General features: G+C 70.1%; 38 protein-coding genes and 1 tRNA gene (1 of these 39 running past the window's edge). 21 read left to right on the top strand and 18 right to left on the bottom strand.

The genetic code is table 11. From position 1 onward, the window contains the following. The coding region (gene tssI / locus CAP_RS45425; protein ID WP_156041091.1) for a type VI secretion system tip protein TssI/VgrG at positions 1 to 1,854 on the top strand (1,854 nt) is incomplete at its 5' end. 81 nt (positions 1,855 to 1,935) lie between these two features. Next, positions 1,936 to 3,084, top strand: coding sequence for a type VI immunity family protein (locus CAP_RS23950; protein WP_197041324.1), 1,149 nt, complete (start codon positions 1,936 to 1,938; stop codon positions 3,082 to 3,084). Between the two features lie 33 nt (positions 3,085 to 3,117). Here the strand turns inward: CAP_RS23950 and CAP_RS23955 are convergent, their stop codons facing one another. Both CAP_RS23955 and CAP_RS52525 read right to left on the bottom strand, forming a co-directional pair. Further along, positions 3,118 to 4,761 carry a Vgb family protein gene (locus tag CAP_RS23955; protein WP_231511655.1) on the bottom strand — a complete coding sequence of 548 codons (1,644 nt, stop codon included), beginning with the start codon at positions 4,759 to 4,761 and terminating at the stop codon, positions 3,118 to 3,120. 272 nt (positions 4,762 to 5,033) lie between these two features. Continuing rightward, positions 5,034 to 6,269, bottom strand: a complete 1,236-nt coding sequence (locus CAP_RS52525; RefSeq protein WP_044245011.1) for a hypothetical protein — start codon at positions 6,267 to 6,269, stop codon at positions 5,034 to 5,036. A gap of 461 nt (positions 6,270 to 6,730) precedes the next feature. Between CAP_RS52525 and CAP_RS23965 the strand changes: the two genes are divergently transcribed. The 3 genes from CAP_RS23965 to CAP_RS23975 all read left to right on the top strand — a co-directional run bounded on the left by CAP_RS23965 (position 6,731) and on the right by CAP_RS23975 (position 9,870). Further along, a complete protein-coding gene (locus tag CAP_RS23965; RefSeq protein WP_044245012.1) occupies positions 6,731 to 7,165 on the top strand; it encodes a DUF6918 family protein in 435 nt (144 codons plus the stop codon). 41 nt (positions 7,166 to 7,206) lie between these two features. Continuing rightward, a complete protein-coding gene (locus CAP_RS45430; RefSeq protein WP_052375787.1) occupies positions 7,207 to 8,547 on the top strand; it encodes an NYN domain-containing protein in 1,341 nt (446 codons plus the stop codon). Positions 8,548 to 8,643: 96 nt separating this feature from the next. Continuing rightward, the gene (locus CAP_RS23975) at positions 8,644 to 9,870 is read left to right on the top strand and encodes an MFS transporter (RefSeq protein ID WP_044245098.1); all 1,227 of its coding nucleotides are present in this window, start codon (positions 8,644 to 8,646) and stop codon (positions 9,868 to 9,870) included. 47 nt (positions 9,871 to 9,917) lie between these two features. On the opposite strand, the gene fusA is transcribed toward CAP_RS23975, so the two are convergent. The 5 genes from fusA to nadB form a co-directional block, all read right to left on the bottom strand. Continuing rightward, on the bottom strand, positions 9,918 to 12,005 hold the full coding sequence (fusA, locus tag CAP_RS23980) for an elongation factor G (RefSeq protein ID WP_044245013.1): 2,088 nt from the start codon (positions 12,003 to 12,005) through the stop codon (positions 9,918 to 9,920). A gap of 400 nt (positions 12,006 to 12,405) precedes the next feature. After that, entirely contained in the window at positions 12,406 to 12,864 is a 459-nt protein-coding gene (locus tag CAP_RS23985) for a Tudor-knot domain-containing protein (protein WP_044245100.1), read from the bottom strand. A 2-nt stretch (positions 12,865 to 12,866) separates the two neighbouring features. Further along, entirely contained in the window at positions 12,867 to 13,982 is a 1,116-nt protein-coding gene (locus tag CAP_RS23990) for a patatin-like phospholipase family protein (protein ID WP_081865207.1), read from the bottom strand. After that, positions 13,979 to 14,872, bottom strand: coding sequence for a CPBP family intramembrane glutamic endopeptidase (locus CAP_RS23995; RefSeq protein ID WP_231511656.1), 894 nt, complete (start codon positions 14,870 to 14,872; stop codon positions 13,979 to 13,981). The genes CAP_RS23990 and CAP_RS23995 overlap by 4 nt, the downstream gene beginning before the upstream one ends. Before the next feature lie 41 nt (positions 14,873 to 14,913). After that, positions 14,914 to 16,584 (bottom strand): L-aspartate oxidase, encoded by a 1,671-nt coding sequence (nadB, locus tag CAP_RS24000; protein ID WP_044245014.1) that lies wholly within the window; start codon positions 16,582 to 16,584, stop codon positions 14,914 to 14,916. A 107-nt stretch (positions 16,585 to 16,691) separates the two neighbouring features. On the opposite strand from nadB, the gene CAP_RS24005 reads away from it, so the two are divergent. The 4 genes from CAP_RS24005 to CAP_RS24020 all read left to right on the top strand — a co-directional run bounded on the left by CAP_RS24005 (position 16,692) and on the right by CAP_RS24020 (position 22,633). After that, complete coding sequence (locus tag CAP_RS24005) at positions 16,692 to 17,519, top strand: electron transfer flavoprotein subunit beta/FixA family protein (RefSeq protein ID WP_044245015.1); 828 nt, start codon at positions 16,692 to 16,694, stop codon at positions 17,517 to 17,519. A 59-nt stretch (positions 17,520 to 17,578) separates the two neighbouring features. Further along, on the top strand, positions 17,579 to 18,556 hold the full coding sequence (locus CAP_RS24010) for an electron transfer flavoprotein subunit alpha/FixB family protein (protein WP_044245016.1): 978 nt from the start codon (positions 17,579 to 17,581) through the stop codon (positions 18,554 to 18,556). Between the two features lie 218 nt (positions 18,557 to 18,774). After that, positions 18,775 to 21,510 (top strand): hybrid sensor histidine kinase/response regulator, encoded by a 2,736-nt coding sequence (locus CAP_RS24015; protein ID WP_231511657.1) that lies wholly within the window; start codon positions 18,775 to 18,777, stop codon positions 21,508 to 21,510. Between the two features lie 220 nt (positions 21,511 to 21,730). Further along, positions 21,731 to 22,633: an NmrA/HSCARG family protein gene (locus tag CAP_RS24020; protein WP_044245018.1), complete on the top strand. Its 903-nt coding sequence runs from the start codon at positions 21,731 to 21,733 to the stop codon at positions 22,631 to 22,633. 201 nt (positions 22,634 to 22,834) lie between these two features. On the opposite strand, the gene CAP_RS24025 is transcribed toward CAP_RS24020, so the two are convergent. Beyond that, positions 22,835 to 22,908 (bottom strand) — tRNA-Pro (locus CAP_RS24025). 468 nt (positions 22,909 to 23,376) lie between these two features. On the opposite strand from CAP_RS24025, the gene CAP_RS24030 reads away from it, so the two are divergent. After that, on the top strand, positions 23,377 to 23,985 hold the full coding sequence (locus CAP_RS24030; RefSeq protein WP_044245019.1) for a response regulator: 609 nt from the start codon (positions 23,377 to 23,379) through the stop codon (positions 23,983 to 23,985). Between the two features lie 100 nt (positions 23,986 to 24,085). Continuing rightward, positions 24,086 to 25,375: a chorismate-binding protein gene (locus tag CAP_RS24035; protein WP_044245020.1), complete on the top strand. Its 1,290-nt coding sequence runs from the start codon at positions 24,086 to 24,088 to the stop codon at positions 25,373 to 25,375. A 7-nt stretch (positions 25,376 to 25,382) separates the two neighbouring features. Here the strand turns inward: CAP_RS24035 and CAP_RS24040 are convergent, their stop codons facing one another. After that, positions 25,383 to 26,330 carry a DnaJ C-terminal domain-containing protein gene (locus CAP_RS24040; RefSeq protein ID WP_044245021.1) on the bottom strand — a complete coding sequence of 316 codons (948 nt, stop codon included), beginning with the start codon at positions 26,328 to 26,330 and terminating at the stop codon, positions 25,383 to 25,385. A 197-nt stretch (positions 26,331 to 26,527) separates the two neighbouring features. Between CAP_RS24040 and CAP_RS24045 the strand changes: the two genes are divergently transcribed. The 3 genes from CAP_RS24045 to CAP_RS24055 are packed head-to-tail and all read left to right on the top strand — an operon-like array spanning position 26,528 to position 28,663. After that, complete coding sequence (locus CAP_RS24045; RefSeq protein WP_044245022.1) at positions 26,528 to 27,274, top strand: rhomboid family intramembrane serine protease; 747 nt, start codon at positions 26,528 to 26,530, stop codon at positions 27,272 to 27,274. 29 nt (positions 27,275 to 27,303) lie between these two features. Next, positions 27,304 to 27,828 carry a hypothetical protein gene (locus CAP_RS24050; RefSeq protein ID WP_044245105.1) on the top strand — a complete coding sequence of 175 codons (525 nt, stop codon included), beginning with the start codon at positions 27,304 to 27,306 and terminating at the stop codon, positions 27,826 to 27,828. After that, complete coding sequence (locus CAP_RS24055; RefSeq protein WP_052375791.1) at positions 27,818 to 28,663, top strand: MlaE family ABC transporter permease; 846 nt, start codon at positions 27,818 to 27,820, stop codon at positions 28,661 to 28,663. Before CAP_RS24050 ends, CAP_RS24055 begins: the two co-directional genes overlap by 11 nt. 501 nt (positions 28,664 to 29,164) lie before the next feature. Here the strand turns inward: CAP_RS24055 and CAP_RS24060 are convergent. From CAP_RS24060 to CAP_RS24090, 5 genes are all read right to left on the bottom strand, one after another. Continuing rightward, positions 29,165 to 29,575: a YkgJ family cysteine cluster protein gene (locus CAP_RS24060; RefSeq protein WP_044245023.1), complete on the bottom strand. Its 411-nt coding sequence runs from the start codon at positions 29,573 to 29,575 to the stop codon at positions 29,165 to 29,167. 5 nt (positions 29,576 to 29,580) lie between these two features. Beyond that, entirely contained in the window at positions 29,581 to 34,977 is a 5,397-nt protein-coding gene (locus CAP_RS24065; RefSeq protein WP_044245024.1) for a tetratricopeptide repeat protein, read from the bottom strand. Beyond that, a complete protein-coding gene (locus CAP_RS24070; protein WP_052375792.1) occupies positions 34,974 to 39,689 on the bottom strand; it encodes a hypothetical protein in 4,716 nt (1,571 codons plus the stop codon). The genes CAP_RS24065 and CAP_RS24070 overlap by 4 nt, the downstream gene beginning before the upstream one ends. A 343-nt stretch (positions 39,690 to 40,032) precedes the next feature. Continuing rightward, on the bottom strand, positions 40,033 to 40,329 hold the full coding sequence (locus CAP_RS24085; RefSeq protein WP_044245112.1) for a polyhydroxyalkanoic acid system family protein: 297 nt from the start codon (positions 40,327 to 40,329) through the stop codon (positions 40,033 to 40,035). A 71-nt stretch (positions 40,330 to 40,400) separates the two neighbouring features. Then, complete coding sequence (locus CAP_RS24090; RefSeq protein WP_044245027.1) at positions 40,401 to 40,985, bottom strand: peptidylprolyl isomerase; 585 nt, start codon at positions 40,983 to 40,985, stop codon at positions 40,401 to 40,403. A gap of 277 nt (positions 40,986 to 41,262) precedes the next feature. On the opposite strand from CAP_RS24090, the gene CAP_RS24095 reads away from it, so the two are divergent. Next, the gene (locus CAP_RS24095; protein WP_044245028.1) at positions 41,263 to 45,621 is read left to right on the top strand and encodes a tetratricopeptide repeat protein; all 4,359 of its coding nucleotides are present in this window, start codon (positions 41,263 to 41,265) and stop codon (positions 45,619 to 45,621) included. 36 nt (positions 45,622 to 45,657) lie between these two features. Here CAP_RS24095 and CAP_RS24100 read toward each other — a convergent pair whose 3' ends face one another. After that, positions 45,658 to 46,473 (bottom strand): DUF3050 domain-containing protein, encoded by an 816-nt coding sequence (locus CAP_RS24100; protein WP_052375793.1) that lies wholly within the window; start codon positions 46,471 to 46,473, stop codon positions 45,658 to 45,660. 92 nt (positions 46,474 to 46,565) lie between these two features. Between CAP_RS24100 and CAP_RS24105 the strand changes: the two genes are divergently transcribed. The 4 genes from CAP_RS24105 (at position 46,566) to CAP_RS24120 (ending at position 50,324) form a co-directional block, all read left to right on the top strand. Next, complete coding sequence (locus tag CAP_RS24105; protein ID WP_156041094.1) at positions 46,566 to 47,210, top strand: hypothetical protein; 645 nt, start codon at positions 46,566 to 46,568, stop codon at positions 47,208 to 47,210. Positions 47,211 to 47,313: 103 nt separating this feature from the next. Continuing rightward, positions 47,314 to 48,612 carry a guanine deaminase gene (gene guaD / locus CAP_RS24110; RefSeq protein ID WP_052375794.1) on the top strand — a complete coding sequence of 433 codons (1,299 nt, stop codon included), beginning with the start codon at positions 47,314 to 47,316 and terminating at the stop codon, positions 48,610 to 48,612. A 17-nt stretch (positions 48,613 to 48,629) separates the two neighbouring features. Next, positions 48,630 to 49,577 (top strand): PLP-dependent cysteine synthase family protein, encoded by a 948-nt coding sequence (locus CAP_RS24115; protein ID WP_044245030.1) that lies wholly within the window; start codon positions 48,630 to 48,632, stop codon positions 49,575 to 49,577. A 60-nt stretch (positions 49,578 to 49,637) separates the two neighbouring features. Continuing rightward, the gene (locus tag CAP_RS24120; protein WP_052375796.1) at positions 49,638 to 50,324 is read left to right on the top strand and encodes a DUF4336 domain-containing protein; all 687 of its coding nucleotides are present in this window, start codon (positions 49,638 to 49,640) and stop codon (positions 50,322 to 50,324) included. Between the two features lie 6 nt (positions 50,325 to 50,330). On the opposite strand, the gene CAP_RS24125 is transcribed toward CAP_RS24120, so the two are convergent. Further along, on the bottom strand, positions 50,331 to 51,509 hold the full coding sequence (locus CAP_RS24125; RefSeq protein ID WP_197041325.1) for a hypothetical protein: 1,179 nt from the start codon (positions 51,507 to 51,509) through the stop codon (positions 50,331 to 50,333). A gap of 139 nt (positions 51,510 to 51,648) precedes the next feature. On the opposite strand from CAP_RS24125, the gene CAP_RS45435 reads away from it, so the two are divergent. Next, the gene (locus CAP_RS45435) at positions 51,649 to 52,791 is read left to right on the top strand and encodes a fibrinogen-like YCDxxxxGGGW domain-containing protein (protein WP_052375800.1); all 1,143 of its coding nucleotides are present in this window, start codon (positions 51,649 to 51,651) and stop codon (positions 52,789 to 52,791) included. 46 nt (positions 52,792 to 52,837) lie between these two features. On the opposite strand, the gene CAP_RS24135 is transcribed toward CAP_RS45435, so the two are convergent. Next, entirely contained in the window at positions 52,838 to 54,220 is a 1,383-nt protein-coding gene (locus tag CAP_RS24135; RefSeq protein WP_044245031.1) for a CCA tRNA nucleotidyltransferase, read from the bottom strand. A gap of 55 nt (positions 54,221 to 54,275) precedes the next feature. Continuing rightward, complete coding sequence (locus tag CAP_RS24140) at positions 54,276 to 56,426, bottom strand: serine/threonine protein kinase (protein WP_052375802.1); 2,151 nt, start codon at positions 56,424 to 56,426, stop codon at positions 54,276 to 54,278. A gap of 187 nt (positions 56,427 to 56,613) precedes the next feature. Between CAP_RS24140 and CAP_RS24145 the strand changes: the two genes are divergently transcribed. Next, positions 56,614 to 57,671, top strand: partial view of an ABC transporter permease gene (locus CAP_RS24145; protein ID WP_044245032.1) — the 5' portion only. It continues 658 nt past the right edge of the window; 1,058 of the gene's 1,716 nt are visible here — the first part of the coding sequence; it begins with the start codon at positions 56,614 to 56,616; its stop codon lies off the right edge, out of view.

Consider the following 57,671-nt stretch of genomic DNA (forward strand, 5'->3'; position numbering starts at 1 on the left):
GGGGGCGGGGGCGGGGGCGGGGCGGTGCACGACGATCGTCACGGGGCGCGCTGGGCGAGGCGCGCGCTGGCGCAGGAGCGCGCGGGGGCCGCGGTGGTGGGGTTCGAGGCGGGTGGGGTACGGCTGCGGCCAGGGGAGGTGGTGCGGGTCGAGGGGTGCGCGCGCCCAGAGATCTCCGGGCGGGAAGGGCTGCTGGTGGTGTCGGTCGCGACGGAGGGTGGGGTCCACGAGGCGTGGACGACGCGGGCGCAGGCGGTGGCCGCAGGCGGGGCGTGGAGGCCAGCGAGGCGGGCGCGGAAGCCAGCCGCGGAGGGGGTGCAGTGCGCGGTGGTGGTGGGGCCGGAGGGGGAGGCGATCCACACGGATGCGCACGGGCGGGTGCAGGTGCGCTTTCCCTGGGACCGGCAGGGGGTGGGGTCGTGCTGGGTGCGGGTGGCGCAGGGGTGGGCCGGGCCGGGGATGGGGCTGTTCGCGTTGCCGCGGGTGGGGCAGGAGGTGCTGGTGGGCTTCCTGGGCGGGGACCCGGATCAGCCGGTGGTGGTGGGGCGGCTGTCGAACCCGCTCAATGCGCCGCCGCTGAAGCTGCCGGAGGAGCGAACCCAGAGCGCGTGGCGGAGCGGGTCGTCGCCGGGTGGGGCTGGGTTCAACGAGATCCGGTTCGAGGACAGCGGGGGCGCGGAGCTCCTGTCGGTGCGGGCAGAGCGCGATCTGGGCCTGGTGGTGCGTCGGGACCGGGCGGTGGCGGTGGGCGGGGACGAGGTGGCGCGGGTGGAGGGGCGGCAGGTGCTCTTCGTGGGGGAGGACGCGCACCTGACCACGGCAGGGGAGCGGCGAGAACGGGTGGGCGGGACGCGGTCGCTGACCGTGGAAGGGGATCAGCACGCGCAGGTGGGCGGGCTGTCGGCGCTCGGGGCAGGGGCGGTGGTGGTGAAGGCGCGCGGGGCGGTGGTGATCGAGGGGGCCGACGTGACGCTGCGGGGGGCAGGTGGCTTCGTGCGGATCGATGGGGGCGGGGTGACGATCGAGGGGGCGGCGGTGAAGGTGCGGGAGGGCGGGGCTCCAGGGAGAGGGCGGGGCGCGACGCCCGCGCTGCCGCTCGTACCAGGGAGGGCAGCGCCTGGAAGGGGGGCGCTGCGGCGGCTGCCGCTCGTGGAGATGCCTGGGCTGGGAGGGGCGCCGGGGCCGAACGGGATGCCGATCTTCATCCCGAAAGGGAAGGGCGGGCCGCTGACGCCGGTGGAGCTGGAGGTGTGCGCGGTGATCTGCCTGTGCGACCGGGACCGGGCGCCCCACAAGCGGAAGCAGGACTGCGTGACGGCGCGGCTCTGGGCGATGGAAGAAGCGTCAGGGCACACGGGGAAGATCAAGGCGGAGGTGCCTTACGACATGTCGACGAGGCCGCCCACGCCCATCATGAGCCGGCGCGATCCGCGGCGGGCGTCGCGGCGGCGGTGGAAGGGGAGCAAGATCCCCGACGTGGTGGTGGTGCGGGACGGGGCGCGGGCGCCGACGCAGGACAACATCGAGAAGATCATCGAGATCAAGTTCCCGCCCGACAGTCTCCACCGGGACCAGCGCTTCAAATACGACGACATCGCCGGAGAGGCGCCGTTCGAGGTGCTGGATCCGGAGCGCTGCGGGTGCCGACGGGAAGAAGAGGAGCCGGATGCGCCCGAGGTGAGGGTCGAGGATCTGGCGGAGGCGACGCTGCTGTCCCTGGCAGTGCTGTTCCTGCTGCTGGACGATATGGTGCCCGGGGGGCAGGTGGATGACGTGGCGATCCCGCCGGTGCTGGCGCGGATCCTGAGCCTGCTGGCGCCGCTGCTGCGGGGGGCGGCGCCGGTGGCGCCATAGCGCTACACACCCGGCGTGAGGGGCCGGTCGGGCCGCATGAGGGGCGCGGCTCGAGGCAAGGCCAGAAAGAGGGCTCGGTTCATGACGAGGCGTGACAAGGGGGCATTGCCGGTGGCCATGCTCGTGAAAGGGGCATTGCCGGTGGCCATGCTCGTGAAAGGGGCATTGCTGGTGGCCATGCTCGCGACGATGTCGCATTGCGCGCGGCAAGGCCCGGGAGAAAGCCCGGGAGAAGGAGCGGTCATGGTCGACGCGGGGTGGCGGGAGTTGAGCGACGTGGTGACGGGGGAGATGGCGGTGCGGGACCCGGAGGGGCGGGTGATGCTCCAGGTCGCGCAGATCGCCACGGTGTACCTGGCCGATGGGCACACGCGCGAGGCGCGGGAGAAGGTCCTCGCGGTCTGCGAGGGGTACTTCGCACGCTGGGGGCAGCACCTCAGGTGGGCGCGAAACCCGGATACGGACCAGTTCGAGCCGTTCGGCGCGGGCAAGGGGTCGAATCCGCGGAGCTGGGCGCCCGTAGACGACGAGGAGTCGACGATGGATCTCGCCTACTCGGGCGCGGCGTACGAGAAGGGCGCAGGGGCGTACATGCTGAGCGCGCTCTGCCAGGAGTACCGGCCGCGGCTGACGCTCTCCCCTCTGAAGCTGGCATTGCCGCTGATCGCGGACGAGGAGGCGTGGGGGGTGCTGCCAGAGGTGCTCCTCGAGGTGTGTCGCGCGCTGAAGCCGGTGAGCGGGTACGGGGGGATCGGCGCGGTCGATTCGCCCTTCTTCATGGAGTCGTACCAGTACGGGAGCATCGTGTACCACTGGGCGCAGCGCTTCCCGGGGATGGAGGTGGAGTACACGTTCAGCCACGCCAACTGGATGACGGACGGTCGCGAAGGGAAGAAGGACGGGATCAAGGGGGTCAACTGGCTGACGGTGGTCGGGGACCGCTACCTGGCGGAGCTGGGCGGCGCGGAGGAGGTGGCCGCGGCGGTGGAGGCGCTGGACGCGCGGTTCGTGGTCCACCGCTACGAGGGGGGGATGATGATCCAGGCCGGGCCGCGGCCGCAGCTCGGCGACGCGCGGCAAGGTGTGTGGCCCGAGCTGTACGTGAAGCTGGCGAAGCTCCTGAAGCCGATCCGCATCGTGCACACCAATCCGTTCCACCGCGGGGGGCCGGCCATCCTGTTCACCAAGGAAGAGAGCGAGGCGTGGCTGAGGCGCTTCGACGATCGGTGAGAGGGGGCTGTGAAGCGCTGGCCCTCGTCAGCGCTACAGCTTGTAGATGACGTTGCCGGCGTCGCCCGCGACGTAGACGTCTCCCGAGGCGGACACCGCGACGCCACAGAAGGTGTACGAGGGAGGGAAGCCGGTGATTCCGGGCAGGCCCGTGTCGAGGCCCGTGGCCAGGGTCCGGATCGCGTGCGTGTCCGGGTGGATCGCTGTCAGGCGGCCAGCGCCGCTCTCCACGACGAGCAGCATGCCGTCAGGGGAGAGGGCGAGGCCCTCGGGCTGGTCGAGGCCAGCGGCGATGGTCTCGGGCGGGGTGAGGGTCACGCCGTCGCGGATGAGCTGGGAGACGGTGCCGGTTCCCCAGTCGGCGAACCACAGGTCGTCGTTCGTGGCGGCGAGTCCGCCAGGTGCTGAAAGGCCGCCGGCAAGCGCGATGCGGTCGGTGGACGTTTGCCGGAGGATGCGGCCAGTGTCCGGGGCGCCGCCAAGCTCCGCGACGATCAGGTCTCCCTGGAAGCGGATGGCGTTGTTGGGGAAGACGAAATCGGTGTGGCTCTCCAGCACGTCGCCCGTCGCGCCGTCCCAGATCTGCAGGGCGTTGCCGAACCAGGAGCTGACGAGCAGGTTGTTTCCATCCGCGGAGACGGCGGTGGGCGTGGTCTGCTCGGAGACGCCGAAGAAGGGGGTGATCTGGCCGAGTGGGTCTCCGGTCTGGGGGTCGAAGGAGCGCATGGTGAAGAAGTCGGCGACCTGGAGCGATGCTCCGGCGCCGGTGTCGACGAGGGCGATGCCTCCAGGCGCGACCATGCCCCCGGGGCTCAGGGTGCGGGTGGTGCCGTCGGTCCGGACGCGCACCACGAAGCCGTCGTTGGCGCTGGAGACGTAGAGGCGGTCCTGGGCGTCGAAGGCGAGGTTGTCGAGCCCCGGCGCGAGGTGGGTGATGAGGTGCTTCTGGTGGGTGGTGAGGTCGAGGCGGAACACGTCGCCGCTCTGGTCGACGACGTGCAAGCGGTTCTGGGAGTCGAACTTGACGGCGGCGGGGATGAAGAATCCGTCGCCTTCGGTGCGGGCGTCGCACTCGGTGTAGGGGTCGGTGGCGCCCTCGCAGGAGTCGACGTCGATGCTGATCACCCGGCCCTGGCTGAAGACGGGCGCGTAGAGGCGCCCGTCGGGCCCGAAGTCGAAGCCGTTGAGGAGGCCCCAGTTGCGGGCGATGAGGCGCGGAGGCGCGGTGAGCGCGGGGTCCACCTCGTAGAGGGCGTCGTCGAGGAAGACGAGGCCGACGAAGAGGCGGCCGTCGCTGGAGAAGGTGATCGGGTTGACGCCAGGGGAGACGAGCTGGGTGGTGACGACGCCGCCCGGGGTGCGTCGGCCGACCTCCCCCGCCACGAGGCCGGTCCAGTAGAGGGATCCATCCGGTCCGAGGGTGATGTCGTCGGGTCCGTCGATCCCCTGGTCGCGGCCAATGCGGCCGAGCACCTTGCCGGTGGTCGGGTCGAGCTGGACGACCTCACTGGCCAGGATGCTCGCGACGTGGAGGCGGCCCGAGGCATCGACGGCCATGCCGTTGGCGCTGTGGAGTCGAGCGCCTTCGACGATCGGCTGGACCTCGCAGCCGAGGAGGTGAGCCCCGCACAAGGTCGAGAGCAGCATCGTGAGCGGGGCGCGCGCAGCTCGCTTCATGGATCATTCTCCTGTGCCGACCGGTGCGGGCACACACCGCGCGTCCAGGCGCGCTGCAGGAGTGCAGCGCTCCGGAGGCAGGGGTGATCCGTCCGTCCCGGTGCGGACGTGAACCGTTCAATGTGGAAGGAGATCGGGCAGATTCAAGGCGCGACGGGCAGCGATGGGGCGTTGCGTGACACAGCAGACGCGCGGTGAAACGTGGCTGGATGAAGGCAGCCAGGGCGCGTGCGCTGGGTCACGGGGGGTGAGCCGTCAGCGCGAAGCTCGGTTCAGTTGGTGGTTGGCGATGCGGATGCAGGCACGGGGGCGGCAGGGGCAGCGGGGGCTGGCGCGGGCGCAGCAGGGGCTGGCGAGGTGGCCGCGGGGGGCGCTGGCGAGGCTGCAGCGGGGGGCGCTGCAGGAGGGGGCGCTGCAGGAGGGGGCGCTGCAGGGGCTGGCGCGGATGGCGAGGTAGGCGTCGAGGCGACTGCCGGCGCAAGGACAGGTCTGGGCGTCGCGCCGACGGCCTGCGAGATGGCATCCTTCAGGGAGCGCTCCGGCGTGGCTGTAGCCACGGGCGCCAGGGGGGGCTCCGGGGTCTCTGACGTCGCTGGTGTCGCTGGTGTCGCTGGCGTCACGAGGGGGGCAGCGCTCCGGAGGTGCATCCCGGTGGCGTTGAGACCCGTGTCCTGGGCTTGCCAGGGTGCGGGAGCAGCGGCGGTGGCCGTCGTCGCCAGGGCCGCCGAAGAGGAGATCGCTTCCGCGGTCGTCGGAGGTTCCCCGGGTGCCGCGAGATCCGCGGAGATGACGTGATGCGGGGACGTCGTCGCGTCCACCGCGACGTCTTCCGACGCTGCTGCCGGGAGGGCCGCAGGGGCGATGGGGTGACGCTGGGGCACGGCGGCGGAGGCGTGCTTCGCTTCCTGGAGCTGCTTCAGGACCACCCGGGAGGCCGCCGAGCCGACCTGTGACGCTGCGTGCACGAGCAGGGGGGGGCGCGAGGAGGTGCCGACGCGGAACCCTGCCGTCGCGGCGAGCAGGGCGGTGCACGTGGAGACCGCTGCCACGACGGCCCACGCGCGACCAGGGAGCCACGGTTGCTTCTCCAGCGAGAGCGGTGGGACCAGGGTGTCGCAGACCTGGATGATCTGCCGGACGCTCTCCGTGGGGTTCAGGTCGTCCTCCGCGAGGTCGCTCTCGGCCACGGTGGCCTGCAGAGAGTCCGCGCCGACCGCGCTGGGAACGCTGGACTCACGGTCCGGGAGCCAGGACGTTCTGCGGGCCGGGGACGGCGCTGACTCGCGGCCGCGCTCCAGGCTGCCGCAGGCCACTGCGGCCAGCGACTTCCTCATGATCATCCGGAGGTCGTCGATGGTCTCGGCCTCGTCGTCCGGAGGCAGCGAGGAGGACCCCCGCGCCGCGGCCGGGGGTGGAGGTGGGCGCATGGCGTCACGCGCCGCGCGCTCCACGCTTGCTGGGCCCTTGTCCGTGGCGTCGCAGTCGGCGCACGCGAACGTAGGTTCCAAGGTCCCAGAGGATGCAGCCCAACCATCCTCCGAGAGCCGAGAGATCGTGCCGCACTTGTTACAGATGACATCCATGGCCCCTCCCCCTCACGTCATGACCCCTCACCTCTTGCTCATCGCCGGAGCCAGGACCCGTCCACCGCGAGCGATACGCACTGCCGCGCTGCCCGCGAGGCTGGTCCTGAACCCCTGACGTTGAGGCGGTGACATCCCCCGGGGCCGCACTCATCCAGTGATCAGACTTACATCTCCGAGTATGACCGAAGGCCGGTCGATGCGCATGCGACCGCCGTGGGATGAGGTGTCAGGAACACGCGCGTGGACCCTGTGTGGACGGTGCAGTGCGCCCACGTCCTGGACCGAAGCGCGGCAGCCAGCGCGCGCTCCTGCGTGCGGTGTGGTAAAGACCCCGCCGTCCACGGGCGAGCGCCGCGCGCCGCCCTCCTCGAAGGAGCAGAGGCATGGGTCTCAGCGAGAAGCTGACGGATGCGAGCAAGAAGTCCCAGGTCGTCGACGATTGCTGTCGTCTGATCGACGAGGAGGTCGGCGACAAGGGCGGGCTCTCCGGCCTGGCCGTCAAGGCGGCCTACGCGGCTGTCAAAGGGGTGAAGCCCGGCTTCATCGCGCATGTGGTGGAGAGGTTGCTGCCGGAGTTCGTCGGCAAGCTCGATCCGATCTGGAACGAGGGCGTGGAGAAGGGCAAACCGGCGGATCACCTGACGGCGAACCGGGGGCGGGTGGCCGACGCGCTCCTCAGCGTGACCGATGCCAAGGCGAAGAATTCTAGCAATGGTGTCGTCCGGGGCGCCTACGACAAGCTCCGGGGCTCCGCGAAGAAGCACGTCGAGGATGCCGTGCCCCGCCTGAGCCGTTTGCTGCAGAAACACGCAGGCTGAGCGACAGCGTGGAGGACTCGCGGCCCGCGAAGTACGGAGCAATGCAAGGCAGGCGGACCCGGGCCGCGCTGTTCGTCGATTTCGACAACATCTACCTGGGGCTGACCCGCATCGATCCCAACGCCGCGGAGGTGTTCGCCACCGAGCCCGCACGCTGGATCGCCTGGCTCGAGCGGGGGCTGGGCGGACCAGACGGCGAGGACGGTCAGGCGACGCTCGCGACCGCGGTGCTGGTCCGCAAGTGCTACCTGAACCCGAAGACGTTCCACAAGTACCGGCCGTACTTCACGCGCGCGGCCTTCGAGGTGGTCGACTGTCCGCCCCTCACCGCGCAGGGGAAGACCAGCTCGGACATCCGGATGGTCATGGATGTCCTCGACGCGCTGAACCACCCGACGCACTTCGATCAGTTCGTGATCATGTCGGGTGACGCGGATTTCACGCCGGTGCTGCTCCGCCTGCGCGCGCACGATCGCCGGACCGTGGTGGTGGCCGTCGGTCACGCGGCGGCGGCCTACACCGCCGCGTGCGACCGGGTCCTGACGGACGATCGCTTCATCGAGGACGCGCTGGGCCTCACCGGACCCGAGGACATGGGGGGGCACGCGGGCGCTGCTCTCCACGCGAGCTACGCAGGCCATGCAGGTCACGCCGGTCATGCGGGCGCTCCAGGGACAGTGCCTGGTCACCGCAGCACCGGCGAAGAGATGCCGCCTCCCATGGTGCTGCGCGGGGCGTTCGCCGATGGGCCGAGCACACCCCGTTCGCTCTCCGGGGAGGGGGAGCAGGGCGCGCTGCTCGATCAGATCGCCGATGCGGTCTACCAGGCGACGCTCGCCGCAGGGCAGCTCCCGGCGCGCTCGCTGCCGAGGATCTACCTGCGGTTTCCAGAGTTCGGCGCCAGCAAGGACTGGCTCGGCTTCCGGGGGTTGCGCGCCCTCACCGAGGAGACGCTGCGGCGCGAGCCCAGGCTGCGCCTCGTGGACACGGACGCGGAGAGCTGGTTTCTGGTGACGCTGCCGGTGACGGAAGACACCCCCCTGGAGGTGCGCGCCCAGGCGCTGCGGATGAGCATCCTGCGGGTGGTGCGCGCGTACGTGTCGATCTCGCCCGGGCCGGTGACGCTCGCCTCGGCGTCGCACGAGGTGGTGCAGCGGCTGGGGAGCGAGGTGGTCGACGAGCAGTGGGGTGAGGCCGGGTCGCTGCGGGATCTGCTGCTCGACACGGCCGACCCTGCGCTGGTCGTGATGGAACGCGACGGGGTGGAGCTCCTGGCCGAGGGGGAGCCGCCGTCGGAGACCCCTGCCTCGGTGACGAGCGTGTCTGCAGGCAACGCGCCCGCGGACCAGCCGCTGGCCACCGGGGACACGCCTCTGGAGTGAGCGCAGGCTCTCTTGAACGACCAGGGCGAGACGCACGCTGAGGAGAACGGGCAAGCGCTCGCCGAGGCGCCGCGGCGTCACGCAGGCGCAGCAACCCTGGTGGCTCTCGCGACGCTCTACCTGGCGCAGGGGCTGCCGTTCGGCTTCCAGGCGCATGGGCTGCGGGGTTACCTCACCGAGGCCGGCATGGCCGTCGAGAAGGTGGGCCTCGCCGGAGCGCTGGCAGCTCCCTGGATGTTCAAGCTGCTCTGGGCGCCCCTCGTCGATCGGTTCGGCTCGAGGCGGTTCGGGCGGCGGAAGTCCTGGATCGTGCCGTTGCAGGCGCTGCTCGCGCTGACGTGCGCGGCGGTGGCGCTGGTCCCTCCGTCGAGGGGGCTCCAGCCGCTGCTGGTGCTGATCCTGCTCATGAACCTGCTGGCGGCAACGCAGGACATCGCGGTCGATGGTCTGGCGATCGATCTGCTGAAGGGGGGTCAGCTCGGGCGCGGGAACGCAGCCCAGGTGGTCGGGTTCAAGGTGGGGATGCTCATCGGGGGCGGGTGGCTGCTCTGGGCGAGCCCGATCATCGGCTGGAGCGGGATGTTCCTCGCGATGGCAGTGCTGGTGCTGGTGGCCCTGGGCGCGACGTTGACGCTGCGGGAGCCGGGGCAGCCGGAGACGACGCGAAGCAGGGAGCCTGAGGATCTGGCGCCGTCATCGCTGCTCGACGTGCTGCGCGGCACGTTGCAGACGCTGCGCATGCCCGGTGCCCTGTGGCTGGTGGCCTTCGTGGGGACCTACAAGCTCGGCGAGTCCATGGTCGACGCCATGTTCGTCCCGTTCCTGATCAAGTCGGGCTACACGATGGCCGACATCGGCAAGTGGATCGGGACCTACGGGATGGTCGCCTCGATCGCGGGCTCTCTGTCGGGTGGGGAGCTGGCGCGGCGGCTGCCGCTCCTCGGGGCGGTGGGCATTGCGGCGGTGCTCCGGACCGCGGCGCTCACGGGTCCCCTGGTCCTCGCGACGCTCGGCGGGAAGCCAAGCCCCGAGGCCGTGCTGACGGTCTCGGTGCTGGAGCACTTCTTCGGGGGCATGCTCACCACGGCGATGTTCGCCTTCATGATGTCGCGCGTCCGGCGCGCCGTGGGGGCCACCCACTACACGCTGCTCGCGGCCGTGGAGAACCTCGGGAAGTCACCCGGGATGCTCTCCGGCTTCGTGGTGAAGGCGATCGGTTACGGGGGGCTGTTCGCGCTGGGCGTGGGGCTCTCGGGGGCCTTCTTGCTGCTGCTCCTGCCGCTGCGCGAGCGGTCAGGGGCACCCGAGGCGAGAGGGGATTGAGCGGAGGTGGGCCGGCGCGGAGGCCAGACCCACCCTCGGCTCCGGGATCACTTGGCCTTCTTGGCCTGCTCTTCCCGGTACTTCTTGATCAGCTCTTCGCCGATGCTGGTGGGAACCGGTGCGTAGCGCGAGAACTCCATGGAGAACTCGGCCTTGCCCTGGCTCCCCGAGCGGAGGACCGTCGAGAAGCCGAACATCTCGGCCAGCGGCACCTCGGCCTCGACGCGGCAGAAGCCGTCGCCCTCGGTGGTGCCTACGATGATGCCGCGGCGCTGCATGAGCAGTCCGGTCACGCCGCCCTGGAACTCGATCGGGCTCTCGATCGCCACCTTCATGATGGGCTCGAGGATGTGCGGGCCAGCCTTGGGGTACACCTCACGCCAGGCACCGCGCGCCGCTTCCTGGAACGCCATGTCCGAGGAGTCGACCGCGTGGGCGGCGCCGTCGTTGAGGGTGACCGCGATGCCGGTGACCTGCGCGCCGATGAGCGCCCCCTTGGCGAGCATGGACTGGAAGCCCTTGTCGACCGCGGGGATGTACTCGCGGGGGACGGAGCCACCGACGATCTCGTCGTTGAACACGTAGCGACCGTCAGCGTAAGGCTCGATGAAGCCGCCCACCTTGCCGTACTGACCCGAACCACCCGTCTGCTTCTTGTGGACGTAGCTGTAGTCGACGCGCTTGGTGATGGTCTCGCGGTACGCGACGCGCGGCGGGCTCACGATCACCTCGGCCGAGTACTCGCGCTTCATGCGCTCGATGTACACGTCGAGGTGAAGCTCACCCATGCCGGCGATCACGGTGTCGCCCGTCTCCGGATCGGCGCCGACGCGGAAGGTCGGGTCCTCCTTGGAGAAGCGCCGCAGGGCCTTGGACATGTTGGCCTGGGCCTTGTTGTCCTTGGGGGCGACGGTCAGAGAGATGACGGCATCGGGGACGAACATCGACGACAGGGCCCAGTTGAGTTCGCCGTCGGTGAAGGTGTCGCCCGAGTTGCAGTCGATGCCGAAGAGGGCAACGATGTCACCGGCGCTGGCGCTCTCGATGTCCTCCATGTCGTCCGAGTGCATGCGCACGAGCCGGCCGACCTTGTGCTTCTTGCCGGTGCGGGTGTTGACGATCTCCTTCCCGCGCGTGACGGTGCCCTGGTAGATGCGGATGTAGCTGAGCTGACCGAAGCGGCCGTCTTCCAGCTTGAACGCCAGCATCACCAGCGGCTTCTCGGGATCGCTCTCAAGATCGACCTTCTCCTCGTTCTTGTCGAGGTCGACGGCGTTGTTCGGCACGTCGTTCGGCGCCGGGAGGTATCTGTTCACGCCGTCGAGGAGGAGCTGCACGGCCTTGTTCTTGTAGGCAGAGCCCATCATCACGGGGACGATCTTCAGGCCGATGGTGGCCGAGCGGATCGCGTCCTGGATCAGATCGACGGTGACCTTCTCCTCGAGCATCGCCTCCATCAGCGCGTCCGAGTGCATGCTGAGCGCGTCGAGCATCTTGCCGTGGGCGGCGGTGGCTTCGTCCTGCATGTCGTCGGGGATCGGCCCCTCGACGATCTTCTCGCCGTTCGGGCCCTCGAAGCGGAAGGACTTCATCTTGACGAGGTCGACCACGCCCTCGAACTTGTCCTCGAGCCCGATGGGGAGCTCGATGAGCACGGGGTTCAGGTTGAGCTTCTCGCGGAGCTGATCGCGGACGCGCAGGGGGTTCGCGCCGGCGCGGTCACACTTGTTGACGAACGCGATGCGCGGGACGCCGTAGCGGCGCATCTGCCGATCGACGGTGAGCGACTGGCTCTGCACGCCGGCCACGGCGCAGAGCACCAGGATGGCGCCGTCGAGCACGCGCATGGCGCGCTCGACCTCGATGGTGAAGTCGACGTGCCCGGGCGTGTCGATGATGTTGATCTGGTGGTTCGCCCAGACGCAGTGGGTCGCGGCGGACTGGATGGTGATCCCGCGCTCGCGCTCAAGATCCATCGAGTCCATCTTCGCGCCGACGCCGTCCTTGCCCTTGACCTCGTGGATGGCGTGGATGCGCTTCGTGTAGAAGAGGATGCGCTCGGTCAGCGTCGTCTTGCCCGAATCGATGTGGGCGCTGATCCCGATGTTCCTCAGCCTGGACAGTTCGGTGGCCACTGGAGCTCCCTGGTGCTGCTGCTGCTGCTGCTTAGGAGGCGCTACGAGGGCGCCTCGGCCTCTGTCGGGCGTGGCCCGCAACGGCGGTACCCTGAAAGCCCGTCGCGGGTCCCGCAGTGGCGAGGCCCGCGTCATCGTCGGGCCCGGCCACGGTGGCGTCGGTCCCGCGTGCTTTGGACGGGAGGTTTGCCGAGAAAGGAGCGTCGCTGGGGGTCAGCGTTCGCTGCGTTTGCAAGGCAATCCTCCTACCTTAAACTCGGCGCGGCTTTTAATTCGCGCCGTTCGGCTGCGCCAGAGAAAAATCAGCCGGCCGCCAAAAGCGGTCTGTTTCCGGCGGATTCTCGCGAACGCGCGTGGTGGTTGAGGTCGGTGTCGGTGAACGGCGCGCCCGCACGATGGCTCACTTGGGCTGGATACGGGAGAGACCGACCGTCTCGTCCCACTCCGGACCGTAGCCCTCGTAGTGGATGCGGTAGCGCTCCTGCCCGACGATGGCGGTGATCACGGCGGTGTACATCTGCCCGTGGAAGTCCACGCGGACCCGGTCGCCCACCTTGTACAGGTTGGTCTGCGCCGCCTGGAGCGCCTTCGCGCGCACCTTGGGCGGCGGTTCGGGGTGGACGACGTTGCCCTCGGCGATGCCCCGGATGCGGTCGCGGGAGACCACCTCGTCCCAGACGGCGTCGTAGCCTTCGAAGTTGACCTTGTACTTCGTCGGGCTGACCGCCTCGAGGATCTTGGCGGGATAGACGCTCCCCTCCCAATCCACGAGGACCCGATCGCCCACGGCGTACTGACGCTTGCACGCGCCGAGGGTCAGGGTGAGGCAGAGCAGGAGCGCCGAGCCCGAGACCTTCATGGTCACCGCGCCTCCTGCCACGCGAAGCGCTCGACGACGGCGCGGTTGCGCTCCATCCAGTGGGTGATCCGCTCTCGCGTGGTGCGGTAGGCGTACTCGAGGATGGTGCGGCGCGCCTTGAGGCCCGCCGGGTTCTGGAGGAAGAGGAGCGCGTCGGTGGGCTCCGGTTCCAGGACGAGGACCTGCATGCGGCCCTGGGCGGTCACCCGCGCCACGTCCTGGTGCAGGCGCGCGTGCGCGCCGACACGCAGCGCCTGGTTGTAGATCCAGAGCAGTCCCTTGTCGCGCACGCTGTCCCGCGCGCCATGGCCGGTGGGGATGGCACGGCGGGCCGTGGAGACGGGGACGAGCGGGTTGACGACGATGGCCAGCTCCGATCCGTCGGCCTCGGCGAGATCGAGGTGCGCGACGTGGCCGAGGCTTCCATCGAGGAAGTGGCGATCGTCCACGCGCACGGGCGAGAAGAAGAGAGGGAGCGCCAGCGACGCGGCGCACGCGAGCGACACGGGGACGTCCTCGAAGCCAGCGGCACCGAAGACGACCCGCTCTCCCGAGTCCAGGTCGTGGGCAGGGATGAGCAGCCGCCGCGGCATGGCGCGGAAGCCGTTGGGGATGCCGCGCCTCAGGAAGAACTCGGCGAGGAAGCGCTCGTAGCGGTCGAGCTTGAAGAGGCCAGCAGGCAGCGAGTCGTGGAGCCGGTCGAGCTGCTCGAGGAGGAGGTGGTGGCCCGGGGCGTTGGTCGGTCTGTCGCCACGTGAGGTGAGGCGGGCGAAGGCATGGCGCAGCGCGACCCAGCTCGTGCCGAGGGCGCGCCGCCACTCGTCGAGGTCGAGGTGCATGAGGTGACCACGCTCCAGCGGGAAGAAGTTGTCGGCAGGGTCGAGCAAGGCGCGGTAGATCCGCTCGACCGGCACACCGCCCGCGATGGCAGCGCCCACGGCAGCGCCGCTGCCGCTCCCGAGATACAGGGAGAAGCTCTGGTTGTCGAAGCCGGTGACGCCATCTTCGAGCGCGGCCAGGGCTCCGAGCTGGTACAGGGCGCCAGAGAGGCCTCCTCCGGGGAGACACAGGCTGACGCGGGCGCGCGGAGCACCGCCGCCAGTCTCGTTGGTCTTCATGCGCGGTCCTTTTCGCGGGCATGCACGGCCACCTGCGACCGCCTGCCCAGGGTGACGATGAGCGCCAGCAGGACGACAGCGAGGGCTGCGCTGCCGACGATGACGGCGGTGGGGAGAGGAGAGGGGCCGGCGAGCAGGTGAACGAGGCGCTCCTTCAGGCTCGTGGGCGGGGGCAAGGCGGCGGTGTCTTCAGGCGCGACGAGCAGCGCCACGAACGGTACGGCATTGTACGTGGCGTGCAGCACGATCGAGGGCAGGAGCGAACCGCTCGCATGCCGGAGCACCCCCAGCGCCAGTCCGAACAGGGCGATGGGAGGGAACTTCTGGGGCTGGAGGTGGGCCATGGCGAAGAGCGCGGCCGTGGCGGCGATGACCACCAGCGCGTCGTGGCTGCGCCGCAGAGGGCGGGTCATGGCGCCGCGGAAGAGCACTTCTTCCAGCGCGGGGCCAAGCACGACCAGCACGGCGCCGAGGAGTACCTGGCCGCCCAGGCCGCCGCCCGCGAGATCGCGCAGGAGATGGAGCTCCTCCTCGCCGGCGCTCGGCCACCGGCGCGCGATGACGTCGTAGAGCAGGCCGATCGGGGCTTCGAGGGAGAGCCCGAGGAGCACGGCGAGAGGGTAGAACGCGGCGTGCGTCCGCCGGACACCGAGGAAGTCGCGGATCGAGGCCTGCGGTCCGTGGAGGCGCAGGATGCCGAAGAGGCCGAGGAGGTACGCCGCAGCCTGGCACCCGAAGGTCGTCGTGAAGTCGGACTGGGCAGCAGGCCGGATCGTGATGAACACCCCGAGCAGCCAGATGAACAGGAAGGTGACGGCGATGGTCCACAGCGTGGCCGCCGGGAGGGACATGGGGCGCTCGTCGAGGCGCCCGGACCCGCCGTCTTGCATGCCCTCCGGCTCCTCTCCTCGCCGAGGAGGCGGCGGATCGCTCATCGCGTGTCGGCCCAAGGTGGCGAGGATTGACCCGGCGAGCTGCCCCGGTTGCCCCGTAGATGCGGTTGGACCCCCCGCTTGAGCACCATGTCCGCCGCGTACCTCTCGTCCGTATGGGGGTAGTCGATCGTCGTGTGCAGGCCTCGGCTCTCGTGCCGCGCCGCAGCGCAGGCGACGATGAGCTCTGCCACCGTGGCGATGTTTCTGAGTTCGAGCAGCTCGCGGGTCACCAGGTGCTTCCAGTAGTACTCCCGGATCTCTTCCTGCAAGAGGGCAATGCGGCGACCCGCCCTGCGCAGCCGCGCGCTGGAGCGGACGATGCCGACGTAGTTCCACATGGTGCGGCGCAGCTCGTCCCAGTTGTGGGTGACCACGACCTCTTCGTCGCTGGCCACGGCGTCGCCGGCGTGCCAGGAAGGCACCTCCGGGAAGGAGGCCTGCCTCAGCTCCTCGATCTGGGCGCCGAGCTTGATCGCGGCGCGGTGGCCAAAGACGAGGCCCTCCAGCAAGGAGTTCGAGGCGAGCCGGTTGGCGCCGTGAAGGCCCGTGCTGGCACATTCACCGATGGCCCAGAGCCCGGGGATGGTGGTGCGACCGTGCAGATCGGTGCTGATGCCGCCGCAGAGGTAGTGAGCTGCCGGGACCACCGGGATGGGCTCCGAGGTGATGTCGATGCCGAAGCGCTTGCACTGGGTGTAGATGGTCGGGAAATGCTCTCGGATGAAGCTCGCCGGCATGTGCGTGATGTCGAGGAGGACATAGTCGCTCCCGGTGCGCTTCATCTCGAAGTCGATGGCCCTCGCCACCACATCGCGCGGCGCGAGCTCGCGCCGCGGATCGTGGTTGACCATGAACGGAGTGCCGTCCTGGAGACGCAGGAGCGCACCCTCGCCCCGGAGCGCCTCGGTGACGAGGAAGCTCTTGGCCTGAGGGTGGAAGAGGCAGGTCGGGTGGAACTGGTAGAACTCCATGTTGGAGATCTCGGCGCCCGCCCGGTAGGCCATGGCGATGCCGTCGCCCGTCGCGACATCCGGGTTCGAGGTGTAGAGGTAGACCTTCCCTGCGCCGCCGCTCGCGAGCACCGTCGCCCGCGCGAGGTAGGTCTCGACGGCGTAGCCATGGGCCCGGTCCCCTCCCCTCTCATCGAGCACGTACGCTCCCGCGCACAGATCGGGGCCGCCGAAGCGGGACAGCATGATCAGATCGATCGCGGTGTGATGTTCGAGGATGCTGATGTTGGGGTGGGCGGCTGCCTGTTCGAGCAGGGCGCGCTCGATTTCATGGCCAGTCGCGTCTGCCGTGTGCACGATGCGGCGCGCGCTGTGCCCACCTTCTCGACCCAGCTTGAGCTGACCGTTCTCGGTGTCGAAGCGGGCACCTCGGTCGATGAGCTCGCGGATCCTCGTCGTCCCCTCGTGAGCGCAGATCTCCGCCACGACCCTGTGGCAAAGGCCCGCGCCGGCGGTCAGCGTATCCTGGACATGGGCCTCGGCCGTGTCCTCGGGGTCGAACACCGCGGCGACGCCCCCTTGCGCATACCGCGTGTTCGTCTCGTCCCGGCTTCGCTTGGTGATGATGATCACCTGACCGTGGGCCGCAACATCGAGGGCGAAGGTGAGCCCAGCGATCCCGCTGCCCACCACAAGAAAATCGGTCGTGACAGCCACGGCGCGGCAGCGTAGCAGGCTCCTTGACGCACAACGACAACGCTGTCATTGAGCGATCCTCTGCTAACGCCACGCGTCATCACCCAACCCCAGGAGACAGGGCAGCCGTGAAGATCCTCGTTGCACTGAAGCGTGTCGCCGATCCGGACAACGCAAACAAGGTCAAGATTCCCCCTTCGGGAGACCGGATCGACACCGCCGGCCTCGAATGGAAACCCAACCCGTTCGACGAGTACGCGCTGGAGGCAGCGCTCCGTCTCACGGAGGACGGCAAGGCACCCAAGGCACGGGCAGGCGAGGTCGTAGTCGTCACGTTCGGCCCCAAGGAGACCGAGCAAACCCTGCGCGCAGCGCTGGCCACGGGCGCCGATCGCGCCATCCGCGTCGACGTGACCGACGACAAGCTCGACGGCGCGCTCGTCGCGCGCGCGCTCAAGGCGCTCGTGGAGCGAGAGAAGCCGGACGTCGTGCTCATGGGCAAGCAGGCGGTCGATGGAGACTCGAACCAGGTGGGGCAGTCGCTGGCCGAGCTGCTCGACTGGCCGATGGCGACCTTCGCGGCGACCATTCAGGAGGAGCAGGGAGCGCTGCTCGTCGGCCGCGAGGTCGATGGCGGCGTGGCGGTGCTGCGGGTCCGGTTGCCTGCGGTGGTGACCGTGGACCTCCGCATCGTGGCCCCCACGAGCGTCTACTCGCTGAAGACGGCGCGCACCCACAAGTACAACGACGGCGTCCGGTTCGCGGCGCTCCCGGCGATCATGGCGTCGAAGAAGAAGCCACTCGCCGAGGTGAAGCTCGCGGATCTCACCGCCGATTCAGGGCTGAAGGTGCAGTACCACGGCTTCGAGCCGCCGCCTGCCCGCAAGGCTGGCATCAAGGTCAAGGACGTCGCCGATCTGGTGGCGCGTCTGAAGAACGAGGCGAAGGTCCTGTGAAGTGCGGCCAGGCTCTTTCCAGGAGAGTTGGTCCGCAGATCGTGAAGTGAGGTGAAATCATGGCTGACGTTCTCGTGGTCGCCGAGGCGGCCGAAGGCAAGCTCAAGAAGACTACCCACTCCGCCGTGACGTTTGCTCGCCAGGCGGCGGCAGCGCTCGGTGGGACGTACTCGATCCTGGTGATCGGCAGCGGCGTGGATGCCGCTGCAACCGAGGCAGCGACGCTCGGCGCGGCGAAGGTGCTCGTCGCGCAGGACGGGTCACTCGGCGTGTACCTGGCCGAGCGCTACGCGCCCGTCGTCGCCGAGGTGGCCAAGGCCCGCGGCATCGCGGTCGTGGTGGGCACAGCGAGCGGTTACGGCAAGGATCTCCTGCCGCGCGTCGCAGCGCGGCTCGATGCTGGTTACGCGAGCGACATCACCGGCCTCGTCACCGAGGGCAGCTCGCTCAAGTACCGGCGCCCGATGTTCGCTGGCAACGCCTTCGGGCTTTGCAGCGTCGCGACGCCGATCCAGGTGGTGAGCGTTCGGCAAAGCGCGTTCGCAGCGGCGGACGCTTCGGGTGCACAGTCGCCCGTCGAGCAAGTGGCGGTCGCGCGACCGGGCGCCGCGGCAGAGCGCGTGGAGTTCGTCTCTTTCGACCAGGTGAAGAGCACCCGGCCGGAACTCGCAGAAGCCAAGGTCGTCGTCTCGGGTGGACGCGCGCTGAAAGAGAAGTTCAACCAGGTGATCGATCCGCTCGCGGACGTGCTCGGCGCCGCCGTGGGTGCGAGCCGGGCCGCCTGCGATGCAGGTTATGCTCCCGGCGACCTGCAGGTCGGCCAGACGGGCAAGATCGTCGCGCCCCAGCTCTATGTCGCCGTCGGCATCTCGGGTGCCATCCAGCATCTCGCGGGCATGAAGGGCTCGAAGGTGATCGTGGCCATCAACAAGGACGCCGATGCGCCGATCTTCCAGGTCGCCGACTACGGTCTCGTGGCCGACCTCTTCACGGCTGTGCCCGAGCTGACGAAGCAGATCCAGGCTTCCCGAGGCTGAGCCTCTGAGGGACTGCCTGAGGTTCTCTTCTTCCACCGCCTGACATCTTCTCCCTGCCCTGCCTTAGGGGCGCCCCGGTAGGGGTGCAGCATTTTTCTGTCCTCGCACCGCGCCCGCTGTCTTGGGTGACCACGTGGGGGGACGGGCTGCTCGGCCCTCTTGTAAGCGCTTTGGGCTCATGGGATTCCTCTTGCATGTCTGACCGTGCGGATACGTCGATGGTTTCCGCGCTCAGCAGGGCCCGCACCGTGCTCGTCGATGCGGCCAAGAGCGCCGAACAGCGACGGTTGATTGGGCCTGCTGTCGCGGAGATCGACCGCGTCATCGCCAGCGTTCGGCCCGCTGCGAGTGCGACGTTCCAGCTCACGCCCGTGGACGCGACGGCACCTCCTGACGAGCTGGAGATCGAGGCTCTCCGGCGCGAGGTGGAGCGGCTCCAGGTCCTCGCGCGCAAGGACCGGGGGCTCCTCGACGTGATCCTGAACCACAGCCCGCACGGGATGTTGGTGTCGGACGCGGACGGCAAGATCACCCTGCAGAACCGCGCCTCCGAGCGCATCTGGGCAGGCAGCGCGACCGCCGAGACGGTGGAGAAGTGGGGGCAGTACCGGGCCTTTCATGCCGACGGGCGCCCCTATGCTGCGGGCGACTGGTCCATGGCACGCTGCCTGAGCAGCAGGGATGTGATCTCGGCCGAGGAGGTGCACTTCCAGCGGTTCGACGGCACGCACGGCATGCTGCTCGGAAGCTGTGCCCCCATCCTGTCCGGTGACGGAGGCCTCCTCGGAGCGCTCTCGATCTTTGCCGACATCACCGAGTTCAAGCAGCTCGAGGCCAAGCTGCGCGTCAGCGAAGCCTGGCTCGCCACCACGTTGAAGAGCATCGGCGATGCGGTGATCGCCACGGACAGCGCGGGTCAGATCGAGTTCATGAACCCGATGGCCGAGTCCCTGACGGGCTGGAGCATCACGGAGGCGCGAGGGAAGCCCCTCGGCGACGTGTACCGCATCCTCGATGAGAGGACCCGCACGGAGCTCGAGAGCCCGGTCGCCCAGGTGATCAGGGGCGATACCATCGCCGGGCTCGCCGAGAGCACCTTGCTCGTCCGCAAGAACAGCACGGAGTTCGCCGTCGACGAGAGCGGCGCCCCGATCCGCAACGATGATGGAGAACTCATCGGCGTGGTCCTGATCTTCCGGGACGTGACAGAGAAGCGTCGCGCCGATCAGCGCCGCCATTTCATCAGTGAGGCCAGCCGCAAGCTCGCGCTCTCGGGGCTCGATTTCGAGGCGACGCTCTCCAACGTCGCTGGCCTTGCAGCCCCGCACGTCGCGGATGGCGCCATCGTCGACATCCTGGAGTCGGATGGATCGGTCGTCCGGCTCTCCGCCATCCATCTCGAGGCGACCCGAAGTGACTTGATCGACACGCTCCGACGACACTACCCCTCCGAACCCGATGTTCCCCGCGCCGTCCACGGGGTGCTGCGCACAGGAGAGTCGATCCTCTGGCCGGACATCCAGGACCATGAGCGAGGGACATGGACCGAGCCCGAAGCAGACCAGGGTGCCGCGCTGGTGCCCGCAGGAGGACGCTCGGGCGACGGCGATGGACGCTACCTCGCGCTCCTGCGTGAGCTCGGCGTTCGCTCCGCGATGATCGTTCCGTTGCGCGCGAGAGGAAGGACGCGGGGCGCCATCACCCTGCTCTCGGCCCAGCCAGGGCGCCGCTATACGCTCGACGATCTCACCCTGGCCGAAGAGCTCTCAAGCTTTGCCGCTCTGGCACTGGACAATGCCCAGCTCTACCGAGAGGCTCAGCAGGTCAACCGCGCGAAGGACGAGTTCCTTGCGACGCTCTCTCACGAGCTTCGGACACCGCTCACCGCCATCCTCGGGTGGACCCGCATGCTCCGTCAGGGTTCGCTGAAACCCGAGACCCAGGCCCGCGCGCTCGAAGCGATAGAGCGCAATGGAGCCCTCCAGGCGCAGCTCGTGGAAGATCTGCTGGACGCCTCCCGGATCATCACGGGCAAACTGCGGCTCGAAGTCACCGCGCTCGATCTCCCCCCCGTGATCCATGCTGCCATCGACGCGGTCCGACACGGGGCCGACGCGAAGGGCATCGAGATCCTCGTCTCCCTCGATCCCGCGGCAGGACCGATCTCGGGAGACCCGACGCGCTTGCAGCAGGTCGTCTGGAACCTCCTCTCCAATGCCATCAAGTTCACTCCCAAGGGGGGGCGGGTCTCCGTGCAGCTCACGCGTGTCGGCGGCGCCGCCAGGCTGGAGGTACATGACAATGGCCAGGGGATTCCGCAGGAGTTCCTGCCCTATGTATTCGACCGTTTCCGCCAGGCCGACAGCACCAGCACCCGCCCCCACAGCGGGCTAGGACTGGGGCTCGCCATTGCGAGGCACCTCATCGAGCTGCACGGAGGCGTGGTGCGGGCGGAGAGCTCGGGCGAGGGGAAGGGGGCCGTATTCACGGTCGACATGCCCATCGCCGTGGGAGCGAGCGCGCTCCGCAAGCTGGACAATGCGGCGGCGCTGCTGGACAGCGAGCCCACCCTGCAGGGCCTTCACATCCTCGTGGTCGACGACGAGCCAGACGCGCGGGAGCTGGTCGGCGCGGTGCTGGAGCGCAAAGGCGCCACCGTGACGACGGCGGCCACCGTGACGGACGCCTTGTCCATGATCGAGCGCATCAAACCAGATGTGATTCTCAGCGACCTCGGAATGCCCGGCGAGGACGGTTACAGCCTCATTCGCCGTCTCCGCGCGCGGAGCCCCGAGCGCGGCGGCCGCATTCCTGCAGCAGCTTTGACGGCATACGCGAGCGCGCAGGATCGCACGCGGGCATTGCTCGCCGGCTTCCAGTCTCACGTCCCGAAACCCATAGAAGCATCCGAACTCGCCGCCGTGATCGCCAACCTCGCTGGCAGGACGGGTTAGCGACCCACCTCTCACGACGCCTTCGCCAGGGACACACCTGGAGCTGAACGACGCCCGCCCTCGGACGCAGGAGCAGCGGCGGGGCTCGTCCGTGAGAATCATCGTCATTGCATCTGGCAGACGCACGGTGGGTGAGCCCGAGACGTAGTCAGCAGCAATTGACGTGCCCTGTGTCCTGCGCTGTTCTTATGGGCCTCATTCCGCTGATACGCTTGGAGACATGATCCAAGCAGCTCGGGAAATCCTCGTTATCGGTGCGACGGGAAGACAGGGCGGAGCCGTCGCGCGACAGCTCCTCGCCCGCGGCTACAAGGTCAGGGCCCTCTGCAGAAACCCTGACAAGCCAGCCGCGCGCGCTCTCTCAGCGCGGGGGATCGAGGTCATCGCAGGCAATCTCGATGACCGTTCGTCCCTGAGCGCCGCGGCCAGCGGGGTCTACGGCGTGTTCGGCGTGCAGAACTACTGGGATGGCGCTCCCTCCTCCAAGCTCGGCGAGGAGGGCGAGGTCCGCCAGGGAAAGAACCTCATGGAGGCTGCCAAGGCTGCGGGCGTTTCCCATTTCATCCAGTCGTCCGGTGGTGGCGTCACGATAGCGCCCGAACTCTCGGTGAACCGCGGCAAGCTGGCCATCGAGGAGCATGGCATGGCCCTCGGGCTCCCGCTGACGATCATCCGTGGCGTATTCTTCATGGATAACTTCGACGACCGCGAGCTCGGTTTCTGCGAAGGTATCCTCAAGGGGCAGCTCGCAATGCCGTGGGACCCTGAAACGAAGCTCCAGATGATTGCTGTCGAGGACTTCGCACGGTTCGTGGTGCTGGCCTTCGAGCAGCCCGAGAAGTTCATCGGAGCCAGGTTCGATCTCGCGGGCGACGAGCTCACGATGGTCGGGATTGCCGAGACGCTCTCAAGAGTGATGGGAATCCCCGTGAATTTCGTGGGGAGCTCCGCTGCCCTCGCTCACGTCAAAGCGAAAGACGAAGACATGGGCAACCTGTTCACGGCCGTCTTTCGACATGGCTTTCGGGCCGCAATCCCGGAGCTGCGCGCCCTGCACCCGGAGATGCTCACGTTCGAGGCTTTCCTGCGCAAGTCAGGGTGGGCTGAGCGCAGACCGATGTGACAGGCCAGCGCCCAGAGAGGACGGCCTCGAACACCACCTTCGCCCTCACAAGCGCGGAGGATGTACGGCGCTCACGCGAGACGTGAATGCCGTCGGCATCATCACGCGCGGGGCGGTAATCCCTGGGGACACCGGCAATCCACGCAGGCTGCATCGGCCACGTAGGTCTCGCCGAACGTCGATCTGGATTGTCAGAACTAGTCGGGGCGAGAGGATTTGAACCTCCGACTCCTCGGTCCCGAACCGAGTGCGCTACCAGGCTGCGCTACGCCCCGCGCTGCAGTGAAGCAACGCCACGTCTTGCGTGGGCGCGCAACATCGCCAAGCTCGGCATCTTTGTCAAGCCTCGGATGACATCCCCTTGCTCCCTTCTTCCCTGATCACGCCCATCCTTCATGAGCCACCGCGTGAAGACGCTGTGAGTGCCTGCAGAAATCGTCGTTTCTCTCACGATCAGACACCGCGCGCCGTTCAAGGCGGCTGGCCGGGCAAAGAAAGGAGGTGGGCGAAGAAAAACTGTAACGCCGTGGTTGCCTGGCCCGTGTTAAAGTGTCACTGGAATCTGGACCGAAGGCGGAGCGGCGTGCTCGGCCGGGCGTCAGAATCCGGTGAACGTCTGATCGGTCTGTGCTGATCAGGCTTGGACGAGGAATGTGGGGCGTCGCTCTTCAGAGAAGCGACGACCCCGCGGCCCCCTGGGGGGGAGCGGCCCACGGGCCGCGGAGAAGGGATAGGAGGAACTGGTGGCAATCGAGCTTCCCGCTGTACGCATCCTGATCGTCGACGATGACCGGGCCATCTGCGACTACATGCAGACGCTGCTTGAACGCGATGGCTATCAGGTGAAGACCCTGGCCGACCCTACGACCGTCGAGGAGGAGGTCCGGGCAGGCGGCTACCATCTGATCATCCTCGATCTGATGATGCCGAAACTGGACGGCATCGAGGTCCTGAAGCGCATCCGCAAGGTGGACAGCGACATCGCCGTCGTGATCTTCACTGGCTTCCCCAACCTGGAGAGCGCCGTCGCGTCGATGAAGCTCGATGCGGTCGACTACATCAAGAAGCCGTTCAACGTCGATGAGTTCCGTGAGGTCCTCGCGCGGGTGATGCGCAAGAAAGGCCTCGCGCGCACCCCCGAGGAACAGCTTCACCGCGTGATCGGCGACACGATCCGCAACCTGCGCAAGGACAAGGACCTGACGCTGAAGCAGATGGCAAGGCGCACCGGCCTCAGCGTGTCGCTGCTCTCCCAGATCGAGAGGGCCGAGTCCTCGGCGTCCATCTCGTCTCTGTACAAGATCGCGGTCGCGCTCGAGTCCAGGATCCAGGACCTCTTCGGTCACTACTGAGCGATCATTACAGCGCCGAACGCAGCGCCTCAACGACGGCCTGCTTTCCTCTCCCTGCGCCTCTTCGCCGGGGAGCATGGGGTGTGTATCCTGCACCGCCATGAGCTCGCTGGTGATCCGCACATTCCCGTCCGATCACGTCACTCCTCTCCGTGCCTACGCGTCGCTTCGCGCGCGCTCACCCGAGCGCCCCTCCTTCATCTTCGAGTGGGGCGGCGGGCGGTATGCGGCTGTCGGCTACCGACCGCGGAGCGAGACGCTTTATCCGAACGGGAAGGACACACTCGCCACCCTTCGTCAGGACATGGGCGAGATCCACGCAGCGGCGCAGTCCGAGCTGAGCCCTTCCGAGTTCGCCGCGAGCACGAGCCGAGATCTCGCTGCAGCGCTCTGTCTCAGCCTCATCGGCTTCGTCACCTACGAAGCGCTACAGCAATCGCTCGGTCTGGAGCCCTGGGGAGAGATGGCGCTCCTCAGCCGCTTCATGAAGGGCCCCACCGTGGTGGTGTTCGATCAACAAGCACGGACGATGACCATCGCAGGGACATCGGACGGCGCAGTGCGACGCTGCGCCTGGGAGCTCGCGCAGGATCCGAACCTCTCCCCTCTCCCCCTGCCTGACATGGCAGCGCTCCCGGAGTTTCTCAGCACCGCGCCCATCGACAGTGTGTTCGCCGCCAAGACGGCTGCTGCGCGCACCCGCATCGCGGCAGGAGAAGTGAACCAGCTCCTCCTGGCCCGTACGTTTAAGGTCCCGCCCAGGAACGCAGACCTGCTCGATGCCTACCGCGCGTTGCGGATCCTCTCCCCCCAATCTCACCTGTTTTTTATCGAGTTCACGGAGACCCCCTTCGCGCCCGCCATGACCCTCTTCGGCGCCGCAGAGGACCTGTTCGAGAAGCATCCGACAGCCGCCCCTGCTGCCGAGACGTCGACCGACGTCGCCGCCACGATCAACGAGCTGGAGGCCACGCTCCACGCAGGTGCCCGCGTGGGCACCCCGACTGCGGCCGCAGCACGGCTTGCCAGGACCCTGGAGGCAGGTCCACGGATGCTCCACGGCGGGGCCGCGGGTTACCTGCTGCCCGGTGGTGGCGCGAGCCTGGCGCTCGGACGCGCCTCGGCGCTCCTGTATCGCGGTGAGATCTCGCTGTCCGGCACCGGCGACGTGACGGCTGAAGGTTCTGCTGGAGAAGCCTGTCAGCGCGACGCGCAGCCGGTCCTTGCCTCGCTACGCGCCGCACAGGACGCGTTGCGCGCCAGAGAGGCCGAGGTAGAGCGCAAACGGGAGGCCACACGGGCCGCCGAAGAGAAGGCGAAGGCCGAGCAGCTCGCCGCCCAGGCCGATGCCGCCGCAGATCAAGGCAGCAAGCCCGAGAGCGACGCGTAGCGCCCCGTCAGAAGTGCAGATCGCGGCGAGGATCGCTCATCCGCTGTTCCAGCACCGCGACTGCCTTCTCGACCTCCGGGTCCTCGTCTGTGGGCACATGGACGAGGAAGCGGACGTAGAGGTCCCCAGCTTCCTTGCTCTTCCGAGCCACGCCCTTCCCTCGCAGGCGCATCACCTGCCCGGTCTGCGTGCGCGGCGGGACCTTGAGCATGACCTCACCGTCCGGCGTGGGAATACGGATCTTCTCCCCACGATAGGCTTCTCCGATGGTGATCGGCACGTCGAGGTGCAGGTCGTCACCCTCACGCCTGAAGTGCGGGTGCGGTGTGACGTGGATGTGGAGGATCAGATCTCCTGGCGGTCCGCCACCAGGTCCTGGGCTCCCTTGCCCCCGGATGCGGAGTCTGCTGCCCTCGTGGGCGCCAGGCGGGATCCGCACCGTTGCCGGCTCCTCTTCCCCGGGGCGCTGCACGGTGATGGTGGTCCCCCGGATCGCGGACGTGAAGTCGACGGTGAGGTGATGCTCGACATCACTGCCGCGCGCACGTGGCGCCTGCCCACGGCGCGCTCCGCTGCGGTTGAAGAGGTCACCGAACAGGTCGCCCACGCCGCCCGAGCCGCCGAAACCTCCACCGAACATCTCCTGAACGTCGAACCCAGGCGCGCCACCGCCCCCTGGACCGCGGGCGTTGGTGTAACGCCGGAAAGCACGGGCTCGCTCGGGATCGAAGCCCTGCGACAGGCTCTCCTCACCGAACTCGTCGTAGAGCGCGCGCTTCTCCTTGTCGCTCAGGATCTCGTGGGCGTGGTTGATCTCCTTGAACTTCTGCTCGTTGGCTTTCCCGGGATTTTTGTCCGGGTGATACTTCATGGCCAGCTTTCGGAACGACTTCTTGATCGTCTCTTCATCCGCTTCACGAGGGATGCCGAGCACTGCGTAGAGGTCACGTGCCATTGCGAACTTGTCCAGGCAGCGGTCTAGCCAGCATGGGCCCACAAACTTGGGCCCCTGGAACCCTAAATCTCCGTTGTCTCTCCGTCCACCTGCCGTCGTCGGGTGACGCTCGAATTCGCTGACACGCTCGGGTGAGCCCTACCAAAGAGGGCGGAGCGGATGCCTCGATGCCTCGCCCGTGCTTAAGCTCTCCGTCGATGCTGCCGATCCGCGACCACCTGCCTGCTCGCCGCGCACCGGTGGTCACTTACGTCTTGATCGCGGTCAACGTCCTCGTCTTCCTGTGGATGCGTGCGGTGATCGCGGTCGGCTATCCACCTCACCACCTGTTGATGGGCTATGGCCTCGTCCCTCTGCGGCTGCACCAGGACCCGCTGGGCGCCGGCTGGACTGTGCTCAGCAGCATGTTCATGCATGACCCCTCGGGATGGCTCCACCTGGGCGGCAACATGCTCTTTCTCTGGATCTTCGGGGACAACGTGGAGGACGCGCTCGGCAGGCTCCGGTACGCCTCCTTCTACGTGCTCGCAGGCCTTGCCGCAGCAGCCGCCCAGTTCTTCATCGACCCCACCTCGCGCGTTCCCATGGTCGGAGCCTCGGGCGCGATCTCCGGGGTCCTGGCCGCCTACGGCTCCCTGTATCCACGCGCTCCGGTGACCGTCTTGAACCCGGTCCTGCCGCTGTGGTTCATCTTCGGCCTCTCTTTCGAACTACCAGCCTGGGCTGTCATCCTCGAGTACTTCACGGTCAACCTGTTGAATGCTCTGGGTTCCGTCGGTGCCGAGGGCGGCGGCGTCGCCTTCTTCGCCCACCTCGGTGGTTTCATCGGAGGACTGTTCCTGATCCGCTGGTTCATGGTCGGGCGCACCAGGCGCGAGCATGAGCCTTGGTCGCGCTGGCGCTCGCCACCGCGTCGTCCACCCACACGCTGGCAGACGCGGTAACCAGCGTGCTAGCGTCGCCCGCGCCGCTCATGCGACCTCTTTCTCGTCTCTCCATCCTGCTGGCGCTGCTCACCGTCGGTTGCGTGCTCGCGGCATGCGGGGGAGCAACGTTCAACGGAACCGTCTACCGCGGAGAGGACGTCGCCTTCAGGATCCCTCAGGCTCCTCCAGGGTGGCAGCAGATCGAAGTTTCCCACACGGCAGTCGCCTTCCGTGACGAGGCGAACATGGCGACCATCGCCATCAATGGCCGCTGCCGCGGCGAGGATGACGTCCCACTCGCTGCGCTCACCCAGCACCTCTTCCTGCAGTTCTCCGAGCGGGAGATCCTCTCGCAGGAAGTCGTCCCGTTCGATGGTCGAGAAGCGATGCACACGGTGCTCCAGGCCAAGCTCGACGGGGTCGCCAAAAAGTTCGACGTCTGGGTCCTGAAGAAAGACGGCTGCGTGTACGATCTGCTCCTCGTTGCTCATCCTGCACGCTTCGAGGCCGACCTAGAGGCATTCGGGCGCATCGTCCGGGGCTTCGCGACCCTCTCGACCAATGACAGCTGATCGCCCGAGCCTGACGGGGCATTCCCCGAGCCTCATGCCGCCGCCCCAGCCGCCCGCGACGACGCGGATCTGGGAGACGTTCACCGACTTCGTCGAGCACCTCGGTCAGCTCGGGCAGATGACCTGGGGCGCCGTGCGCGCCACGTTCCGCCGCCCGCTCGAGCTGTCCTCGACCATCTACCAGATGGAGGCGCTCGGCACGCGCTCCCTCGGCATCGCCTCGGTGACCGCCCTCTTCGTGGGCATGGTGATGGCCGTGCAGTTCGGCTTCGGTCTCCAGAAGTTCGGCGGCATGGAGTACACGGGCCGCGTCATCGGCATCTCCTTCTCACGCGAGCTCGCCCCTACCTTGACGGCCATCGTCGTCGGCGGGCGCATCGGGGCCGGCATCGCGGCCGAGGTGGGCTCGATGGCCGTCACCGAGCAGATCGATGCGATCCGCGCGCTCGGGGCCGATCCCTTGAAGAAGCTCGTGCTGCCGCGCCTCGCCGCATGCCTCATCGTCATGCCGGTGCTCGGAGCCTTCGCGCTGGTGCTCGGATTTCTCGGGGCGATGCTGGTCTGTTCTGCCCAGTTCGGGATCCCCTCTGGCTTCTTTCTGGCCACCGCGCTGGAGTCGGTGACGTTCGGCGACTTCTTCAGCGGAATGCTGAAGACCCCCGTCTTCGGGGCCATCATCGCCCTCGTGGGATGTCACTTTGGCCTGATCACGCGCGGCGGCACCGAAGGCGTCGGCCACGCGACGACGCGCGCCGTCGTCGCGACGTCGATCGCCATCCTCATCTCGGACTTCTTCCTGACCAAGCTCTTCATCCTCATCTTCCCGCAGAAGTAGAGGTTCTCAGGGATGTCTGTCCCCCGATGGCAGCGCGGTCTCTGGCTTGGCCTCCTGCTCATCGCCTCGTGCCGCGACGCTCCTCCAGAGCAGGCGACCCCCCAGACGGAGGGTGCGCCTCAGGGAGAGAACACCCCCGGTGCCGCCGGCACGCAGGGACTCCCGGCAGGTCCGGCTTTCAGCGCCAGGCGGCCTTCACTCCGGCACTACTTTGCCCGTGAGGGCGAGCAATGCACCGTCTACTCGGCAGATGGGGAGAGCAGCTCTCCTCCCACCGAGGTCCCCTGCCCGAACGACGGGATCCTCGCCGCCGGTGAACGCATCCGGATGACAGGCAAGGTGTGCCTGCGCGAATCCCCGACGGATCCAACGCGATTGACGCCCGTCGTGTGCCCAGGTCCGCTCATCGGTCTTTACCAGCCACCCGCCGCTCAGGGAGCAGATGCCGGGCCCTGACCTGAGGGGCTGACCAGGGGAGCACGGCGAGCGCCGCGGGGAGCGCTAGGAGTCGCGCTTCGGCTTGAGGAAGCGGAGCTGGATCAGGGGGAGCACGCTGTCGTCCTCCTGCGTCGCGCGCTCGAACTGGAGGATGTCGTAGTACCCGCAGCGCGTGCGACCCGGGTACTCCCGGCAGATCTGGGGGCGCGCATGGTAGATGGTGCACCCTCGGGTCTCGAGATCGAGGAACCGACACGTCTGCCCCAGCAGGGGATCCTTCTGCCGCCTGAGGATCCGCTCGTCACCGTTGCGCTTGGTGAAGCGCCGCTCCGCTTCTTCGTGGGTGAGCTCGAAGTGGCGGGCCAGGCGCTTCACGTCGCGCTGGGTCACCACCACACGCTCGTAGATCGAGCAGCAGAACGCGGGGCACTTGGTGCAGTCGTAATGGATACGAGGCTTCGTGGTGGTGGACATCGAACCTAACTGTCTAGCCCCAGGCGCTCCCGCGCATCAGCAAAGGGATCACTCACAGAGAACACGATCAGATCTCGTGCCTCGGCGTTCCGACCGATCCAGGTGACACGCTCCTTCCCCTCGATGGGTGGAGCATTGGTGTGCCCTCCGGACCAGGCAATGGCCGTGAAGGCCACGTTCAGATCACCACTCGCCAGCAGCGCTGCACGGTTGCCCCAACCGTTGATGGCCGTGTTGAGCGTGGAGGCCCTGTTGCCGATGGTGCCGATGATGTCGGCGGCGAGCACGCTGAGCTGGGGATCCGTGCCGGATCCCATCGCCCGCGTGACCTTGCCGTACCACTCGGTGAGGCGACCCGCGTCCACGCCCTGCGGGCTCCAGCTCGGGTTGAGCGCCTTGAGGAAAGCCGCGAGCAGCGGCCACAGGTCGATGGGCGCCGTCCGCGAGAATGCGGAGCCGCGCGTTTGCAGGATCTTGAGCGCCCGCTGGATCAAGAACATCCGCACATCTTCCCGCGGCGAACTCAGGAGCGCCTGCCCGAGCACGATGGTCGGAGGATCGGACGACGCCGGGACGCACACCGAGCCCAGCGCAGGCGTCACGTAGATCTGCAGATCCGGCAGCCCGTAAGCATCACCGAGCGACTGGATCACCTCGGCGAGCTCCGACTGCTGCGGCGGCAACGGAGCGGCGCGCACCGAGTCCAGGTCGAAGGGCACCGCCCGATCGAGAAGCGGCGCCGAGCGGGTGAGAAGCTCCCGGAAAGCAGGGGTCACGACCTCGGGAGCGATGAACTCGTCGAGCAACGGGTCCCCCGCCGCTGTACCAGCGCCGGCGAGCGTCGACTTCCCTTGCCCCTCCAGCGCGACCACCGTCGCGCGAGCGACCCGCGCGGCGCTGTTGCGCCCCCTCAGCTCGGCCACAGTCGCCACCGTGGAGAAGAGGTAAGGCTCGAACCGGCCCGTGTTGAGCGCTCTGCGCGCATCCGCCAGGGCGCGATCGAGCAGCACGTTCGCTGCAGCCCCCTGATCGTTGCGCAGGTAGAAGCGCGCGAGCGCACCGACGGCCTGCTCGTCCTTGGGCCACGTCTTGCGGGCCCCGAGCAGGGTCGTCTCGGCCTTCTTCACATCACCCGCAGCCTCGTAGATCTCCGCCAGCTCCGCGGTGCGGCGGCACTTCTCCTCGGGCGTCGCCGCTGCCTCGATGAGGGTGTTCTGCTGCTCGATGGCCCGCACGCTGTCCCCGGACCTCTTGTAGAGAGCCACCAGGCGCTCCCGCGCGCTCGCATCGGAAGGCGACCGCTTCAAGATCTCCTGGTAGGCGAGCTCCGCGCGCTCCTGGTTCGGCAGGTGCTCGTCGTACAGCTCGCCGAGCCGCAGGTAGATGGCGATCTGCTTCTCCTGGTCGGGGATCAGCCGCGCCAGCCTGATCCAGGCCTGCTCAGCGCCGCTCCAGTCTTCCTCGCTGGCGCTGACGTCTGCGAACGCGCTCAACGCCTCGACGTGGTCGGGGTTGGCCTCGAGAGCAGCCGCCAGTGCGCCCTTCGCCGCCGCAGCGTCACCGACGTCTGCCAGCGCCCGCCCGCGGAGAACCTCCATCTCCACGCGCTCTGCGGGATCCGTCACCGCGTCCAGGCGCCGCTCGAGCAGCGCGGCGAGCTCCGCGCGCGCCCCCTCGGCGACGTAGATCGCCTGGAGCCGCTGGAAGACGTCGGAGTACGACGGGTCGATGCTCGCGACCGTCTCGAGCACCTGCCGCGCGTGCGCGGTGTCTTTCACCTCGTCCTGGAGCAGCACCGCGGCGCGGTACAGGGCGTGGGTCTTGAGCTCCGACGTGACACAGACCTCGGCAGCAGCTTCCAGGGAGGCGGCTGCCCCTGCCTTGTCTTCGCCGCGTTCCTGAGCGTTCGCGAGCTCAAGGTGCGCGTACAGGTAGCCCGGCACCACCGTGATCGCGTGCCGGAAGAAGGCGACGGTATCCTCCACCGAGCCCGCGATCAGCGCCTCCTTGGCGGTGCACACCGACAGCGCTGCAGCCTCCGAGGGACGATCCGTGCGCTCGATGAGCTGCCGATCCGCCTCGATCGCCAGGCGATGGTCACCCTTGACCCGCGCGTGGGCTGCCATCTGGCGGAGCGCCCAGACCCCACGCGGCTGGTTGCGGTAGGCAAGCTCCACCGGCTCGAGGGTTTCCTCCCAGGGGAGCGTGCGCAGGCGCAGGCGCGCAGACACCATGGCATGCGCGATCGCCTCGGGCCCTCCGGCGGGAGCCTCCGCGCTCCCCTCCAGGGCGCGCGCAATCGCCATGATCGTCGGCTCGAGATCGTCGTCGAGCCCCTCCGAGATCAGCGCTGAAGCGCGACGACGCAGCGTAGGCAGGTGATCCGGAGCCTCCGCGAGCACCGAAGCGAGCCAGCCTTTCCGACCGATCTCGTCGAGCTCGGCCAGCCTCTCGTAGAGCTCACGGCGCTCCACGGCCTCGGTGGCGTCCTTCGCCTTGGCGATCAGCGTCTCGATCAGCTCTCCGGCGCCGTGACCGGCCTTGCCTGCACGGGACAGCGCGATGGGCGCGAGCTGGCTCTCGCCCGCTGCCATCGCCTGCCTCGCGGAGGCCGCCGCGCTCTCCATGTCTCCTGCCCGCTCGTATTCGAGGGTCGCCTCGAGCGCGAAACGAGCCGCCTCCGGCCCTTGAGCCTCCGAGGCCCGCTGCGCACGCCACGCAGCGCGATCGGGCGGCGGCTCGGGCGCGAGCCTCTCGAAGAGATCGCGCAGCCCGCTGTCCTGCGGGCGCACTGCGAGCGCCTGCTCCAGCAGCGCCGCGGCGGCGGCCGGCTCCGACGCCGCGATGAGCAGCGCTTCCCGGACCACATCGTGAGCGCGCTCCACGGGATCCGCCGCCGCCTCGCGTCGGACGCGGAGCCACTCGATCAGGGCGTCGCGCTCGCCCCCGGCCCGCGCGCTGCGCTCGCCGATGTACATCGCCACCGGCTGCTTCGGGTCAGCCGCTGCGGCGCGCGTGAGCAACTGCTCGGCCTCGCCACCCTCTTCGCCGACCTCGGTCAACCGGATGGCTGCCTCGGTCAGCAGGGTCGCAGCCCTCGGGCCTGGCTCGAGGGTGCTCGCATGCTCCACCAGGATCTGCGCCGCAGCGGCGCCAGTCTCCATCGCCGCACGCGCGCGGGCCGCGCCTTCGTGCCGTGGATCGGCATCGCGCGCCCGGTCGAATGCCGCGGTGGCTCGCTCAGGCTCGTCTGCGAGCTGCTCCAGCAGTGCGGCCGCGAGCGCCGCGTCGCGATCGCCCTCGATCTCGCGCAGCGCGGCCACAGCCTGAGCGACGCGCCCCGCCTGTCGCCCCTCCACGTCGATCTCCAGCGCGAGCGCCCGAGCCACGGGGCTCTCGGGGGCGAGATCCCCGTACGCGCTCACCGCGCGCGCGAACACCTCGCTCGTGTCGAGGCTCCCCTCGGTGCCCACCGCATCGCGCGCGAGGGACCGGCCGAGGCTCGCCCCGACGCGTGCCCTCAGCAGGCCTGCCGGATGCACCGCGCGGCTCGTTGCCCCGGGCTCGCCAGGATCACTCAGCGCTGCGCTCGCAGCCGCGCTGAGCACGGCGTGGTCGGAGTCTCCGATCAGCGCATCGACCCAGGATTCGACGTCTTCCCGGGATCCGCCGGCAAGCGCCGCGAGCGCGACTCGCGCCGCGGCCGGGAATGCATTCCCCGGGCCGGTGACCGCCGCACGCGCCTCGGCAGCATCGCCCAGCTCCAGAGCGCGCGCTGCCAGCGCGCGGCGCGCGAGATCACCGTGTGACCCACCCGTGACCCCCCGGAGCGCCTCGGCAGCAGCGGGTCGTGTCTCCTTTCGCACGGCAGCGAGCGAGGCGATGAACCACCCCGCCCCGTTGGCCAGCGACGTGCTGCGCAGCGGCGCGAAGGCGGCGATGGCTCCGGCCACGTCGCCTCCTTCGAGCGAGGCCCGCGCGCGCAAGAGCGCCTCGTAGGCGGTCTGCGGCGCCGAGCGCCCGCGCGCGGTCGCTCCGCGGTGTGCCGCCACCTGCGCGAACGCGCTGGCGAGCGGCGCGAGTTCCGGCGCATCCGGGACCCGGTGCTTGCTCAGCGCAGCAGGCGCGCTGGCCTCACCATCCGCAGCGAGGGCCTCCGAGAACCTCTGGACGTGAACCCGCGGATCCTGCGGGTTGGAGCGCAGGGCGAGATCCAGCCGCTTCTGGGCGAGTTCCGCGTCCCCCACCGCCAGGCGCGCCAGCTCCGCGCCGAGGACGGCGTTGTGGCAACGCGCGGCGGGTGTCGGCAGAGCCCGCGTCTCCGCATCGAGCCCTTCCAGCACCCCCGGGCGATCCCCTTCGCGCATCAGCAGGCCACGCGAGAGGCGGTGTGCGAAGATCAGGCCAGGCGCCAGCTCCCTGGCCTCGGAGGCGATCTGCAGCGCGAGGGCCTCCTCTCCGGCCATCGCGTACATCTCGGCGACCGGCAGCAGCGCCCGCGCGCGGGCCCCGGCGTCCTCGAGCGCCTCGGCTTCTGCGCGAAGCCACTCCGCCCGGGCCGCCCACGCGTCCCGCTGTTGCGACTGCACCAGCACCGCGCTCGCGTCTTGCTCGTTGTCGAACGCCGAAGGCGGCGGTACCGACGGCAACGACACCAGGATCGGCTCCGCCGCCGGGGGCGCAGCTTCGCTCTCGTCCGAAGCGAGGAACAGCTCCTCCTCCGGGGTCAGCGCCGGCTCCTCCTCCACGGCCTCGCTCTCCGTGAGGAGTTCCTCGTCGGCCGAAGCCAGCTCGACCTCCGCGGGCTCGGCGGAGGGGTCCTCCGTACGGAGGGATGCAGGCGCGAGATCGATCGTCCCCTCGACGTCTCCCCCATCGGGGACGGGCGTGGTGCGCTCTCCACCCTCCGGTTGCTCGTCGACCAGGTCACCCGCGCTCGCCTCGGAGATCTCCTCGGCCTCCTCCTCCACCGGCAACGCCGCCACGGGGATGCGCGGCGGCTTCGGGGGCGGAGGCATCCTCGCGCCGCCGCGCAGCACGGGCGCAGAGGTGACCACACCGTCATCAGCCTCGACTTCCGCGACGGCAGGCTCATCGAACAGCATGTCGAGCAGCGCATCTCCGCCCTCCGACGGCTGCTGCTCCGGCAGGCGTGGCACCGGCTCGCGCGAGAAGAGCTGGTTCAGACCACCGACGCTCGTACGACCCTCAGCGTCGTTCCGGATCGAGTGGATCAGCTCCTCGGGAATCTTCGCGAGCAGCGTGGCCTCTTCGACATCCGACTCCGACACGGCCGGCCCGTACATGGGCGGGGGCGGCACCGTGGCCTTCTCCCCCGTCCCCTCGTTCGGTGCCCCCTCGTCGCCCCCGTCCTGGAACTTGGATCGCGAATCGTTGCTCACCGGACCCCCATCCCGAGCTTCTTCCGGAGCTCGAGGTAGCTGGGCGAAAGAACAAATGCGAGCAGGCGACGCGCCCGCTCGTTCTCACGAATGACCCCCTCGAGATTGTCACGAGAGGTGCTCAAGATATCGGACAGCACCAGCGAGGCGTCGCCCGCGGCGATGACCGCCATGCGATCGATGCTCCGCCGCGCCGCGGCCGCCCACTTCCGCCCATCCTGGTTGCTCGCCTGGATGCGCTGGCACACCTCGGGGATGGCCTTGCGGATCTTGCGCGACATCTCCCGGTGGATGGATCTCGATACCTCCCCGTACACCGCGTACGGAGGCGCCGGCATCGAGATGCCCGCCTCGTTGCAGGCAGCGATCACCAGGGACGCCACGGTGTTGTCGTCGCGCGTGCGCAGGGAGGTGATCCCCCGCCGCAGCGCGAACGCTTCGCGCGCCACCGCCGACCGCGCCGCCGCGTCGAGCGGCGTCGTGATCGCGCTGCCCACCACGATCGCCGGCTGCTCTCCCGAGATGCCCGTCACGGCGTGGGGATCCGGGCCGCCGACGTAGAGATCGAAGTCTCCCTCGAACCCGAGCGCCCCCACCCACTCCGATACCGCCACCCGGAGCGGGTGCCCGCCGCGGGGATCGATGCGGTCCTTCTTGGTCACGCTGAGCGAGACCAGCGATGGCCCGAGCGCCATGCTGATGGTCTCGGCCATGAGCGCGAACAGCTCGGGGATGGGCCCCGTGTCCTGCGCGTCTGCGATCTCCGCCATCGCCTGCGCGTCGAGCGCGATCTGCGGCCGGGAGGCGACCCGGGCGTCGATCCGCTTCAGCTCCGCAGACACGTCCTTGTCGTCGCGCCCGAGCGCCACGAGTGCCCCGAGCGTCGCCTGCCGCAGCGCAGAGTCCTGACCCGCGCCCGCGATCTTCGCGAGCAGCTCGACCCGGTTGGCGTCGCACGAGTCCGCCGCCAGCGCCTGGATCAGCGTCGACTTGGCCCGCGCCAGCATCTTGGTGCGGAAGGCGGGATCGAAGCCCGTCGTCAGCACCAGGTCCACCGCCTCGCCATCGTCCGGCGACTCGTCGAGAAGCTTCTCCACGGCCCGCTGAGCGCGCTTGGGATCGCGGATCTTGTCCCGGTAGATGGCCATCGCCAGCCGCGCGGCCTCGATGCGGCCCTCGCGCGTGTCGCGCTCCACCATGAGTTCCTCGAGCAGGCGCACCGCGTCCTCCCAGGAGCTCACCCGCGCCGCGACGCGCACCAACCTCTCCCGCACCGGCCGCGTGGACAGCCCCGCCTTGTGCAGCTCGACCAGCACCTCGAGCGCCCGCCTGTGCTCCTCGTTCTTCTCGAAGAGATCGACGGCCGTGACACCCGACATCAGGCGCTGGTCCGCGGGCGCCTTCTGCACGCGCGACAGCTCCGCGTAGAACGACGCCGCCTGCCCCAGATCCCCGCGCGTCTTGGCAATGTCCGCGGAGAGCGCCAGGGCGCCGATGTGGTCCGGCTCCAGCATGGTCACGTTCTCGAGCGCAGCCAGCGCCTCATCGAGCTTGCCCTTCTTGCGGAGCACGCGCGCGCGTTCCCAGAACAGCTTGCCGATCTCCAGGTCGTCGTCGGCCACCCCGAGGCGCCGCTCGATGATGTCGAGCAACCGATCGTCGTCGTTCCGCGCCCGCACCCGCCGGAACAGCTTGTCGAAGGCCAACGATCGGCTCGGATCCCGATCGAACGCGCGCGCGAAGGCGATCTCCGCGTCATCGTGAGCGCTGGTCTTCTCAAGGAGGATGGTCCCGGCGATCTCCCAGAACCGCCCTCCCCGAGCGTCGTCCTTGCAGTGAGCCCCGAGCTGGGCGCTCGCGAGCGCCGTGCCCACCGCGTCCCCGAGCGCTTCCGAAGCCGCCCGCACCCCTTCCCAGGCCGCCACGTCCTCCGGCCGGTGCTCGACCACGGTCTTGAACGACGCGAGCGCCCTCTCGTTCTCTCCCGCCGCCAGGTCGGACCAGGCTGCCAGCGCGATCGCGTCGAGCTGCGCCTCGGGCCCCAGCGCGTCGGAGAGCCCGAGCAGCGCCGCCGCGCGCCGCCGCGGATCGCTCCCTGGCAGCGCCAGCTCCAGGTTCATGAGCTGGGCCGGCGCGAACGGACCCGCCACGAACGGCTGCGGCTGGTGCGGCTGCTCGATCATCGCCACCATGGACGCCGAGGCTTCCATCGCGGCGCGGGATTCACCCGAGAAGTGCGTCGCCGCCGCGCGCCTCGCCTCGATCTCTGCCTCCCGGTCCTCCGCGCCGAGCGCCGCCCCGAGCCACTCCAGCGCAGCGTACAGCTTGGGATCGGCCTCGACCCACGCCGCCGCGCGCTCCGTCGCCTGCGCCCGGTCCTGATCCACCACGAGCGTCAAGCGGAAGCGCTCGGCGCGAGCCACCGCCGTCGCGCCGTCTCCGCACACTTCGAGCTGTTCGAGCGCCTGATCCACCAGATCCCGGCGCTCGGCAGCGGGCGCCCAGAGGACGCGCCCCAGCGCCGCCGCCACCGCGAGGTCGCCTGACCCCGAAGCCTCGACCGCCTCCAGTGCGCCCAGCGCGTCGTCCGCCTCGCCGCCCCCGCTGATCTCCAGGCCGAACCGCTCGAGCGCGATCACCGTCGGATCGTCGCCGGCCTCCGCCGCCACCTCCAGCGCCCGGCGGCGCCCCTCCAGCGTGTCCGGCTCGTCGCCACGCAGTGCCCAGGAGAGCAACGCGGCGCCCGCGCGCGGAGCCTTACCGCGCGCCGCTTCCATCTCCTCGATCGCGCGCTTCCGCTCTCCCGCGCGCCACAGCAGGATCGCCGCCTCGATGTGCAGCGCCGCCGAGAGATCCTCGTCGTCCGAGGCCGCAGCGCAGGCCGCCAGCGTCGCAGCGCCCTCCGCCGGGCGCCCTCCGCGGCGCTCGAGTTCCGCCAGGAACACCGCCACCACCTCGTCCTCGGCCGAAGCCTCGAACAGGGCGCGAAGGCGCTCGCGCGCCCGATCCAGCTCACCCCGGCGCGCGCTCCGCAGCGCCGACACCAGCCACAGCCCGCGACCGGCCTCCTCGCTCTCCACCTGGGCGAGCGCCTCGATCGGCTCCGGCGCGCGTTTCACCGGCGTCCCCTCGGGCGCGGCGCGCACCAGATCCACACCGTAGGCCGCCAGCACCCGCCCGAGCCACGCGCTCGGACCCACCGTCGAGTCCTCCGCGGCGCCGGCAGCGGCCAGCTTCCGGAACGCATCCAGCGCGCCGTCGCCGTCGCGGCGCAGGAGTCGTCCCTGACCGATCTCGAACCACAGGCTCGCCTCTTCGTCGGCCTCGGGCCCGAGCGCGAGCAGCTCGCGCGTCGCTTCCTCGTACCATGTCGCGTCCGACCGCAGCGCCGCCAGCGACCGCGCAAAGCGCGCCAGCGTGGCGCGATCCGACCCGGCCTCACCGGCGCGGGCCAGCGCGGCGCGGGCCTGGGCCGGGTCGTCGGCGCGCACCGACCACACGTACGCCGCCAGCATGAGCGCGCGACCCCGCGCCTCCCCACCTGTGAACGTGCCGCCCATCGCCTCCAGCGACTGCGCGAGCGCCGCCGGATCCTGCCCGTCACCGAGGAGATCCAGCTCCAGCGCGCGCGCGGGGATGCACTGCGGGTCGGCCGCGAGCGCGCTGCGCAGCGCCGAGAGCGCCCCGTCCCTGTCACCCGCCCCCGCCGCGGCCTCCGTCACCACCATCCACAGCGCCGCCGCCCCGGGCCCTTCGACGCCGCGCTCGAGCTCGCGCTTGGCCAGCGCCGCTGCCTGCTCCGTCTCCCCTGCGGCTTCCAGCGCCGCGATCCGCAGCCGCGCGATGATCGGAGAGTCCGGCAAGCGCTCGGCAGCACGCTCGATCAGGGACGCATAGCTCCCCCCGGTGCGCTTCAGGATCTCTGCCGCGCGCAGCCACGCGTCCGCCGCGTACTCCGGCCGGGTCATGAAGCGCGGCACGCCGTTCGCGCCGCCGCTCACCTCGTCGTCGAGCGCCTCCGCGATCAGCTCTGCCTGGCCCTCCAGCGCGCGCGCCAGCACCTCCGCGCTGTCCTCGCGCCGCGCCACCTCTTCGAGCGCGACCTGGGACTGGAACCGCGCGCGCCCCTCCAGCGCCGCGGCCGTGCCGAGCAGCTCGTAGGCGCGCTCTGCGTCGCCGTTCGCCGCGGAGAGCTCGGCCAGCTCGATGTAGAGCAGCGCCTTCCACGTGGGATCGGTCGCGAGTTCCGCGCGCGCCTCGATGGCGCGCATCCGGGCCGCCGCGTCCCCCTCCTTGGCCGCGATCAGCTCGAGCTCGAGCCAGGGGGTGGCGTCCTCGGGGTTCGCCTGCACCGCCTCCTCGAGGGCCTCCTTCGCCGCCGGCAGGCTCTTCTCGTGATCCTGCAGGTACGCCGCGCGCTCCCAGAACGCGCGCGTCTTCTCCTCCGGAGTCGCCGCCGCGCGCGTGAGGGCGTCGAGCAGCTTGCCGAGGTTCTTGATCGACTTGCGACGCGTCAGGATCCGGACCAGCGCCTCGAGCGGCTCCCGGAACTGCGGATCGGCGTTGAATGCGGCGAGATAGTCCCGCGCCGCCGCGGGCTCCTCGCTCTGCGCTTCTTCGAGCGCGCCCAGCTCGTGCAGAAGCAACGCCTGCAGTTGTCTGTCCTGCTGCTCGGCCTGCTCTGCGCGGAGGTGCGCGATCAGGGCCGTCATGCTCTCAACCTGACCCTGAGGTGCCTGAACCGTCATCTCGCTCGACACGCCTCCGTACGGAACCTGCGTTGCGCGCCATATGGCGCGGGCGGAGAGTATCGAACCGGAGCGCGCCGAGTAAAGCGCGGCCTGATCTTCGCGCAGCGACGCGCCGGAGGACTGCAATGGCGACGACCCGCGCGACCCGCGCGACCCGCGCGACGCGGAGCGCCAGACACCACCCACGCCGCGCGCGCGGCGGCAGACCTGCGGCCAGGACGGCGGCGCTCTGGCGCCGTCAAGGCGCGGCGCCTCGCAGACGCCCCGTCTTGACGGCACCCGAGCGCTGGCGGCAGCGCCGCCGTCAGACGCCTGAGACGAGCTTGTCGAGCTTCTCTTTGACCTTCGCCTCCACCGTGCCCTTCATGGGCCGGAGCAGGAACGGCAGGTCGATCTCCACACGCACCGTCTTCGGCTCGACGGAGACCTTGCCCGTCGCCCCCTTGGCAGCGCCGCTCGGCACGTCGAACTCGATGTTGTCCCCGGCCCACTTCCACCGGATCCCGATTTTCTGCTCCAGCCCCTGAGCGAGCTTCTCGGCGCGCGTCCGCGCCTCTTCCTTGCTCAGCGCGTGCTCCCGGCGGATGTCGATCGTCGCCATGCCCATGCCTCCCTTGCGGTTGTGGTGTGGCCGGACCGCCCTCAGGCGGCTCCGCGCCCGGATGGTCCCTCTTAATCGATCCGGCGCACAATCCAATAGCCGCGCGGCGTGTCGACCGGCCCGCCCACACCCCCCTTGGGGAGGCTGAAGAGCACGAACTCGGGGGCCGGCTCCAGCACCCCCCGCGGCATCCACCCCAGATCTTCCGTCGACCCCTTGTCGCCCTTGGCGAGCGCCGCCTTGAAGTCCTGGGCCGCCTCCGTCGCGATCTGCCGGGCCAGTTCGAGGGCCGCCTCCCGCGACCTGGAGCTCGGAGCTGCTCCCTGGGAGCCGCGGTACTGGACCAGGATCACCCCGAAACGCACCCGCTTCGGCGCTTCGGCCGCGAGAGGCGGAGGAACCTCCCCGGACAGGAGCACGACCCCCGCATCCGAGCGCCCCGACCCTCCACCTGTCGGGTTGCCGGGCTCCGGCTCGGAGGGGCCGCCCCCAGCACCGGCGTCTCCCGCGTCCTCGATGGGCCCGCCATCCTCGATGGCGACGGCGTCAGCGCCAGCGTCCGCCGGACCGGACCCGTCACGCACTTCGTAAGAACGGCTGCCGTAGACGAGGGCCCCCACGGCGCCGGCCAGAACGAGCGCGAACAGAAGCACCATCCACCGCTGCATAGGCCGCAGCGCGTTAGCACAGTTCCGGGAGATCAGGCGAGAACCTCGCGCCTCCGGGGCGCAAAGACCGACCGCATCGCGCGTGATCCCTTGGAATACGGCGCTCCACCTCACGCGCCTCGCGCGCCTCACGCCCGAGATCGCCGCGCCCGAAGGGTGGTCACCCCCCCTCTCTGGTCGGAAACGATCTCACCGGCCCCAACCCCTGCTAGTCCTTACCCCTGCTAGTTAAGGAGAACGGGTTCCGCGCCCAGGCTGAAACATCATGGTCGTCAAGGTAGAGTGCGACGGTTGTAAATCCCCGTACCAGGTGGACGAGCGGCGCATCCCCCCGACGGGGCTCAAGATGCGCTGCCCCAAGTGCGGCAAGAGCCTCCTCGTGAGCAAGCCAGGCGCCGAGCCGGCCCCCGCCGCGGCCCCGGCGGGTGGTGACGAGGCAGATCTACCTGCCATCGCCCCGCGCAAAGGCGTGGCTCCCCGCCCTGCGGCTGCAGCGCCCTCCGCCGAGCCGCAACGGAAAGCACCGCCCCCGCGCCGGGGCTTCGGCGAGATCGATCTCCAGGTCGATCTCCCCTCGCCCGATGAACCAGGCGCCCTGGGAGAAGCCGATTTCGGAGAGGACGACCTCCCCATCGTGCGCGGCACGGCCCCCCGCCCCGCACCCGCGACCCCAGCCCCCCGACCGGGTCCTCCGGCGCCGGCGCAGCCATTCCCCCGCCCCAACGCGCGCACGGTGCGCGCGAGCCCCGCTGCCCTCCGCGAGGACAGCAGCGACATGAACGATGAGCACGGAGGCGCCCCCCCGATCCTCACCGGCGACCCCTTCTCTGCGGACAGCGCCGACCTCCCCTCGCCCCAGCGCCCCCGACCCGCCCCCGCGGGCGGCAGGAGCCGCACCGCCTCCTTCGGGCAGCTCGACGCCATCGACCTGCCCGATGCCCCCAAGCCTGGACCGGCATCGACCCGCGGGCGCACGGTCGCCTTCGGCGCGACCGAGGAGCCCGAGTTCGAGCCTGCCCAGCGACAGCCCCCCTCGCGCCGCGGCCGCACCGTGGCCTTCGGAGGGACCGACCTCGACATCGAAACTCCGGCGGCGATGCCCTCACCCGCCATCCCCCCACGCCGCGGCCGCACTGCCTCGTTCGGGCGCATCGACATCGCGGATGGCCTCACCGCCCCGCGTCCCGTCGAGGCTCCTGCGCCTCCTGGCCGAGGCCGCACCATGGCCTTCGGCGAGCTCGACGTAGAGCACGCCATCGAGTCCCCGGACGACGGCGGCGAGCTCGATCTCCCCTCCTCTCGCCATGGCCACGGCACCGCGACCCATGGCTTCGGCGAGCTGGATCTTCCCCTGGAGCAGGACGATGAGCTGGCGCTCCCCTCTCCGGCCCCTGACCATGGCCTCCCCATCGTCGCAGCCGGCCTCCCGACGCCAGCGGGCGCAGGCTTGCCGTCCCCTGCGAGCGCGGGTCTCCCTACCCCGGGCCGCGGCCCGGGCCTACCCTCCCCCGGTGGCGTGGCCGGCCTCCCCGCTGCGTCCCCGCCCTTCGGAGGCCCCCCTCCCCGGCGTCCCCTCCCCTCCTCTCCAGGCCCCACCTCCGGCGTCCCCTCCTCGAATGGCGGCGTCGCCGGAGCAGGCGTCGTCGTCGGTGCGGAACTCTTCGACGAGGCTCCCCCTGGTTACGACGACTCCCGCGTCGGCGCCGCCTTCCAGACCTCCGGTCCCCGGCCCCTCCCGCCGAACGCCCCCGCGCCCCCGACACCTGCTCAGCCACCGCCCTCCGCGGCCGCACCACCTCCCGCGTCTCCTTCTCCTGCCGTCACCGCGGCCTCCCCGGCCTCCCCGGCGAGCCCCCCGGTGGCCCGCTCCGCGCCCGAGGTGCTGCAGCCCCGCCGCGCCCCCACCGAGATCGCGCCCACCGCCCTCGAACAGGACCTCGGCGAGGAGCTCTCGCTCGAAGAGGCGCCCCCGCGCTACTCGAACACCGGCGCCGCCGCCGTCTACGATCCCTCGGATCGCTCCTCCAACTTCCAGGGCGAGATGGAGGACGACGGCTCCATCGAACTCGGCGAGCCCCACCCCACCGTCGGCGACGAGGTCGACCTCTCCGGTGCTGGCGAGGAAGCCGACCTCACCGCCGAAGCACCGAAGACCGAGCGCAAACGCGACGCCTCCGCCGATGAGCAGACGAAGCGCCCCAAGCTCCGCCGGTATCTGATCGCGGTCGTCGCCGCCACCGCCGTGGCAGGCGGCGCCCTCGCCCTCGCGCCCGACATCGGGCCCTTCGGCGTCAACTTCGTGAGCGACAGGCTCAACGCCTCTGCCCACGAGGCGACCCTCGGCGAGCAGCGCGCCCGCGCCCGCGCAGAGCTGGGCAAGGACACCAACACCGCTGCGAACAAGCTCCTCGCCGACATCAAGGTGGCGCAGCGCTCCACCCCGCGGCACCGCCCCACCGCGGCCTACGCCTCCTACCTCGCCTTCGCCCGCGCCCTGCGCTTCGGCCGCCGCTCGATCGACGAGGCGTACGGCAAGGAGATGCTCGACCAGGCGCGCACCCGCCCGGGTGACCTCGTCACGCTCGCCGAGGCGGCGCAGGACGCGCTCGCCGGACAGCTCCCCAAGGCGCGCCTCTCCGCGCAAGCGCTCACCGCGCGCCTCCCCGACGACATCGACGTCGCGGTGCTCGTCGGCGAGATCGAGCTTGCCGCCAGGGACACCGCCAAGGCCGTCGAGGCCTGGAAGCGTGCCGTCAAGATCGACGAGAGCGCCCGCACCCTCTACGGCCTCGCCCGCGCGCAGCAGGCCGCCGGCGACCTCCCCTCCGCCGAGTCCAGCGCACGCGCCGCCTTCGCCGCGTCCCCTGCGCATGCCGGCAGCCGCATCCTCCTCGCCTCCCTGCTCTCCAGCGGCGGGCGCGAGCAGGAGGCCCTCGATCTCCTCGCCAAGGTCACCGACGATCCGGAGATCCGCGGCGCCTCTGCCGACCCCGAGCTGGTCGAGGCCTACACGCTCATCGGCAACATCCACCTCTCCCGCTCCCGCATGTCGGCCGCGGAGCACGCCTTCGCCGCCGCGCTCAAGCTCGACCCCCAGGCCGTGCGCGCGCTCGTCGGCAACGGCGAGCTGTTCTACCGCTCGGGCCGCTACTCCGAGGCCCTGGCCCGCTTCGAGGCCGCGACACGCGCCGAGGGCGACAACGCCCTCGCCAAGGTGGGCGCCGCCAAGACCTGGCTCGCCCAGGAGCGCATGAAGGAGGCCAAGGACTCGCTCAAGAAGCTCCGCGAAGAGCGCCCCACCGACCCGCTCGTCAACTACTGGCTCGGCCGCGCCGAACTCGCCCTCGGCAACAAGAAGGAGGCCGAGCAGGCCTACCTCGACGCGGTGAAGATCCCGGAGAACCGCCCCGAGATCGTCGACGCCTACGTCGCCCTCGCCTCGCTCCTGAGCGGCCTCGGTCGCGCCGACGACGCCGCCTCCAAGCTGGCCGAGGCCACCGAGAAATTCCCCGACCTCCCGGCGCTGCACCGCGCCAAGGGTGAGGTTGCCCTGCAGACCGGGCGCTACGAGGAAGCGCGCAAGGAGTTCGAACTCGCCCTCGGCAAGGAAGAGGACCTCGGCACCCGCTTCAAGCTCGGCGTCACCTTCCGCAGGCTGCACCTCTTCGACGACGCCTCGAAGACCTTCGACCAGGTCGCCGCCGCCGACAAGGACTACCCCGGCCTCGCCCTCGAACGCGGCCTCCTGTTCGAGGAGACCGGCCAGAGCGAGCGCGCCCTCGAGATGTACGCCGACGCCCTCCGCAAGGCCCCCGACGACATCGACCTCAAGCTCCGCGTCGGCTCCGCCCAGGTCATGGCCGGCTACCCCGACAAGGCGGAGCCCATCCTCCGCGAGGTCCTCAAGAACCGCCCCAACTCCGCCGAGGCCAACCACTTCCTCGGCCGTGCCCTCCTCGGCCGCGGCCAGAACCTCGCCGAGGCGATGCGGTTCCTCGAACGCGCCTCCGAGATCGACGGCAACCGCGCCGAGTACCACCTCTACGTCGGCTGGGCCGCGAACGACGCCGGTCAGCCCGGCAAGGCGGAGCTGTCCCTGAGGCGCTCCCTGGAACTCGATCAGGAGCTCGCCGACGCCTACTGGCAGCGCGGCGTCCTCCTCCAGAAGCAGGGCGCCACCCTCGACGCCCTCAAGGACCTCCAGATCGCCCTCGAAAAGCGCCCCTCACGCTACGAGGCCTACGCCACCATGGCGCTCTGCTACCAGGATCAAGGCGACTGGGCCCGCGCCGAGGAGTCCTGGCGCAAGGCCATCACCGCCAACGGCAAGAACTCCGAGTGGCATTACCGCCTCGGCAAGATCTACGCGACCCGCGGCAACCGCCAGGGCGCCGCCACCGAGATGGACCAGGCGGTCACCATCGCCGAGCAGCCGGATCATGGCGCCCCGCCCTGGCTCTTCGACGCCTACTTCCTCCTCGCCGAGTCCATGCGCGCGACCGGCAACAAGGAGAAGGCGATCCGCGGCTACCAGCGGTTCCTCGAACTCGCCCCCCGCGAGAACGCCTACCGCACCGACGCCCAGCAAGCCCTCCAGTCCCTCGGCGCCACCGCCCCCCGCTGACTCACCGCGCGTGACGCGCCTCACGCGCGCCTCGCCTCACGCGCGCGCATCGATGGCTGCCGCGACCGCATCCCACAGCGCCAGCCTGTGCGTGAGCACGCGCGCCGCCACCTGCAAGCTCTCCGCCCGCGTCCTCGCGTCGCGCCCGCAGATCTGCTCGAACAGCCGTCGACCCATCGGACCGTGGCGGTCCCCGTCAACCTCCACGTGCCGCTCCAGGTACCACACCAGATCCGACAACTCCCGGGCCTGCGTCGTCCACAGGCCACGCACGAGCCGCGTGAACATCCCCGGGATGATGTCTTCCCGTCCCAGCGTCAGCGCCGCGACCCGCCCGTGCAGCGGCCCCGCGCACACCTCCATCGTCGCCTCCACGAACGACCGCGATGCAGGAGGTGCCCCCGCTCCCGCGAGCGCCACGGACCAGCCCACCCCTTCCCGGAGCGCCCCCACGAAGTGCTCGATGGGCCTCACATCGGCGCCCGCCCGCCGCATCGCCTGCAGGTACACCTCGAAGTGACTCGCCACGCGACCGTCGGGCCCCTCGTCGCTCTCCTCCCCGGTCACGATCTCGTTCACCAGGCGCGCCGCCTCCACGTCCTTCACGGGCACCCACGGCACCCGCACCGGAGCCACGGCCTCCTGGACTGACTTGAGCAGCGACATGAAATCCCACACCGCCCAGACGTGATGCTCCATGAGCACCCGCACGTCGGCGAGGCTCTTCATCCGGCCGAACACCGCGTGCTCCGACACGCGCTGCGTGAGCACCGCGGCCTGCAGTCCAGGCGCGCCCCCGTCCCGCACCGCGTTCAGCGCGAAGACACTCTCCGACAGTCCCGAGGTCGTCATCGCGCGGACTTGTAGCACCCACCCCCTCCGCCGGCCCCTGTCGACAGCACACCCGGTCGACCCCGGGAGAGCCCCATCGTATGCTCTGCCCGATGCCCTCGACGCCTCCGGCCGGCCCGCCCGCGCCTGCCTCGCAGGCGGCTGCCCCCGTGCCCGCTGCCGAGGGTGGCCCTTCCCTCGGGGCCCTGCGGTTTCCAGCGAGCACCCCGCCCCCCGCGACCCTCTCCCGCCCGGCGCGCGTGACGAACAGCATCACCACGCTTCTCCTCCTCGCCGTCGCCCTGCTCCTGGTTGCCGCGGCCACCCCCCCGCTCCTCCGCCTTCTGGCCATCGGCCTCGACAGCCCTCGTGTCGCGCACGCGCGCCACCTCCCCCTGCTCGACCGCGACTCCCGGCGCCGCGCGCCCGAACCGTCTCCTGCGCGCAATGGCTTCTTCGCCCCCGAGGAGACCTGGGGCGAACCGAGCGATCCCCTCGAAGCTCCTCCTGCCTGGAACCGCCCCCCCGATCCCGGCGCCGAGCGGGAGTTCAAGGGCCGCGCTGTCGTCGGACTCGCCCGGCGGGACCTGACCCTCCTCGCCGATCCGAGCCCCAGCGCCCAGCCTCTCGGCCAGATCGACGAGGGCGCCGAGCTGATGATCATGAAGGACGACGGCGAGTGGCTCCTCGTCCTCCACAGCGGCCAGAAGGGGCCGCTCATAGGCTGGACCCGCAGGAACGGCGTCGCCCTCCGCTGAGCGTCCCCGCACGCCATCGACCCCGCCTCAGCTTCCATCGTATCATCTCGGCGATGTCACCGCCCCGACCGGCCGCCATGCCTCACCCCTCGCTGCTGCCGGCATGACCACCTCCGCGCCCTCCCCCATCCCGCTTGGCACCCGCGCCTACCGAGGCCGTCTCCTCTCTCCGCTGACGCCCGAGGGCTCCCGCAACCAGGGCGCGGGACTGCGGTTCATCGAGGACGCCCTCCTCCTCGTCACACCGGACGGCCGCATTCTCTCGGCGGGCCCCGCCGCGACCACCACCTTCCGCGGCCCGGTCCTCGACCTCCGCCCGGCGGTGCTCATCCCCGGCTTCGTCGACGCCCACCTCCACTACCCGCAGACGCGCATCACCGGCAGCGCCAGCGGACCCCTGCTCGACTGGCTCGAGCGCAGCGTCTTCCCCGAGGAGGCGCGCTTCGACGATCCCGCCCACGCCGCCGCAGTCGCCAGCGACTTCACCCGCCGCATGCTCATGGCGGGCACCACCACCTGCGCCGCCTACTCGAGCGCCCACGCCGCCGCCACCGACACCCTGTTCGAGGCGCTCGACCGCGCCGGCCTGCGCGCCTTCGCCGGCCTCACCCTCATGGATCAGGGCTGCCCGGAGCCGCTCCGCCTCGATCACCGCGAGGCCCTCCCGGCCATGCGTGATCTCATCCAGAAGTGGCACGGCAAGGGAGAAGGCCGCCTCCAGTTCATCGTCACCCCCCGCTTCGCGCTGAGCTGTTCGCGCCCCCTCCTCGAAGCCGCCGCGCAGGTCGCCGCCGACCACCAGCTCTTCGTGCAGACCCACCTCGCCGAGAGCCCCGCCGAAGCCGAAGCCGTCCTCCGCGCCTGCCCCTGGGCCATCGACTACCTCGACGTCTACGATCGCCTCGGCCTCCTCGGACCGCGCTCCCTCTTCGCGCACGCCATCCACCTCTCCCCGCGCGCGTGGGACCGCCTCGCCGAGGCCGGCGCGCGCGTCGCCCACTGCCCCGACTCCAACTTCTTCCTCGACAGCGGCCGCATGCCCATCGACGAGCCCCGCCGCCGCCACGTCCCCATCGCCCTCGGCAGCGACGTCGGCGCCGGTCGCAGCTTCGACATGCGCCGCGCCATGTCGCACGCCTTCGACAGCGCCCTCTGCCTCGGCACGCGCCTCACCCCCGCCGAGCTGTTCACCCTCGCCACCCTCGGCGGCGCCACCGCCCTCGATCTCCAGGGCCGCGTGGGCTCCCTCGATCCCGGCAAGGAGGCCGACTTCCTCGTCGTCCGCTGCCCCGATCACATCACCACCGAAGAGGGCATCCTCGCGCAGCTCGCCTTTGCCAGCGACGAGAGCACCATCCAGCGCGTCTACGTCCGCGGCGCCCAGGTGCACCCCGTGGACTGATCGGACCCGGACCTCCCATGACCACGCCCCGCCGCACCATGAAGGCCTGGCTGGCCCGCGTCTCGGCCAGCACCCCCACCGTCCCCATCCCGGATGAAGAGACGGGCTGCACCCTCTGGATCAAGCTCGAGCACCTCCTGCCGAGCGGCTCCACCAAGGACCGCGTCGCGAGCTTCGTGCTCGGACACGCCATGGAGACCGGCGCCCTCCGCGACGACAGCCTCGTCGTCGAGGCCTCCAGCGGCTCCACCTCCATCGCCTTCGCCATGGCCTGCGCCATGCTCGGCGTTCACTTCCGCGCCGTCATGCCCTCCGGCGTCAGCGACGAGCGCGTCCTCCTCATCCGCCGCTACGGCGGCGAGGTGGTGCTCACCCCCGCCGAGCACGGCGTCCTCGGCGCCATCGAGGAGACGCGCCGCATGGCCGACGCCGACCCGCGCATCTTCCTCCCCCGCCAGTTCGAGAACCCCCTCAACGCCCTCGCCCACCAGCGCAACACCGGCCCCGAGCTGATCTCCCAGGTGGGCACCACCATCCACGGCTTCGTCGCCGGCGTCGGCACCGGCGGCACCCTCGCCGGCATCGCCCGCGCCCTCCGCGAAGCCGGCCACCCCACCGCCCTCGCCCGCCCCCGCCCCGAGCGCGGCGTCTGCTTCGAGGGCGAGCCGGAGATCTGCGGCGGCATCCCCGGCGTCGTCGACGGCCTCTCCCGCCTCCTCGACGACCCCACCCTCGGCCCCGTGGAAGACATCGCCATCACCGACGCCGAGGCCATCCGCGCCGCGCGCGAGCTCGGTGCCCGCGGCTTCGGCGTCGGCCCTTCCAGCGGCCTCAATTTCGCCGCCGCCCGCCGCCTCGCCCGCCGCCTCGGCCCCGGCCACGACGTCGCCACCGTCCTCTGCGACCGCATGGAGCGCTACTTCTCCACCGATCTCTTCCGCGACCTCAGGCCCCGCCCCGCCTGACCCGGCGCGACTCACAGCGCGACGGCGCCGTGCTTGACGCGGCTTCCCCCGCTCGCTCCCATGGCCGGCATGCCTCAGCTCACGCCTTTCGGCACGGGTCTCTGGATCATCGCCGCTCCCCTCAAGATGCTCGGCATGCACCTCGGTACCCGGATGACGGTGGTCCGCCTCCAGGACGGCTCCGTGCTGCTCCACTCACCGATCGTCATCGACGACGCCCTCGCACAGGAGATCGACGCCATCGGCCCCGTGCGGCACATCGTCGCCCCCAACGTCTTTCACCACCTGTACGTGGCCCCCGCCGCCGCCCGCTGGCCCGAAGCCCGCGTTTACATCGCCCCGGGCCTCACCAAGAAGCGCCCTGATCTTCGCCCCGCCACGCTCTTCACCGACAGCGCTGACCTCCCCTTCGCGGGCGAGCTGGAGCCCCTCACCATCCGCGGCTCCATGATGGACGAGACCGTGCTCCTGCACCGCGCCTCGAAGACGCTGGTGAGCGTCGATGTCGTGGAGAACTTCCACGCCACCGATCACCTCCCCACGCGCATCTACCTGCAGCTCTCCGGCGTGTGGAAGAAGCCCGGCTGGGGGCGCTTCATGCGCTTCGTCTACCGTGACCGCAAGGCCGCCCGCGAGAGCATCGACCGCATCCTCCGCTGGGACTTCGACCGCCTCGCCCTCGCCCACGGCGAGCCGATCGAGACCAGCGCCAAGGAGATCGTGGCGCAGACCTTCACGTTCCTGTGAGTTAGGTCACCTGCCCTGAGTCTGCAGACGGCTGCCCTTCGCCCAGGCCCGCACCAGATCCGGCAGCGCCGTCACCGACATCTGCCCGAGGTGCATCGCGTGGTGCTGCTCCCGGCTCCCGTCGTACCCCCGCACCCACAGCCCTCCCACGTGCGCCTGCGTCAGCGGCGTGAGCGCCTGGATCTGCTTTGCCGGCAGGATCCCCCGCAGCGACGCGAGCGCCGGCAGCGGCGGCGCCTCCATGAGCGGGCTCCGACGCACCCCGAGCCGCGCCAGCAGCGCGTCGGTGACCTCCCGCGTCCCCGCGTAATCCCCGTCGGGCTGGATCTCCGAGTGGGTCAGCGAGAGCAGCCGCTCCCCCGCCACCGCGCGCTCCGCGAAGCGCACGATGGGCTCCAGCTTGTCGAGCGCCGGCGCGCGCTGCTGATCGTAGCCGCAGTGGATCCCGTCGAGGAGGAGCACCGCGTCCACGCGCTCGGAAAGCTCCGGCCGCGCCAGCGCCCGGAGCACCGCCCCGTATCCCGCGCTCCATGCCGACAGCGCCAGCCGCCCGAGCCGCGCCCCACGCAGCCCTCGCGCCAGAAGCGCCTGCTGCACCTCGCCCAGGATCTTGGTGAGCACCGCCGGGTGGTAGAAGCGCGACTCGTACACCCCCGAGCCATACCCGTCGTGGTTGAGCACCAGCACCGCGGCATCGAGACCGCTCGCGTGGTAGCTCTCCTCCACGAGCTGCGTGTTGCCGTGAAAGTGCACGACGAGATCGTAGCCCCCGTCCGCCGAGGAGAACGCGCGCGGCAAGGAGAGGAACCCACCGCCGATGAAGTCGCGCCCCTCGCGCCGGAGTGAAGCATCCGCCCGCGGCCCTGCCGCCATGCCCGCGCGCGTCACGCTCCCCGCTCGGCCCTCGCCAGGCCGCGGCAGCGCCTCACCAGCATCCCTGGACGCAGGCCACCCCTCGAACACACGCGCCTCGGCCTGCAGAGAGACCCGGAGGGCGAACGAGAAGAGCTTCAGGACCACCACCGGCAGCACGACCAGCACTGCCGCGAGCGCACCGAGCAGCACCATCCACGGCCCGCGCTTCCCCCGCTTCGCCGTCGGCTGACCCGGCATCTGACCCGGCGGCCGAGCTGGCATTTCACCCGGCGGCTCCGGCGATCCTTCGCGCGACGTCCACCGTTCCACCCGCCGAAGGTAGCACGATCGGCAGGAGCACCAACGATCGCACCGGCCGCAACGCCCGGGGCAGCCTGGCCACCTGCCTCGATCCTGCGCGAACCTGGGCCCTCCCGGGGCCGAGGTGGTACCATCTCCTGAAACGGCCATGGCAACCCCCCACGCGCGCTCTGCGGTCCTCGCCGCCCTCTTCACCTCGCTCCTCGCTGCTGCGGCGCATGGCTGCGCCGAGGGGAGCGCGGTGACCCCCTCCACCACTTGCGACAGCGGGTTCGTCCAGTGTGGCGGGACGTGCGTCGATCTCGCGAGCAACAGCCTCCACTGCGGCGGGTGCGACCTCGCCTGCGCCAGCACGGAGGCGTGCATCGACGGAGCTTGCGCCCCCCCGATCTGCATCCCGGGCGAAGCCGCGATCTGTTACACGGGACCCGAGGAGACCCGGAACGTCGGCCTGTGCAAGGAGGGCGCCCAGGCCTGTACCTCGGACGGCAACGGTTACGGTCCCTGCACGGGCGAGGTGGTCCCCACCGACGAGCGGTGCGACACGCCGGGCGACGAGAACTGCGACGGCCAGGTGAACGAGGGCTGCATCTACACGAAGTGCAGCAACCTGCCCGTTGGCTCCGCGAGCGGCGTCTACCTCCTCGATCCCGACGGTGATGGCCCCATCGAGGCCTTCCCCGCCTACTGCGAGATGGAGATCGAGGGAGGCGGCTGGACCCTGGTCGCGAGCGTCGTCGACCGCAGCTACTTCAGCGACACCGCCTGCACCCTGGTCTGCGGGAGCGCGCAGCAGCAGGGCGCGTGCAACGAGGCGCGGTTCACCGGCAACGACACCGCCGGCGACGTCGAGACCCTCTTCACGGCGGACCACAAGTCCCTCGCGTACAGCACGGTGCCCTTCCGCGATTTCCTCTTCATCGACTCCAAGGACCAGTACGCCTCCTACCAGATCTCCGCCCCCGTGCAGGCGAGCGTGTCGACCTGGTTCCCCGCGGGCACGAAGAACTGGGTCGCGCTCGGGGTGGAGACGCACGCGCTCTACTCGTACCCGGTGCAGGCCACCAACATCCCGCTGGAGGCGAACAACTGCGGCTCCCTGCGGCTCTCCTTCAACGTGGAGGACTCGGACACGCCCATGGGCGCCGGCTGTCACGAGATCAAGAAGGGCCCCGCGTGGCCCAAGACGGAGGACAACGGCTGCTACTGGGACGAGGCCGGCGTCTCCTGGGTGCACGACTCCTTCTACAAGCAGAACGCCTCGACCTACCGCCTCTGGCTGGTCCGCTGACGCTGCGGACGCCGCGGGAGCCCCGGCCGGCTCCCTGGTCGGCGCTTCAGCCCTGCCCGGACTCCGCCACCATCTGACGGGCCGCGTCGAGCAGCCGCTCGGGCGTGTTCGCCGAGGGATCGTCGGTGACGACCTCCACGAGCCGCTCCAGGATCTTGCCGACGATCGGCCCTGGCGCGATGCCGAGGCCCTTCATCAACGCGCCGCCGTTCAGCGCCAGGTCCCGCGTCGACATCGCGGCGCCCGCCTGGATCAGCGCCTCGGCGCGGGCCCGCAGCCGCGCGATGGACGCCACGTCGTCCTCGGCGTCGCGGCCCTTGCCGAGCGCGTCGGCCTCGCCGAGGTCGTAGAGCTGCGGCGCCAGCGCCGGCGTCACCCGCCGCAGCCAGCGCCGCACGGCCGCGTCACTCCAGTCGTCCGAGTAGCAGATGAGGTGGTGCCGCACGAGCGCCACGATCCGCGCCCGCTCCTCGTTCGAGAAGCGCATCCGCATCAGGAACGGGTCGGCGATCTCCGCGCCCACCCGCTCGTGATCGTAGAACGTGTAGTCCTGGGTCTTCTCCGAGAACGCCCGCGTCCGCGGCTTGCCGACGTCGTGCAAGAGCGCCGCGACGCGCAGGATGGGCTCCGGCCGGCACGCATCGAGGCACGCCATCGCGTGGCCCCACACGTCGTATGCGTGGTAGCGGTTCTGCCCGCACCCCACCGACTCGACGAGCTCCGGGCAGGTGATCCCGAGGATGCCCGTGCGCCGCATCGCCTCGAACGCCACGCTCGGGCGCGGCGCCCCCATCGCCTTCAGCCACTCGTCGCGCACCCGCTCCTGACTCACCCGGCGGAAGGTCTCCAGAGACCGCGTCGAGCCCATCGCCCGCTCCGTGTCGGGCGCGATGGAGCACTCCAGCGTGGCGGCGAAGCGCGCTCCCCGGAGCACCCGCAGCCCATCCTCCGCGAAGCGCTCGTCCGCGTTGCCCACCGCGCGCAGCGTGCGTGCCTCCAGATCGGCGCGGCCGTCGAAGGGATCGATCAGGTGCCCGTCCACCGGATCGATGGCGATGGCGTTGAAGGTGAAGTCCCGCCGCGCGAGATCCGCGGTGATGTCGTCCACGAACTCCACCGAGTCCGGCCGCCGCCCGTCGGTGTACGCCCCCTCGCCGCGCAGGGTGGTCACCTCGTAGTGGACCCCCTTCACCACCACCGTGACGGTGCCGTGCTGGATGCCGGTGGGGATGACCTTGCGGAAGAACCGCATGGTCTCCTCGGGCCTGGCGTCGGTGCACACGTCCCAGTCCTTGGCCGGCTTGCCGCGGAGCAGATCGCGGACGCAGCCCCCGACGATCCAGCCGCGCTTGCCCTGCTCGCGCAGGCGCTGGCAGATCCCGAGCACGTCCCTGGGGACCAGATCGATGAGGCGCGCTAGATCGGACACCTTCCCGAAGTAGCACGACTCGCGCGCTGACCGGATCGGATCAGCGCCGCGGCGCTCACCGCTTCTTGGTCGCCCAGGGGTCGCGCAGCGAGGGATCGAGGGACTGGGAGGTCCCCTTCGTGCCCGGGGACTTGGCCGCTTCCTTGGCGAGCTTCACGGTGCGCTTCGCCTCGGAGCCGTCGAGCTGCACCACCTGCGACACGAAGCCATCGGCGCGGATCTCCACGGTGAGCGGCTTGCCCTCCTGCACCTCGAAGGTCGCGGGGAGCTGGAGCGGCTTGCCATCGACGTAGCCCTTCGCTCCCTCCGGCGTCGCCTTGAGCGTCACCGAGACCCGCTTCGCCGGGACCGCCGGCGCGATCTCCGGGCCCCCCGGCGCGACGGAGGAGGTCTCTCCGGTCGCGCTCGGCGCCGGCGCCGTCACCCCTGCGCCCGTGGGCCTGGGCGGCAGCGCGGTCCCCGGGATCTCCGCGTTGCCTGCCGCAGACCCGCCGCCCACCGCCAGTGCGATCGCCACCCCGACGCCGAGCACGGCTGCGCCCCCCGCGAACAGGGCCCACCGCGGCACGCGGCGGCCTCCCTCCACGCTGGTCGACGCACCCGCCGCGGGCGCGGGCTTCAGCTTGAAGTAGTCCTGCGGGACGTTGAAGCCGCCCGAGCGCGACATCATCTCGGGCACCGCCTTGGGCACCCCACCCGAGCGCGCGGTCTCCATGTCCTCGCGCAGCTCCGCCATGGTCTGGTAGCGGGACTCGGGCTTCTTCGAGAGGCACTTGAGGATGATCGCCTCGAGCGCCGGTGGGCAGGTCGGCCCGGGCCCCGACAGGAGCGCGCGCAGCGGGACCGGCGCCTTGTACATGTGCTGCGTCAGGATCCCCATGAAGTTGTCGGCGGTGAACGGGAGCTGCCGGCTCCCCAGCTCGTAGAGCATCACCCCCATGGAGTAGATGTCCGTCCGCAGATCGATGGGCGCGCCAGCCGCCTGCTCCGGCGACATGTAGTGGGGCGTGCCGAACACCGCGCCCGCGCGCGTCAGCCGGCTCTCCGCGTCGGTCGTCACCTTGGCGATGCCGAAGTCGAGGATCTTCACGAACTCCGCGTCCTTGCCCCGACGCACCACGTACACGTTGTCCGGCTTGAGATCGCGGTGGACGATGCCACCCGAGTGCGCCGCCGCGAGGCCGTCGGCCATCTGCAGGCTGACCTTGTAGATGAAGTCGACGGTGATCTCGCCCGGGCCGTCGATGATCTGCGACAGGCTCGACCCCTCCAGGTACTCCATCACGAAGTACTTGGAGCCATCCGGCAGGTCCCCGAAGTCCGAGACGTCGACGATGTGCGGGTTGCCCACGCTCGACGCCGCGCGCGCCTCCTGCACGAACCGCTCGAAGATCTCCTCGTCGCGCGCGAGCTCCGCGCGGAGCACCTTCACCGCGACCTTCTTGTCGATCACCTTGTGGCGGGCGAGGTAGACGAACCCCATCCCGCCCTCGCCGAGCAGCCGCTCGATCTTGTAGCGGTGATCGAACGTGGTGCCGATGTACGGGTCCGTCGCGCCGGGCTGCCGCTCGTCGATGAGCTCCGCGGGCGGCGGGATCTCGATCGACGGCTCGGGATCCGGCGCGGACCCCATGATGGTCACCGCGTCGCCCCGCTTCCCTGCGTAGCCCACGTCCGGATCGCTGGACCGCGGCCCGCCCGGATCGCTGCCGAGAGACCGCCGCGCCGCCGCGTTTCCGGGATCGCTCCCGAGCGGTGACCTCGGCGCGCTCGGATCGCTGCCGAGAGACCGCCGCGCCGCCGCGTTTCCGGGGTCGCTGCCCATCGGCCGCCGCGCGGGCGCGTTCGACGCGTTCCCCGCGTTCCCCGCGTCGCTCGCGAGCGGCGACCTCGGCACGTTCGGGTCCGTGCTCGCCACCCGCCGCGCGGGCGTGCTCCCCGAGTCGCTCGCGAGCGGCGACCTCGGCACGTTCGGGTCCGTGCCCATCCCCCGCCGCGCCCCCGGATCGCTCGCTGACGGAGGCCTCGGCGCGCTCGGCGCCTTGCCCGGGAGCGGCCGCGGCACCTGCCGGAGCGGCGGAGGTGGCTCCGGCCGCGGGGCCACGCGCACGGGAGAGGGCGACGGCGACGGCGCCGCCTTCTCGGCTGGGTCAGGAGCCGAAGGGGGCTTGCGCGCGGCGGGGGGCTCGTTCTCGGGGGCGCTCATCGCTACCGTCGCTACGGTCAGGTCACGGGTCATGGGCGCGCAAAGCGGCCCAAAGCTACTGAGTCATGGATCCTAGCAGGCGCGACGGCCCCGGAGAAGCGGCGGCTCGTCAGCTCTTTGCGCCCGCTTCGCACGCGCTCTTCGTGCTCCACGGCCGTCGCTCTGCTAGGGAGCCCTCGTACGCCCGATGAGCTACCCCTTCGACGTCGCGCTTCGCTACATGGGCTCCAAGAAGCGGGCCTTCATCTCGGTCAGTACCGTCTTCGCCATCCTCGGCGTGGCGCTCGGCGTCGCCGCCCTCGCCACCGTGATGAGCGTGACCGGAGGTTTCCAGGCGGAGTTCCGCGAGAAAGTCCTCGGCGTCAACGCGCACGTCCTGGTGCTGAAGTACTCGACGGACTTCCGTGAGTACCGCTCCATCATGGACCAGGTGGGGAAGATCCCCGGCGTGGTCGGGGTGGCCCCGTTCAGCATCAACCCCATGATGCTCACCCACGGAGACGCCACCGCGACCGGCGTCCTCCTGAAGGGCGTGGATCCCCAGACCAGCCTCGGCGTCGGCGCAGCACCGGGCGGCCCCGTCGCCGTCCTCGATCTGCCCCGCCACATCCTGCCCGGTGGCGAGCTCTCGGGCCTGCGCCTCCCCGGCGCGAAGCCCCCGGACCGCCCCGGGCCCTCCCTGCCGCCCGTCCCCACCCTCGGCGTTCCGCCCCTGGGCGGCTCGGGAGCCCCGTCCGCGCCGTCCGCGCCACCTCCTCTCAAGCCCGGGATCCCCGACAAGACGGGCAGCCTCGCGCCTTCCCCCCTCGACCCCGCGCTCGACGAGCACGGCCGCGACGTCGATCTCCTGCGCGCTCTCGAGCAGCGTATCCAGGACGACGACCGCCGCGCCGCCGAAGCCCCTCCTCCTCCGCCTGACGGTGCCGGCGAGAACGCGCTCGCCGAGGCGGAAGACGACGCTACCGACGACGCGGCCGTCGCGGCCGGACCGGTGGGCTCCGTGGAGCCCGAGGGCGGCTACAAGAGCGTGCTCCCCGAGGACGACGAGATCCCCGACTTCGTCGACCCCGACCTCTGCGCGAACCCGGAGGCCGTCGCGAAGATGCCTGGCATCGTCATCGGCGTCTCCCTCGCGAAGAACCTCAAGCTCGACATCGGCAAGTGCGTGACCGTCACCTCGCCGACCATCGGCTTCTCGTACTCCGGCGGGCAGATCAAGCCGCCCGTGGCCAAGCGCTTCCGGGT

The organism is Chondromyces apiculatus DSM 436, from assembly GCF_000601485.1.
Classification (GTDB): Bacteria; Myxococcota_A; Polyangia; order Polyangiales; family Polyangiaceae; genus Chondromyces; species Chondromyces apiculatus.

Excerpts from the sequence above, each read along its gene's own strand:
- CAP_RS45435 (WP_052375800.1), top strand. The coding sequence starts at position 51,649 with ATGGCAACCCCCCACGCGCGCTCTGCGGTCCTCGCCGCCCTCTTCACC.
- CAP_RS23995 (WP_231511656.1), bottom strand. The coding sequence starts at position 14,872 with ATGCAAGACGGCGGGTCCGGGCGCCTCGACGAGCGCCCCATGTCCCTC.
- CAP_RS24140 (WP_052375802.1), bottom strand. The coding sequence starts at position 56,426 with ATGAGCGCCCCCGAGAACGAGCCCCCCGCCGCGCGCAAGCCCCCTTCG.
- CAP_RS24095 (WP_044245028.1), top strand. The coding sequence starts at position 41,263 with ATGGTCGTCAAGGTAGAGTGCGACGGTTGTAAATCCCCGTACCAGGTG.
- CAP_RS24050 (WP_044245105.1), top strand. The coding sequence starts at position 27,304 with ATGCGACCTCTTTCTCGTCTCTCCATCCTGCTGGCGCTGCTCACCGTC.
- CAP_RS24105 (WP_156041094.1), top strand. The coding sequence starts at position 46,566 with ATGCCCTCGACGCCTCCGGCCGGCCCGCCCGCGCCTGCCTCGCAGGCG.
- CAP_RS24020 (WP_044245018.1), top strand. The coding sequence starts at position 21,731 with ATGATCCAAGCAGCTCGGGAAATCCTCGTTATCGGTGCGACGGGAAGA.
- CAP_RS24010 (WP_044245016.1), top strand. The coding sequence starts at position 17,579 with ATGGCTGACGTTCTCGTGGTCGCCGAGGCGGCCGAAGGCAAGCTCAAG.
- CAP_RS23985 (WP_044245100.1), bottom strand. The coding sequence starts at position 12,864 with ATGAAGGTCTCGGGCTCGGCGCTCCTGCTCTGCCTCACCCTGACCCTC.
- CAP_RS24085 (WP_044245112.1), bottom strand. The coding sequence starts at position 40,329 with ATGGCGACGATCGACATCCGCCGGGAGCACGCGCTGAGCAAGGAAGAG.
- CAP_RS24115 (WP_044245030.1), top strand. The coding sequence starts at position 48,630 with ATGACCACGCCCCGCCGCACCATGAAGGCCTGGCTGGCCCGCGTCTCG.
- CAP_RS24090 (WP_044245027.1), bottom strand. The coding sequence starts at position 40,985 with ATGGTGCTTCTGTTCGCGCTCGTTCTGGCCGGCGCCGTGGGGGCCCTC.
- CAP_RS24100 (WP_052375793.1), bottom strand. The coding sequence starts at position 46,473 with ATGACGACCTCGGGACTGTCGGAGAGTGTCTTCGCGCTGAACGCGGTG.
- CAP_RS24120 (WP_052375796.1), top strand. The coding sequence starts at position 49,638 with ATGGCCGGCATGCCTCAGCTCACGCCTTTCGGCACGGGTCTCTGGATC.
- CAP_RS23950 (WP_197041324.1), top strand. The coding sequence starts at position 1,936 with ATGACGAGGCGTGACAAGGGGGCATTGCCGGTGGCCATGCTCGTGAAA.
- CAP_RS24035 (WP_044245020.1), top strand. The coding sequence starts at position 24,086 with ATGAGCTCGCTGGTGATCCGCACATTCCCGTCCGATCACGTCACTCCT.
- CAP_RS23990 (WP_081865207.1), bottom strand. The coding sequence starts at position 13,982 with ATGAAGACCAACGAGACTGGCGGCGGTGCTCCGCGCGCCCGCGTCAGC.
- CAP_RS24045 (WP_044245022.1), top strand. The coding sequence starts at position 26,528 with ATGCTGCCGATCCGCGACCACCTGCCTGCTCGCCGCGCACCGGTGGTC.
- guaD (WP_052375794.1), top strand. The coding sequence starts at position 47,314 with ATGACCACCTCCGCGCCCTCCCCCATCCCGCTTGGCACCCGCGCCTAC.
- CAP_RS24060 (WP_044245023.1), bottom strand. The coding sequence starts at position 29,575 with ATGTCCACCACCACGAAGCCTCGTATCCATTACGACTGCACCAAGTGC.
- CAP_RS45430 (WP_052375787.1), top strand. The coding sequence starts at position 7,207 with ATGCAAGGCAGGCGGACCCGGGCCGCGCTGTTCGTCGATTTCGACAAC.
- CAP_RS23965 (WP_044245012.1), top strand. The coding sequence starts at position 6,731 with ATGGGTCTCAGCGAGAAGCTGACGGATGCGAGCAAGAAGTCCCAGGTC.
- CAP_RS24055 (WP_052375791.1), top strand. The coding sequence starts at position 27,818 with ATGACAGCTGATCGCCCGAGCCTGACGGGGCATTCCCCGAGCCTCATG.
- CAP_RS23955 (WP_231511655.1), bottom strand. The coding sequence starts at position 4,761 with ATGAAGCGAGCTGCGCGCGCCCCGCTCACGATGCTGCTCTCGACCTTG.
- CAP_RS24040 (WP_044245021.1), bottom strand. The coding sequence starts at position 26,330 with ATGGCACGTGACCTCTACGCAGTGCTCGGCATCCCTCGTGAAGCGGAT.
- CAP_RS24070 (WP_052375792.1), bottom strand. The coding sequence starts at position 39,689 with ATGACGGCCCTGATCGCGCACCTCCGCGCAGAGCAGGCCGAGCAGCAG.
- CAP_RS24015 (WP_231511657.1), top strand. The coding sequence starts at position 18,775 with ATGGTTTCCGCGCTCAGCAGGGCCCGCACCGTGCTCGTCGATGCGGCC.